This window comes from Lysinibacillus telephonicus (assembly GCF_039654155.1).
GTDB lineage: Bacteria > Bacillota > Bacilli > Bacillales_A > Planococcaceae > Ureibacillus > Ureibacillus telephonicus.
The window spans coordinates 2,826,104-2,883,774 of record NZ_CP155468.1 but is presented as its reverse complement, the minus strand read 5'-3'; the positions used below and the strand labels follow the sequence as shown (position 1 = coordinate 2,883,774).

General features: G+C 35.5%; 56 protein-coding genes, 1 other RNA gene and 1 other annotated feature (1 of these 58 cut by a window edge). Of the genes, 48 read left to right on the top strand and 9 right to left on the bottom strand.

The window, feature by feature from the left end; translation table 11 throughout:
• The 3 genes in view from MKY04_RS13940 to MKY04_RS13930 are tightly spaced (at most 60 nt apart) and all read left to right on the top strand, a layout consistent with a single transcriptional unit that may run on beyond the window.
• Window positions 1-765: the final stretch of a RelA/SpoT family protein gene (locus MKY04_RS13940; RefSeq protein WP_126292720.1), read on the top strand. It extends 1,434 nt beyond the left edge of the window; the window shows 765 of its 2,199 coding nt (coding positions 1,435-2,199); its start codon lies beyond the left edge, outside the window; it ends in the stop codon at window positions 763-765.
• Between the two features lie 18 nt (window positions 766-783).
• Window positions 784-1,233 carry a D-aminoacyl-tRNA deacylase gene (gene dtd, locus MKY04_RS13935; protein ID WP_126292721.1) on the top strand — a complete coding sequence of 150 codons (450 nt, stop codon included), beginning with the start codon at window positions 784-786 and terminating at the stop codon, window positions 1,231-1,233.
• Window positions 1,234-1,293: 60 nt separating this feature from the next.
• Window positions 1,294-1,515 (top strand): DUF2642 domain-containing protein, encoded by a 222-nt coding sequence (locus tag MKY04_RS13930; RefSeq protein ID WP_246020137.1) that lies wholly within the window; start codon window positions 1,294-1,296, stop codon window positions 1,513-1,515.
• Between the two features lie 81 nt (window positions 1,516-1,596).
• Here MKY04_RS13930 and MKY04_RS13925 read toward each other — a convergent pair whose 3' ends face one another.
• Window positions 1,597-3,228: an SH3 domain-containing protein gene (locus MKY04_RS13925; protein ID WP_126292722.1), complete on the bottom strand. Its 1,632-nt coding sequence runs from the start codon at window positions 3,226-3,228 to the stop codon at window positions 1,597-1,599.
• A gap of 232 nt (window positions 3,229-3,460) precedes the next feature.
• Window positions 3,461-3,696: a binding site (T-box leader), on the top strand.
• Window positions 3,697-3,837: 141 nt separating this feature from the next.
• On the opposite strand from MKY04_RS13925, the gene hisS reads away from it, so the two are divergent.
• From hisS to MKY04_RS13900, 5 genes are all read left to right on the top strand, one after another.
• Window positions 3,838-5,106: a histidine--tRNA ligase gene (gene hisS / locus MKY04_RS13920; protein ID WP_346234599.1), complete on the top strand. Its 1,269-nt coding sequence runs from the start codon at window positions 3,838-3,840 to the stop codon at window positions 5,104-5,106.
• Between the two features lie 30 nt (window positions 5,107-5,136).
• Complete coding sequence (gene aspS, locus MKY04_RS13915; protein WP_126292724.1) at window positions 5,137-6,909, top strand: aspartate--tRNA ligase; 1,773 nt, start codon at window positions 5,137-5,139, stop codon at window positions 6,907-6,909.
• A gap of 253 nt (window positions 6,910-7,162) precedes the next feature.
• Window positions 7,163-7,354, top strand: a non-coding RNA gene (gene ssrS, locus MKY04_RS13910) — 6S RNA.
• A gap of 200 nt (window positions 7,355-7,554) precedes the next feature.
• Window positions 7,555-8,316: a tRNA threonylcarbamoyladenosine dehydratase gene (locus tag MKY04_RS13905; protein ID WP_126292725.1), complete on the top strand. Its 762-nt coding sequence runs from the start codon at window positions 7,555-7,557 to the stop codon at window positions 8,314-8,316.
• A gap of 416 nt (window positions 8,317-8,732) precedes the next feature.
• On the top strand, window positions 8,733-9,251 hold the full coding sequence (locus tag MKY04_RS13900) for a hypothetical protein (RefSeq protein ID WP_126292726.1): 519 nt from the start codon (window positions 8,733-8,735) through the stop codon (window positions 9,249-9,251).
• 150 nt (window positions 9,252-9,401) lie between these two features.
• On the opposite strand, the gene MKY04_RS13895 is transcribed toward MKY04_RS13900, so the two are convergent.
• Window positions 9,402-10,688 (bottom strand): replication-associated recombination protein A, encoded by a 1,287-nt coding sequence (locus MKY04_RS13895; RefSeq protein WP_346234598.1) that lies wholly within the window; start codon window positions 10,686-10,688, stop codon window positions 9,402-9,404.
• 238 nt (window positions 10,689-10,926) lie between these two features.
• Here MKY04_RS13895 and cymR point away from each other — a divergent pair, with 238 nt between their 5' ends.
• The 6 genes from cymR (at window position 10,927) to MKY04_RS13865 (ending at window position 17,831) form a co-directional block, all read left to right on the top strand.
• On the top strand, window positions 10,927-11,346 hold the full coding sequence (gene cymR / locus MKY04_RS13890; RefSeq protein WP_126292831.1) for a cysteine metabolism transcriptional regulator CymR: 420 nt from the start codon (window positions 10,927-10,929) through the stop codon (window positions 11,344-11,346).
• A 131-nt stretch (window positions 11,347-11,477) separates the two neighbouring features.
• Window positions 11,478-12,620 carry a cysteine desulfurase family protein gene (locus MKY04_RS13885; RefSeq protein WP_126292830.1) on the top strand — a complete coding sequence of 381 codons (1,143 nt, stop codon included), beginning with the start codon at window positions 11,478-11,480 and terminating at the stop codon, window positions 12,618-12,620.
• A gap of 18 nt (window positions 12,621-12,638) precedes the next feature.
• The gene (gene mnmA / locus MKY04_RS13880) at window positions 12,639-13,760 is read left to right on the top strand and encodes a tRNA 2-thiouridine(34) synthase MnmA (RefSeq protein WP_126292829.1); all 1,122 of its coding nucleotides are present in this window, start codon (window positions 12,639-12,641) and stop codon (window positions 13,758-13,760) included.
• 130 nt (window positions 13,761-13,890) lie between these two features.
• Window positions 13,891-14,550 (top strand): tetratricopeptide repeat protein, encoded by a 660-nt coding sequence (locus MKY04_RS13875; protein ID WP_126292828.1) that lies wholly within the window; start codon window positions 13,891-13,893, stop codon window positions 14,548-14,550.
• Window positions 14,551-14,712: 162 nt separating this feature from the next.
• Entirely contained in the window at window positions 14,713-16,281 is a 1,569-nt protein-coding gene (locus tag MKY04_RS13870) for an IS1182 family transposase (RefSeq protein WP_346234597.1), read from the top strand.
• Window positions 16,282-16,616: 335 nt separating this feature from the next.
• Window positions 16,617-17,831 carry a NupC/NupG family nucleoside CNT transporter gene (locus MKY04_RS13865; RefSeq protein WP_126292827.1) on the top strand — a complete coding sequence of 405 codons (1,215 nt, stop codon included), beginning with the start codon at window positions 16,617-16,619 and terminating at the stop codon, window positions 17,829-17,831.
• Window positions 17,832-17,936: 105 nt separating this feature from the next.
• Here MKY04_RS13865 and hisA read toward each other — a convergent pair whose 3' ends face one another.
• Window positions 17,937-18,704 (bottom strand): phosphoribosylformimino-5-aminoimidazole carboxamide ribotide isomerase, encoded by a 768-nt coding sequence (gene hisA / locus MKY04_RS13860; RefSeq protein ID WP_126292840.1) that lies wholly within the window; start codon window positions 18,702-18,704, stop codon window positions 17,937-17,939.
• 247 nt (window positions 18,705-18,951) lie between these two features.
• Here hisA and recD2 point away from each other — a divergent pair, with 247 nt between their 5' ends.
• From recD2 to MKY04_RS13840, 4 genes are all read left to right on the top strand, one after another.
• Window positions 18,952-21,438, top strand: a complete 2,487-nt coding sequence (gene recD2 / locus MKY04_RS13855) for an SF1B family DNA helicase RecD2 (protein ID WP_346234596.1) — start codon at window positions 18,952-18,954, stop codon at window positions 21,436-21,438.
• A gap of 211 nt (window positions 21,439-21,649) precedes the next feature.
• Window positions 21,650-22,300 carry an SIMPL domain-containing protein gene (locus MKY04_RS13850; protein WP_246020144.1) on the top strand — a complete coding sequence of 217 codons (651 nt, stop codon included), beginning with the start codon at window positions 21,650-21,652 and terminating at the stop codon, window positions 22,298-22,300.
• Window positions 22,301-22,369: 69 nt separating this feature from the next.
• Entirely contained in the window at window positions 22,370-22,798 is a 429-nt protein-coding gene (locus MKY04_RS13845; RefSeq protein ID WP_126292824.1) for a DUF1801 domain-containing protein, read from the top strand.
• Window positions 22,799-22,860: 62 nt separating this feature from the next.
• Window positions 22,861-23,631 (top strand): sporulation protein, encoded by a 771-nt coding sequence (locus MKY04_RS13840; RefSeq protein WP_126292823.1) that lies wholly within the window; start codon window positions 22,861-22,863, stop codon window positions 23,629-23,631.
• Window positions 23,632-23,696: 65 nt separating this feature from the next.
• Here the strand turns inward: MKY04_RS13840 and yeiL are convergent, their stop codons facing one another.
• On the bottom strand, window positions 23,697-24,362 hold the full coding sequence (gene yeiL / locus MKY04_RS13835; RefSeq protein ID WP_400194703.1) for a transcriptional regulator YeiL: 666 nt from the start codon (window positions 24,360-24,362) through the stop codon (window positions 23,697-23,699).
• A 172-nt stretch (window positions 24,363-24,534) separates the two neighbouring features.
• Here yeiL and MKY04_RS13830 point away from each other — a divergent pair, with 172 nt between their 5' ends.
• Window positions 24,535-25,689 carry an MFS transporter gene (locus MKY04_RS13830; RefSeq protein ID WP_126292822.1) on the top strand — a complete coding sequence of 385 codons (1,155 nt, stop codon included), beginning with the start codon at window positions 24,535-24,537 and terminating at the stop codon, window positions 25,687-25,689.
• A gap of 9 nt (window positions 25,690-25,698) precedes the next feature.
• Here MKY04_RS13830 and MKY04_RS13825 read toward each other — a convergent pair whose 3' ends face one another.
• Window positions 25,699-26,382 carry a TerC family protein gene (locus tag MKY04_RS13825; protein WP_346234595.1) on the bottom strand — a complete coding sequence of 228 codons (684 nt, stop codon included), beginning with the start codon at window positions 26,380-26,382 and terminating at the stop codon, window positions 25,699-25,701.
• 170 nt (window positions 26,383-26,552) lie between these two features.
• Between MKY04_RS13825 and MKY04_RS13820 the strand changes: the two genes are divergently transcribed.
• From MKY04_RS13820 to mtnN, 14 genes are all read left to right on the top strand, one after another.
• On the top strand, window positions 26,553-27,347 hold the full coding sequence (locus MKY04_RS13820; protein WP_346234594.1) for a GNAT family N-acetyltransferase: 795 nt from the start codon (window positions 26,553-26,555) through the stop codon (window positions 27,345-27,347).
• A gap of 535 nt (window positions 27,348-27,882) precedes the next feature.
• Window positions 27,883-30,543, top strand: a complete 2,661-nt coding sequence (gene alaS, locus MKY04_RS13815; RefSeq protein ID WP_126292820.1) for an alanine--tRNA ligase — start codon at window positions 27,883-27,885, stop codon at window positions 30,541-30,543.
• Window positions 30,544-30,685: 142 nt separating this feature from the next.
• Window positions 30,686-30,952 (top strand): IreB family regulatory phosphoprotein, encoded by a 267-nt coding sequence (locus tag MKY04_RS13810; protein ID WP_036176121.1) that lies wholly within the window; start codon window positions 30,686-30,688, stop codon window positions 30,950-30,952.
• 7 nt (window positions 30,953-30,959) lie between these two features.
• Window positions 30,960-31,376 carry a Holliday junction resolvase RuvX gene (gene ruvX, locus MKY04_RS13805; protein WP_126292819.1) on the top strand — a complete coding sequence of 139 codons (417 nt, stop codon included), beginning with the start codon at window positions 30,960-30,962 and terminating at the stop codon, window positions 31,374-31,376.
• A 349-nt stretch (window positions 31,377-31,725) separates the two neighbouring features.
• Window positions 31,726-32,037 carry a DUF1292 domain-containing protein gene (locus MKY04_RS13800; protein WP_126292818.1) on the top strand — a complete coding sequence of 104 codons (312 nt, stop codon included), beginning with the start codon at window positions 31,726-31,728 and terminating at the stop codon, window positions 32,035-32,037.
• Window positions 32,038-32,104: 67 nt separating this feature from the next.
• Window positions 32,105-32,626, top strand: coding sequence for a DUF1292 domain-containing protein (locus MKY04_RS13795; RefSeq protein ID WP_126292817.1), 522 nt, complete (start codon window positions 32,105-32,107; stop codon window positions 32,624-32,626).
• Window positions 32,627-32,875: 249 nt separating this feature from the next.
• Window positions 32,876-33,967: an endolytic transglycosylase MltG gene (gene mltG / locus MKY04_RS13790; RefSeq protein ID WP_126292837.1), complete on the top strand. Its 1,092-nt coding sequence runs from the start codon at window positions 32,876-32,878 to the stop codon at window positions 33,965-33,967.
• A gap of 669 nt (window positions 33,968-34,636) precedes the next feature.
• Window positions 34,637-35,269 carry an O-methyltransferase gene (locus tag MKY04_RS13785; RefSeq protein WP_126292816.1) on the top strand — a complete coding sequence of 211 codons (633 nt, stop codon included), beginning with the start codon at window positions 34,637-34,639 and terminating at the stop codon, window positions 35,267-35,269.
• Between the two features lie 6 nt (window positions 35,270-35,275).
• Window positions 35,276-36,208 (top strand): peptidase U32 family protein, encoded by a 933-nt coding sequence (locus MKY04_RS13780; RefSeq protein ID WP_126292815.1) that lies wholly within the window; start codon window positions 35,276-35,278, stop codon window positions 36,206-36,208.
• Window positions 36,209-36,236: 28 nt separating this feature from the next.
• Window positions 36,237-37,502, top strand: a complete 1,266-nt coding sequence (locus MKY04_RS13775) for a peptidase U32 family protein (protein WP_185807624.1) — start codon at window positions 36,237-36,239, stop codon at window positions 37,500-37,502.
• Entirely contained in the window at window positions 37,503-38,141 is a 639-nt protein-coding gene (udk, locus tag MKY04_RS13770; protein ID WP_126292813.1) for a uridine kinase, read from the top strand.
• 245 nt (window positions 38,142-38,386) lie between these two features.
• Window positions 38,387-38,872 (top strand): transcription elongation factor GreA, encoded by a 486-nt coding sequence (gene greA / locus MKY04_RS13765; protein WP_126292812.1) that lies wholly within the window; start codon window positions 38,387-38,389, stop codon window positions 38,870-38,872.
• A 262-nt stretch (window positions 38,873-39,134) separates the two neighbouring features.
• Window positions 39,135-39,812 carry a YrrS family protein gene (locus tag MKY04_RS13760; RefSeq protein WP_185807622.1) on the top strand — a complete coding sequence of 226 codons (678 nt, stop codon included), beginning with the start codon at window positions 39,135-39,137 and terminating at the stop codon, window positions 39,810-39,812.
• Between the two features lie 69 nt (window positions 39,813-39,881).
• Window positions 39,882-40,574, top strand: a complete 693-nt coding sequence (mtnN, locus tag MKY04_RS13755) for a 5'-methylthioadenosine/S-adenosylhomocysteine nucleosidase (protein ID WP_346234593.1) — start codon at window positions 39,882-39,884, stop codon at window positions 40,572-40,574.
• A gap of 1,118 nt (window positions 40,575-41,692) precedes the next feature.
• On the opposite strand, the gene sigK is transcribed toward mtnN, so the two are convergent.
• Window positions 41,693-42,433: an RNA polymerase sporulation sigma factor SigK gene (gene sigK / locus MKY04_RS13750; RefSeq protein WP_126292809.1), complete on the bottom strand. Its 741-nt coding sequence runs from the start codon at window positions 42,431-42,433 to the stop codon at window positions 41,693-41,695.
• 125 nt (window positions 42,434-42,558) lie between these two features.
• Window positions 42,559-43,098: a CDP-diacylglycerol--serine O-phosphatidyltransferase gene (gene pssA / locus MKY04_RS13745; protein WP_126292808.1), complete on the bottom strand. Its 540-nt coding sequence runs from the start codon at window positions 43,096-43,098 to the stop codon at window positions 42,559-42,561.
• A gap of 142 nt (window positions 43,099-43,240) precedes the next feature.
• Here pssA and MKY04_RS13740 point away from each other — a divergent pair, with 142 nt between their 5' ends.
• The 12 genes from MKY04_RS13740 to MKY04_RS13685 all read left to right on the top strand — a co-directional run bounded on the left by MKY04_RS13740 (window position 43,241) and on the right by MKY04_RS13685 (window position 53,281).
• Entirely contained in the window at window positions 43,241-44,023 is a 783-nt protein-coding gene (locus MKY04_RS13740; protein WP_126292807.1) for a phosphatidylserine decarboxylase, read from the top strand.
• A 317-nt stretch (window positions 44,024-44,340) separates the two neighbouring features.
• Window positions 44,341-44,859: a YqeG family HAD IIIA-type phosphatase gene (locus MKY04_RS13735; protein ID WP_126292806.1), complete on the top strand. Its 519-nt coding sequence runs from the start codon at window positions 44,341-44,343 to the stop codon at window positions 44,857-44,859.
• Window positions 44,859-45,962: a ribosome biogenesis GTPase YqeH gene (gene yqeH / locus MKY04_RS13730; protein ID WP_126292805.1), complete on the top strand. Its 1,104-nt coding sequence runs from the start codon at window positions 44,859-44,861 to the stop codon at window positions 45,960-45,962. The genes MKY04_RS13735 and yqeH overlap by 1 nt, the downstream gene beginning before the upstream one ends.
• Window positions 45,963-46,201: 239 nt before the next feature.
• Complete coding sequence (gene aroE, locus MKY04_RS13725; protein WP_346234592.1) at window positions 46,202-47,029, top strand: shikimate dehydrogenase; 828 nt, start codon at window positions 46,202-46,204, stop codon at window positions 47,027-47,029.
• A 29-nt stretch (window positions 47,030-47,058) separates the two neighbouring features.
• Entirely contained in the window at window positions 47,059-47,364 is a 306-nt protein-coding gene (yhbY, locus tag MKY04_RS13720; protein ID WP_126292803.1) for a ribosome assembly RNA-binding protein YhbY, read from the top strand.
• A 12-nt stretch (window positions 47,365-47,376) separates the two neighbouring features.
• Window positions 47,377-47,949, top strand: coding sequence for a nicotinate-nucleotide adenylyltransferase (locus MKY04_RS13715; RefSeq protein WP_126292802.1), 573 nt, complete (start codon window positions 47,377-47,379; stop codon window positions 47,947-47,949).
• Window positions 47,936-48,490: a bis(5'-nucleosyl)-tetraphosphatase (symmetrical) YqeK gene (gene yqeK / locus MKY04_RS13710; RefSeq protein ID WP_126292801.1), complete on the top strand. Its 555-nt coding sequence runs from the start codon at window positions 47,936-47,938 to the stop codon at window positions 48,488-48,490. Before MKY04_RS13715 ends, yqeK begins: the two co-directional genes overlap by 14 nt.
• Window positions 48,491-48,533: 43 nt before the next feature.
• Complete coding sequence (gene rsfS / locus MKY04_RS13705) at window positions 48,534-48,881, top strand: ribosome silencing factor (RefSeq protein WP_126292800.1); 348 nt, start codon at window positions 48,534-48,536, stop codon at window positions 48,879-48,881.
• Window positions 48,878-49,621: a class I SAM-dependent DNA methyltransferase gene (locus MKY04_RS13700; protein ID WP_126292799.1), complete on the top strand. Its 744-nt coding sequence runs from the start codon at window positions 48,878-48,880 to the stop codon at window positions 49,619-49,621. Before rsfS ends, MKY04_RS13700 begins: the two co-directional genes overlap by 4 nt.
• A gap of 111 nt (window positions 49,622-49,732) precedes the next feature.
• A complete protein-coding gene (locus MKY04_RS13695) occupies window positions 49,733-50,365 on the top strand; it encodes a helix-hairpin-helix domain-containing protein (protein WP_246020143.1) in 633 nt (210 codons plus the stop codon).
• 77 nt (window positions 50,366-50,442) lie between these two features.
• Window positions 50,443-51,015, top strand: a complete 573-nt coding sequence (locus MKY04_RS13690) for a ComE operon protein 2 (protein WP_346234591.1) — start codon at window positions 50,443-50,445, stop codon at window positions 51,013-51,015.
• Window positions 50,987-53,281, top strand: coding sequence for a DNA internalization-related competence protein ComEC/Rec2 (locus MKY04_RS13685; RefSeq protein ID WP_346234590.1), 2,295 nt, complete (start codon window positions 50,987-50,989; stop codon window positions 53,279-53,281). The genes MKY04_RS13690 and MKY04_RS13685 overlap by 29 nt, the downstream gene beginning before the upstream one ends.
• A gap of 68 nt (window positions 53,282-53,349) precedes the next feature.
• Here the strand turns inward: MKY04_RS13685 and MKY04_RS13680 are convergent, their stop codons facing one another.
• Window positions 53,350-53,514, bottom strand: a complete 165-nt coding sequence (locus tag MKY04_RS13680; protein ID WP_126292795.1) for a YqzM family protein — start codon at window positions 53,512-53,514, stop codon at window positions 53,350-53,352.
• Between the two features lie 165 nt (window positions 53,515-53,679).
• Here MKY04_RS13680 and holA point away from each other — a divergent pair, with 165 nt between their 5' ends.
• The gene (gene holA, locus MKY04_RS13675) at window positions 53,680-54,690 is read left to right on the top strand and encodes a DNA polymerase III subunit delta (protein WP_126292794.1); all 1,011 of its coding nucleotides are present in this window, start codon (window positions 53,680-53,682) and stop codon (window positions 54,688-54,690) included.
• A 400-nt stretch (window positions 54,691-55,090) separates the two neighbouring features.
• Here the strand turns inward: holA and rpsT are convergent, their stop codons facing one another.
• A complete protein-coding gene (gene rpsT / locus MKY04_RS13670) occupies window positions 55,091-55,342 on the bottom strand; it encodes a 30S ribosomal protein S20 (RefSeq protein WP_126292793.1) in 252 nt (83 codons plus the stop codon).
• 163 nt (window positions 55,343-55,505) lie between these two features.
• On the opposite strand from rpsT, the gene gpr reads away from it, so the two are divergent.
• A complete protein-coding gene (gene gpr / locus MKY04_RS13665; RefSeq protein ID WP_126292792.1) occupies window positions 55,506-56,534 on the top strand; it encodes a GPR endopeptidase in 1,029 nt (342 codons plus the stop codon).
• 48 nt (window positions 56,535-56,582) lie between these two features.
• Complete coding sequence (gene spoIIP, locus MKY04_RS13660) at window positions 56,583-57,461, top strand: stage II sporulation protein P (RefSeq protein ID WP_126292791.1); 879 nt, start codon at window positions 56,583-56,585, stop codon at window positions 57,459-57,461.
• Window positions 57,462-57,671: the final 210 nt, after the last annotated feature.

Genomic DNA, 57,671 nt, shown 5'->3' with positions numbered 1-57,671 from the left:
AAACAATTCTTTAAGAAACATTTGCGTGAGGAAAATGTTGTAAAAGGCAAAGAGCTCATTGAAAAAGAGATCAAGTCTCAAGATTTTGATAGTAAAGAAGTTCTTTCTCCGGCCAATATGAAGCGTGTACTAGATAAATTAAATTACACGAATGAAGAGGATTTATTTGCCGCAGTTGGTGTCGGTGGTATAACAGCTCAACAAATTGTTAATCGTTTAGCAGAAAAGAAAAGAAGAGAACGCGAGCAGGAAGAAGCGCTTGAAAAAATTGTAAAGGAAATGCAAAACCCTTCAACAAAAAAACGTAAAACAGAATCAGGGGTTATTGTTAAAGGGATTGATAATTTACTTATTCGATTATCACGTTGCTGTACACCTGTTCCCGGCGATGAAATTGTTGGATTTATTACGAAAGGACGCGGAGTTTCAGTCCATCGTGGAGACTGTCCGAATATTCAAGATGGGCAGCATGCTGACCGTTTAATAGAAGTAGAATGGGAGCATGGCGAGACGCAGGTTAGAAAAGAATATCCGGTTGATATAGAAGTATCTGCATTTGATCGCCCAGGAATCTTAAATGATGTTATGCATGCTGTTACTGAGGCTAAAACAAATATTTTAGCAGTGACAGGTCGTGCAGATCACGATAAAATTGCAACCATTCACTTAACAATCTCGATTTCGAACATTTCTGGATTGCATAAAGTAGTGGAACGTATTAAACAATTACCTGATATCTATTCCGTTCAACGAGTAATAAATTAATCAAAATAGAGGTAAAAGATGAGAGTAGTTATACAACGAAGTAAACAAGCATCTGTTACTGTCGATGGCGAAGTAACAGGTGCAATTGATAAAGGATATGTATTATTAGTAGGATTAACTCATAGCGACACTCTGGAAGATGTACAATATGCAGCGAAAAAAGTTGCAGAGCTAAGATTATGGGAAGATGAGACTGGTAAAATGAATCATTCTATCATTGACCATGGTGGAGATATTTTATCAGTTTCACAATTTACTTTATATGCAGAAACAAAAAAGGGTAGAAGGCCAAGTTTTATAGATGCAGCACGTCCTGAACAGGCTCGCCCGTTATGGGAAGCATTTAATGAAGAGCTAAAGAAATATGGTTTAAAAGTTGAGACGGGTATTTTTGGAGCAATGATGGATGTTTCTCTAATTAATGATGGGCCAGTTACGGTAATTGTCGAATCTAAAACTAAAGAGTAGTAGCAAACAATTCTTTACTCCCATACTATAAAACCAGTATATAGAAAAAGGAGTGGAAGATTGGCTCGTTTAGATAAAGTAATTAGTCCTTATTTTAACGAAACAGCAAAAAATTTAATAGGACAGAAAATAACTGTTCAAACATCTGATAAAATTGTACAGCAGGGAATTCTAAGGCATGTTTTGCCTCAATACATTGTGCTAGAAATTGGTCAAGTTCCATTCTTTATTCATACAGAACAAATTATCTGGCTTTCATTGGATGGACCGAATAATTTTTGATTTAAAGCAATTAAAAGAGCTGGTATTTTTGAAAAATGATTAAACGAAAGGAGTTGCTCCTAAAAATGGAGCAACTCCTTATTAATTTTCAAGTTGTGCATCAAAATAATTTAGTATACCTTGATAAATTCCTAGTGTAGCTTGTTCTCTATAGTAATCTGTTGTAACTATACGTTCTTCATTAGGATTGCTTAAATAACCTAATTCTATTAAGATAGCTTTTTGTTTATTTTCTCGTAATACTAAATAGTTTCCAGGCTGTACACCACGGTCCCGCAATGTTACTTTTTCTGCTAGTCCATCATGTACATATTCCGCAAGCTGGCTTTGATAATTATTAGTATAGTATGTTGTAAATCCGGAAATGGAGCTATCTTCGGTTGCATCGTAATGGATGCTTATATAAGCATCCGCAGCGTACTGGTGTGAAATAGAAACACGTTTACGTAAGTCAACGTAAACATCAGATTCTCTCGTTAAAATTACCTCTGCACCAGCAGAACGTAATTTTGATTTAAGTAACTCAGCGGTTTTTAAGTTAATATCCTTTTCTTCGGTTCCACGGACACCCGTTGTCCCCATATCATTTCCGCCATGTCCAGGATCAAGAACAATTGTTACCCCTTTTAAAGTACCTTTTTTACGCTCTTCTTGCTTTTTTTCTTGTCCCTGAGTGTTTTGATCATTTGTCGAAACAACCCAATTTGCAACAAATGCGGAAGTATTTTCATCTATTTTAACTTCATACCAATCGTCCTTAGAAGAAATAATACTAAACTTTTCTCCAGCATTCGCATGCACTACAATATTTGAAGAAGTTGAAGGCTCCTCTCGAAGGTTTGTCCCATTATAAATAATTGTTACTACATTAGAAGAATCACCCTCGGGATTTGCTTCATTGTTTGAAGATGTATGCTGATCAGGGTTTACAGTAAATGTTCCATAAAAGCTATAAACCCAACCTTTTACTTCGTCATTTTGAATTTTCACCCAATTATTATTGCGTTCTAGTACTTCGAATTGGTCACCCTTATTGACAACACCTAATTTTTTTGAAGATAAATCCGCTTTTTTACGAACATATAATGCATCAACAACAACTGTGAATGTGTTTGGATCTATTTCAATACTCGAATTCGAAGAAGACTCTCCTTCTTCTGTATCTGACTCACTAGATTCTGTTAAATTACTATTTACGTTGCCAACATTGTCATTGACTGATACATAATCACTAGAAATCCATCCGGTCGTTCCATTGTAATTAATTTGCAGCCAACCATTTTGCTCTTTTAAAACTTCTGCTTCATCTCCAGTATTTAATTGATTTAAAATAGCAGAATTCACAGACGGTTCTGAACGTAAGTTAAGATGATCTACTTGTGAGATTGCAGTTTTGTTAATGGAAGGCTCACTTTCTGTCTTTTTTGTTGAAGTTAGCCATGAGGCAACCCATCCTTCCTCATCTCCAACTTGAACATGATACCAATCATCTTGTTTCTCAATAAAAGTAAGCTCTTGATTTTGTTTTAAAGTCTTAATAATTGGAAAAGATAATCCAGGCCCTTCTCTTAAATATAATTTTTCAGCAGATACGATTAAATCTGATTGCTTGTCATCGAAAGCAAATGCATTATTCGGTTCATATGTAGAAGCGAAAATCAATGAATAGAATAATATAATAGTAAGAATTAAATGGAACCTTTTTCGGTACATCATTTGCCTCCTTTGTTGTTTTATCTGGTATTAATAGGTAGTAATGTATCACTGTTCATCCCCGTGCTGCTAAAAATCTTACTGATTGAAGTTTCACTTTATCAAATAATTGAATTAACAAAATCTCTCTTTTATTGTAAAATCAATTAAGGGTTAAAATCTACTCTTTTTTGAAAATGGTTGACAACTTTAAGTCACACACTTAAGATAAGATATATTGTGAATATACAGTACAATACCAATGATCAAGAAAGTAGCAATTACCACTGCTGAAAAGAGAAGGAAAGACTTGGCTGAAATCTATCCTACAGTAAGTAGCTGTGAACAACACTTGTGAGGTTTTTTTTCGAAAGCACATTTGTTAGTAGGGAAAAACGGAAACGGCCGTTATCCGTATACGAGAGGGTGTACTATATGTACATCAACTAGGGTGGAACCGCGGAAGAAATTATAGCTTTCGTCCCTTGCATAGTTGCATGGGATGAAAGCTTTTTTTAATGGCGAAGTTCTAATCCTATTTGAATCACTCCGTACAATCTAGAATAACTATGAAACGGCTAAGAAATCTATCTAGAAAAAATGTTGAAAGGTAGAAAGGAGAATAAAGAGATGGCTTTTAAAGTACCTAGAGGAACGCAAGATATTTTGCCGGAGCAAACTTCTAAGTGGCAAAAGGTTGAATCAATACTTCGTGATTTGAGCCGTGTCTATCGCTATAAAGAAATTCGCACTCCTATTTTTGAACAAACAGAATTGTTTCAACGTGGAGTAGGAGATACAACAGACATTGTTCAAAAAGAAATGTATACTTTCGATGATCGTGGAGGCCGTTCTTTAACACTTCGACCAGAAGGAACTGCAGCTGCTGTCCGTGCATATGTTGAACATAAAATGTTCGGAAATCCCGATCAACCAGTAAAACTATCATATATTGGACCAATGTTTCGTTATGAACGTCAGCAAGCTGGCCGTTATCGTCAATTCGTACAATATGGTGTAGAAGCGATTGGAAGTGCAGATCCTGCAATTGATGCAGAAGTCATTTCATTGGCAATGGATATTTATCAAACAGTCGGATTAAAGGATTTAAAATTGGTAATTAACTCTTTAGGTGATAAAGAAACTAGAGCTGCTCACAGAACAGCATTAATCAATCATTTTGAACCAAGTATCGGTGAATTTTGTACGGATTGTCAACATCGTTTAGCAAAGAATCCGCTGCGTATTTTAGACTGTAAAAAAGACCATGATCATCCGCTAATGAAAACAGCACCTGCTTTAACAGACTATTTAACAGAATCCTCAGCCCAATACTTCGGCCAAGTAAAAAAATATTTAGAAGTATTAGGCATTCCATATGAAGTAGACCCAAATCTAGTTCGTGGACTTGATTATTATAATCATACTGCATTTGAGATAATGAGTACTGCTGACGGTTTTGGCGCTATTACAACTCTTTGCGGTGGTGGACGCTACAACGGTTTAGTTGAGGATATTGGTGGACCAGAAGTACCAGGTATTGGCTTTGCAATGTCAATTGAACGTTTACTTTTAGCGCTTGAAGCTGAAGGAATTGAGCTTGATGTAAAAGATAGCTTAGATATTTATGTTGTAGCAATTGGCGATGAAGCAAAATTAAAATCAGCAGAATTAATTAGTTCATTCCGTGCAAAGGGAATTTCTGCTGACATGGATTATGTGGATCGCAAAATGAAAGCACAAATGAAATCTGCCGATCGATTAGGTGCCAAATTTGTCATCGTTATTGGTGAATCAGAGCTTGAAGAAAGCGCAGTAAATGTTAAAGAAATGGAATCTGGTAATCAAGAAAAAGTCCCATTCCATGTTTTAGTAAATTACTTACTTGAAAACAAATAATTCACTTTGTAATAAATGGAGGAAATAATAATGGCTCAAAGAACGCATGCATGCGGTGAATTAAATGAACAACAGCAAGGACAAAAAGTTGTACTTAAAGGCTGGGTGCAAAGACGCCGTGATTTAGGCGGATTAATTTTCGTTGATGTTCGTGATCGAACTGGCATTGTGCAAGTTGTATTTGGTGATGAAGCCAAAGAAGCTTTAGCAATCGCCGATAAAATTCGTAACGAATATGTAATTGAAGTGGAAGGTACAGTCGTACTTCGTGATGAGAGTCAAGTAAATCCAAATTTAAAAACAGGTAAAATTGAAGTAGTTGCATCTTCAATAACAATTATTAACGAATCGAAGAACCCTCCGTTTGCAATTGATGATAAAGTAGAAATTGGGGAAGATATTCGCTTAAAATATCGCTACTTAGACTTGCGTCGACCAGTTATGTACAATACGTTTAAATTACGTTCAGATATTACGCGTTCAATTCGTAATTTCTTACAAAATGAAGGCTTCTTAGAAGTGGAAACGCCAATTTTAACAAAATCAACTCCAGAGGGTGCTCGCGACTATTTAGTACCGTCCCGTGTACATGAAGGTGAGTTTTATGCATTACCGCAATCACCACAATTATTTAAGCAATTATTAATGGTATCTGGTTTTGAAAAATACTTCCAAATCGCTCGTTGCTTCCGTGATGAAGATTTACGTGCAGATCGTCAGCCTGAATTTACGCAAGTCGATATCGAAACTTCATTTATGTCAATGGATGAAATTATTGAAATGAATGAGCGTTTAATTCAAACAGTAATGAAAGAAGCAAAAGGTGTAGATGTTCAACTTCCATTCCAGCGCATGACATATAAAGAAGCAATGGATCGTTTCGGTTCTGATAAACCGGATGTTCGATTTGGTTTAGAACTCGTACAGCTTTCTGAAATTGTAAAAGATTCTTCATTCAAAGTCTTTGCATCAACTGTCGAGTCAGGTGGAGAAGTAAAAGCAATCAACGTTAAAGGTTCAGCGGACAAATATTCACGCAAAGATATTGATGCATTAACTGAATTTGTAGCTATTTATGGGGCGAAAGGATTAGCTTGGTTAAAAGTTACAGAAGAAGGATTGAATGGACCAATTGCAAAATTCTTTGAAGGTGAAATTGCTGAAAACTTAATTAAAGCTACTAATGCTGAAGCTGGAGACCTATTATTGTTCGTTGCCGACAAATCTTCAGTTGTAGCAGCTTCATTAGGTGCTCTACGTAATAAACTAGGTAAAGAATTAGGTTTAATTGACGAATCTCAATATGCATTCCTATGGATTACAGATTGGCCATTGCTTGAGTATGATGAAGAAGCCGGCCGCTATACAGCTGCTCACCACCCATTCACACGTCCTTTTGATGAGGATATTGAAAAAATGGATACAAATCCAGCAGAAGTTCGAGCACAAGCTTATGACATCGTATTAAACGGCTATGAATTAGGTGGAGGATCTCTTCGTATTTTTGAACGCGACTTACAGGAAAAAATGTTCCAGCTTTTAGGTTTTACACAAGAAGAAGCTCAAGAACAATTTGGTTTCTTACTAGAAGCATTCGAATATGGTGTGCCGCCACATGGAGGTTTAGCTTTCGGTCTAGACCGCTTCGTAATGCTTCTCGCAGGACGTACAAATTTACGTGATACAATCGCATTCCCGAAAACAGCTACTGCAAGCTGTTTATTAACATCAGCCCCAAGCGAAGTTTCAAATGCACAATTAGAAGAACTTAGCTTAGCTGTAAAGAAGAAAAAAGAAGACTAATTTTTAAGAGCCTGTCCCAGAAGTATGTATAACAAACTTCTGGGACAGTTTTCTTTATATGAAAATAATTTTAGATCTAATCTAGTGAGAATTAGATGAGTTTATCTATCTACTCAAATTAGTTCGATTTATATAAAGTAATATGAAAAATCTAGGAATAAAGATTTAAATCAGTCTATTTTTGAAAAAAATTTGATATTTTCTTTATTTTAGATTGAAAATTCAGATAATTAATGTTAATATAAATTTAACACGAATCCTGAAATGTTTGAAAAGCTTTTAACTGTTTTGACCGAACAATAAATCGTAGGGAACCCATATTTTGTCTTGGCAAACAAGCCCTGCAACTGGACGAGGGAAGTTTAAAGAGACGAAGCGGGTACCCACCTGCAAGGGAAGCGGGTTCAAAACGATGTTGTCAGCATGCGGCATATTTGGGATTCGTCCTGCCTAAACTCTTCTACTTTTTGTGGAAGAGTTTTTATTTTGCATTATATTTAACTTGATAGTAATAGTTAGCTTTTGGAAATTAGCAATATCTTTTCCGATTTATGTATATTTCCATTATTTCGATACAAATTTACAGTATAGAATGCTATATGTTATAATTCCGGGTAGTAAAATATAGATTGAGAGGCATAAAATATGTTACATCAGTTTTCTAGAAACGAACTCGCTATCGGAAAAGAAGGACTTGAAAAATTAAAAAATAAAACCGTAGCAATTTTAGGAGTCGGTGGAGTTGGATCGTTTGCTGCGGAGGCATGTGCGCGCAGTGGCGTTGGACGCATTATTTTAGTTGATAAAGATAATGTTGATATTACAAATGTAAATCGACAATTAGTAGCTTATCTTTCTACAGTTGGAAAATCAAAATCAGCTGTTATGAAGGAACGCATAGCAGATATAAATCCAGAATGTGAAGTAATTGATATGCACATGTTCTATACAGAAGAAACTTATGAGAAGTTCTTCGATCAAGGAATTGATTATGTTATTGATGCATCTGATACAGTTATGTACAAAATCCATCTTATGAAGGAATGTTTGAAAAGAGGTATCCCAATTATTTCAAGCATGGGAGCAGCAAATAAAATGGATCCTACAAGATTTCAAATTGCAGATATTTCAAAAACACATACAGATCCACTCGCAAAGGTGATTCGAACAAAGCTGCGAAAAGAAGGCATAAAAAAAGGTGTAACGGTTGTTTTCTCAGATGAATCTCCAATCGTAGTTCGCCCTGATGTTGTGGAGGAAGTAGGAAATCCAAATGCTCAAATTCGAAAGGCTAAAATGCCGCCATCATCAAACGCATTCTGTCCATCGGTAGCTGGCTTAATAGCAGCAAGCTGGGTAATCAATCAAATTTTAAAAGACATCCACATTACAAGAGTACAGCAATAAATATTATAAGGCTGTTCAGGCACAATGTTCTGAACAGCTTTTTTCTTTTTATTGGCTTTAAAATAGTTGATTTAACAAGCTCATGTCAAAATGCCGCCTCGTTATAGGGGGCTTCCTGCTCTATGTTAGGTACATCCATTTGTATAAGTCATGTACAAATAGATGTTTTCACGTAAAAAACCATTTGAGTAATAATTTGTATGAAATATTAAAATTATTTTCATAAAATAATATATTTCGACATAATTTAATTGATAAGATTTGAAGAATAAAAGTAGGATTATTCTAAAAAACGACTTTTTTTCGAGGATATATCGCACTTTTTTCTTCACTTTTTATTTTCAGGATTATCATTTGGATATTATTGTTATAGTATTCTTACATAAAGAATAAGGGGAGCAAGGGGGAGATTTAAAATGTCAGCAAAAATTTCAGTCACAAGTAAAGCATTAAATCTACTGCAGTTAAAAGAAACTATGGATGAAATTGTATTTAACCATATTGATTCAGCACAGAAATGGGAAAAAGCTTATAATGAGCTTAATGAATTAATAAATAGTACAGTTCACTTTTTTAATAGTCATGTTACAAAAGAGGGAGTACCTAGACAAAGTACGTATTGGGTGCTGTTTATGGATATTGCCTCAAGATTAATTTATTTCCATACGGTTGCATACCATCATTTAAAAAAGGAACAAAATGAGGAAGTAACAAAAGATATTTTACAGTTGTACACGCTTGCTGCTAACTGTATACCAGATGTTCGGAAATTGGCTAGTGCCGAATTTTTGATGGAAGTTGCTCAAAGCTATGAAGAGCTTGAATATTATAAGGGTAAACAAGGTGAATTTGAACGAGTAATCCTAGAACAAAACAATCGAGCAACTGATTGTATTAACGCTTTTAGTAAATTTGCTAAAATTTATAAAAAATAATGTTAGAAATACGGAAAGATTGTGAAATCGATTTTTTTCATTTTTAGCTTAAGTTACTAGTCTTGCAGGATATTTGCAAAAGATACTTCTAAATTTAAATAATCCTAAAGAAGGAGTTGGCCACGTAATTATGTGGGCAACTCCTTCTTTTTACTGATTGTTCTTAAAAGATTTCAATTTCTCGTAGATTGCGGCCATACGCTTCTCTTCACCAGCAATGACGGGTTTATAAAATTCTGCATCGGCTATATTATCGGGTAAATATTGTTGATTTACCCAACCCCCAAATGTTCCTATTGGATGATCGTGTGGATATTGGTAGCCAACGTGTCCTAAAGCGATGCTGCCCGCATAGTGGCCATCGCGCAAGTGTAGTGGTATATCACCTGTTTTTCCTTCGTGGATTGCTGCAATGGCTGCATCAAGTGCAGAGTAAGCCGAATTTGACTTTGGAGAAAGGCACATTTCTACTACTGCATTCGCTAAAGGAATTCTTGCTTCCGGCAAACCTAATGTTTTGGCAGCTTCAGTCGCTGCATAAACGTGAGCACCAACAGCTGAATTAGCTAGACCTATATCTTCATATGCCATAACAAGCAGTCTCCTGCATACGGCTATTAAATCGCCATTTTCTAGTAAATGTGCTAAATAATATAGGGCCGCATTAGGATCACTGCCTCGAACTGATTTTTGGAGTGCAGATAATAAATTATAAAAATGTGAACCACCTTTATCTCCATAGACTCCAATTCGTTTCGATAAATGTTCAATAACGTGGTCCTCTACAATAGATTGACCCTCTTTTTCATCCGATGCAAAGTAAACAGACTCCAATAAAGTTAGAGCTTTTCTTGCATCACCATTTGCTGCCAGTGCAATTTTTTCAATCTGCTCTTTCGTAATGGCAATATCAAATTTTCCAAGTCCGCGTTCTTCATCCTTCAGTGCATTTGTTATTAATTGTGCAATATCCTCCTGCGAATGCCGCTTCAATTGAAGAATTTCTCCGCAGCGAGATCTTATTGCAGGATTGACATCATGAAATGGATTTTCAGTCGTTGCACCAATTAATACAATAGAGCCATTTTCAACATGAGGCAACAATGTATCCTGCTGTAATTTATTGAAACGATGGATTTCATCAAGAAATAAAATAACTTTCCCTGAAAGTCGTGCTTCTGAGACGATTTGTTCTACATCCTTTTTTCCTGCATGGGTAGCATTTAATGAAAAAAAGGGCAATTTTGAGCTTCCTGCAATTGCATATGCAATCGAAGTTTTCCCAATTCCTGGTTCACCATATAAGAGCATTGAAGGAACATGACCGTTATTTATCATTTTATAAAGTGCAGTATCTTTTCCGATAATATGCTGCTGTCCGACGACTTCATTTAAATTGCGAGGACGCATTCGGTAAGCTAAAGGTTCGTTTTTCATGTTTACTTCCTCCAAATATACTTATTACCTTAAACTTGCGTTAAAAGATTTAATATAGGCCTACGCATAATTAAAGGCCCAATAAGTGGAACTTTCATATTAATATATAAGGAATTATACAATTCTTTTTATGAAAGTTTCCCTTTATTATATTAATATTAGACCTTTTCCAAGAGGAATAAAAGGTGTTATGGTATACTTGAGCATATAAATGGACAACAAAAATAGAGGTGTTATAATGAAAATTTCTACAAAGGGTCGATACGGACTAACAATTATGATTGAATTAGCTAAGCATTATGGTGAAGGGCCAACACCACTTAGACAAATTGCTGCAGAGAAGGATTTATCTGAAGCATATCTAGAGCAACTAGTATCCCCACTTCGTATAGCTGGTTTAGTAAAAAGTGTACGAGGTGCATATGGTGGTTACTTATTAGCATTGCCACCTAGTAAAATTTCTGCTGCAGATGTAATCAAAGTATTGGAAGGCCCTATTCAGCCTGTTGAAGGGATAGAGAATGAAGAAGCCGCACAACAACAGTTATGGATACGCATTCGTGATGCAGTAAAAAATGTTCTTGATACAACTACAATTGAAGATTTAGCTAAATATAATGATGAAACAGAATTTGATGGCTATATGTTTTATATATAAAACAATGCATATTCATAAGGTATGAAAATCTCCTGGAATCATAAAAATTGAAGCAAAGTGATATCCAGTGCTAAACTAGATTTCATACCTGCAAAGAATGTTGCAATAGTAAAAGGAGTTTTTGATTTAGAATGGAAACAATTTATCTAGACCATGCCGCGACTTCACCAATGCATCCCCAAGTAATCGAAGTGATGACAAAGGCAATGAATGAAGTGTACGGTAATCCTTCGAGTATTCATACAGCAGGACGTGCAGCGCGAAAGGTTTTAGATGATGCTCGCACAGTGCTAGCAAAAGCAATTGGTGCAAAAGATACTGAAGTTATTATTACAAGTGGTGGTACCGAAGCTGATAATACCGCCATTTTTGGTATTGCGTATTCCCAAAAGTCAAAGGGGAAGCATATTATTACGACTCAAATTGAGCATCATGCAGTAATGAATGCATGTGAAAAGCTTGAAAAAGAAGGCTTTGATGTAACATATTTACCTGTTGACAATGATGGCCGTATTTCAATAAATCAATTTAAGTCTGCACTTCGTGACGATACAATTCTCGTAACAATTATGTATGGGAATAACGAAGTCGGTACAATTCAGCCAATTTCAGAAATTGGAGAGTTGTTAAAGGATCACCAAGCAATTTTCCATACGGATGCAGTACAAGCATTTGGCATTGAGAAACTTGATGTAGATCTTTTACATGTAGATCTTTTAAGTGTATCAAGTCATAAGTTAAATGGTCCAAAAGGTATAGGATTCTTATATCAAAGAACTGGTACCCCATTAACTGCAACATTTTTCGGCGGGTCTCAAGAAAAGAAAAGACGCGCTGGTACAGAAAACGTTCCAGCTGCAGTTGGTTTTGCAAAGGCTGTGGAAATTTCCCAACAAGAAATTCAATTGAAACAAGAGAAGTATCGACAGTTCCGTAGATTATTTTTACAAGTCTTAGACAATGAAAACATTGACTATAAAGTGAATGGCAATGAGAGCCATACACTCCAACATGTTTTAAATATTAGCTTTAAAGGAATGGATGTAGAATCCTTTTTAGTGAACTTAGATATGTCTGGTGTTTATGCATCTAGTGGTTCTGCTTGTACTGCTGGTTCCATTGATCCATCACATGTTTTAGTTGCAATGTTTGGACGTGATGCTGAAGAACTTCGCAATTCGATTCGTTTTAGCTTTGGTTTAGGTTTAACAGACGAATTGATTGTACAAGCGGCTGAGCGTACAGCGAAAATTGTTAAAAGACTTGCGAATTAAAAGAAAAAGGTGAAGACAATGGTAGAAACAAGAGACCCATCACAAATTCGTGTTGTCGTAGGAATGTCTGGTGGGGTCGATTCGTCTGTTGCGGCTTATCTATTAAAACAAAAGGGTTATGACGTAATCGGAATTTTTATGAAAAACTGGGATGACACAGATGAATTTGGTGTATGTACAGCAACAGAAGATTACGATGATGTGATTAAAGTATGTAATCAAATTGGCATCCCTTACTATGCAGTTAACTTCGAAAAACAATATTGGGAAAAAGTTTTTACTTATTTTCTTGAAGAATATAAGGCTGGCCGAACACCGAATCCTGATGTGATGTGCAATAAAGAAATTAAATTTAAAGCATTTCTTGAACATGCAATGAAATTAGGTGCGGATTATTTAGCAACTGGCCATTATGCTCGAGTGGAAGAACGTGATGGGGAAGTTGTGATGCTGCGCGGTGTAGATAACAATAAAGATCAAACGTATTTTTTAAATCAATTATCACAAGACCAATTAAAACATGTGATGTTCCCAATTGGCGATATTGCAAAACCAGAAGTACGCAAAATTGCTGAGGAAGCTGGACTTGCTACCGCAAAGAAAAAAGATTCAACAGGAATTTGCTTCATTGGGGAACGTAATTTCAAAGAATTTTTAAGTCAATATTTACCTGCTCAACCTGGCAAAATGGAAACATTTGATGGTAAAGTGATGGGGCAACACGATGGTTTAATGTATTACACGATTGGGCAACGCCATGGATTAGGAATCGGTGGAGAAGGCGACCCATGGTTTGTAATAGGTAAAGATTTAGAACGGAATGTTTTATACGTTGGTCAAGGCTTCCATCATGACGCATTATATTCGACTTCTTTAATGGCTGTCAAAATGAGCTTCACATCAAATACGCCAAAGCCTTCTAAATTTAGCTGCACGGCGAAATTCCGTTATCGTCAAGACGATACACCAGTAGTAGTAGAACTTTTAGAAGATGGCCGAGCTCATATTACTTTTGAAGAGCCTGTCCGTGCTATTACGCCTGGTCAAGCAGTTGTTTTATATGATGGAGAAGAATGTCTTGGCGGCGGAACAATTGATGAAGTATTCAAAAATAGTGAAAAATTAACGTACGTAGGTTAAGTGACCTAATTTTAGATTTTCCAATTATTTATAGATAAGAATATATAAAAATTTCTTTTCTGTATTAATGCTACTAAGGCTTATCGACAAAATATTGGCGATAAGCCTAGTTTTCTGATGAGGTGAAATAATGGACTATAATGAGATTGGAATAAAAGCATTTCAAGAAAAGCGCTATGAAGATGCAGCAAAAGCATTTACCGAAGCAATTGAAAACAATCCTAGTAATCCAATTGGTTATGTGAATTTTGGAAATTTATTGGCAGCAATGAATGATACTGAACGAGCTGAGCGCTTTTTCCAAAAGGCAATTACTCTAGACGAATCAGCAGCTACTGCTTATTATGGATTGGCAAATTTATATTATAATGCTGAACGGTACATAGAAGCAGCAAAATTATATCAAAAATCAATCGAACATGGAATTCAAGGTGCAGATGCTTACTATATGTTAGCAAAATCATTTGAACGGGATGAAAAGCATAAACTAGCTCTTCCTTATATGCAGAGAGCAGCTGAACTTGCACCTAATGATTTGCAAATACGATTATCCTATGGCATTTTGCTATGTTCGTTAGAAATGTTTGATCTTGCAAAAAGCGAGTTAGAGTATGTGCTAGAACAAGATTCAAAAAACGCAGATGCACATTATAATTTAGGGGTATTATATGCGGTTGCTACTGAAGATACAGAAAAGGCGATGAATCATTTAAAAGAAGCATATACACTAGAACCTAACTTTGATCAGGCAAAATATATTTATGATATGATTAGTCAACGCTTTAATTAAAACGGAAAGAGGCTGGGACAAAACCCGTCTCTGATGAAAAAGCCGGTGAAATTTTACGATAAGTAAAATTTCACCGGCTTTGATTATTTTAAATAAAAAATAAGGACCACTTCTGATAAAATTAAGTCACCACAACAAAATTATACAGAAAGAAGGATCCTTATGTTTAAAAATTATAACATGAATCAAATCGTTTTGCCTTTAGAATTAGAAGTAAAATTACAAAAAAATGATATTGCTTACCACGTGCATCATTTAGTGGAAAGTATTCCTCCAGAAGCATTTGAACCATTTCTCCGAAATGAGGGATGTCCTGCCTATCATCCACGCATGATGCTTAAAATTATCTTATGTGCCTACACACAATCTGTCTTCTCAGGACGCAAAATTGAAGCGTTATTAAAAGATAGTATTCGGATGATGTGGTTAGCTCAAGGGTATGAACCAAGCTACCGTACAATCAATCGTTTTCGTGTCCATCCAAAAGTAAAAGAATTGATTCGCCAATGTTTCGTCCAATTCCGGTGCCAATTGATTGAAGAAAAACTAATCCATCAAGAAGCCATTTTTATCGATGGTACAAAGATTGAAGCGAACGCAAATAAATTTACGTTTGTATGGAAGAAATCGATTGAGAAATATCATCAAAGTTTAATTGAAAAGTCCAACCAGCTATACAATGAATTACTTGAGAAAGAAATTATCCCTGAAATCGAACGTGAAAGCGATGAACAGTTATCATTAAAAGAACTCGCTCATTTGGTTCAACAAGTTGACGATATCGTAACCGAGTATGATAAGGAAATTGAGGCTTCATCAGATGTCCAAAAACGAAAAATTTTAAGAAGTGCACGCAAATATCCGAAACAAGTGCGTAATCAGTTGATTGATTTTGTCTTACGAAAGCAGAAATACCAACAAGACTTTGAAACTTTTGGCGCACGTAATAGCTATTCTAAAACAGATCGCGATGCGACATTTATGCGAATGAAAGATGATTATATGCAAAACGGGCAATTGAAAGCTGGTTATAATATACAAATCGCGACAGAGGGACAATACGCTTTAGCCTATAGTTTATTTTCAAATCCAACAGATACACGTACGTTAATTCCATTTCTAGATGAAATTGAGCAACATTATTTCGAACTACCGAAATACATTGTCGCAGATGCAGGGTATGGTAGTGAACAAAATTATCATGATATCCTTTCGAACAGAAAACGAGAAGCACTAATTACGTATAACATGTATTTGAAGGAACAAAAGAAAAAGTACAAACAGAACAAATTTAATCCCGACAACTGGGAATATGATGAAGAAACAGATACATATACATGCCCTAATCAGAAACGTCTTGAATTTCAATATGATTCTATCCGTAATGACCGTACAGGCTTCCAACGGAAGTTCAAAATCTACGAATGCGAAGACTGTTCTGGATGCCCATTCCGTTCATTGTGTACAAAAGCAAAAGAAGGCAACAATCGAAAATTAATAGTAAATGAAAAATGGGAACAACAAAAAGAATATGTAAGAATGAAGCTTTCAGAAGAGAAAACGAGTGCCATCTACCGAAAACGCAAAATCGATGTGGAGCCAGTTTTTGGATTCTTGAAGGCTAATTTGCGTTTCACTCGATTTTCTGTGCGAGGAAAATCGAAGGTTGAAAATGAAATGGGTCTTGCGTTAATGGCCGTGAATTTAAGAAAATTCACGGCCATTAACTAAGGGAACAGAAGAACTAATGTGAAAAAAGAGAGAAAGGTGAATTTGAGGGAACTCAAATTCACCTTTCTCTTTATTTGAAGCTAGTTATGTCCCAGCCCCTTTTTATTTGGAAAAAAGTCAGTTATGAAGCATGAAATTAACTTTTGGATAAATAATAAGTTACGCAACGAGAGTATTTTCTGCCTTTTTAAAATACTAAGTGAACTATGAAAACTTCGAATTATTTTTTATCTAAGTATTAGCGCTTTCGTTTGGTACTATAATACCTATATTTTAATTATGAAACATCCTGAATAATTGAAATAAAATTATGAGTTTTTAGAGTAGGTGTCTTAATGAATATTTTGTGGGGCCTTTTAGGCATTTTAGTCATTTTTGTTATTGCGTTTGCTTTATCGAGCAGTCGTAAATCAATCAATTGGAGAACTGTACTGGCAGGTTTAGCAATTCAATTGATATTTGCATTTATCGTTTTAAAATGGGAATTGGGCCGAAAAGTTTTATTAGGCATATCAAATGCAATTCAAGGTTTAATTAGCTATGCAAATGAAGGAATTTCATTTGTATTTGGTCCTTTAGCAGATTCAAATTTCACAGGTGGTATGGTCTTTGCCCTCAGCGTGTTAACTGTGATTATTTTCTTCTCTTCATTAATCTCAGTATTGTATTATCTTGGGATTATGCAGCTAGTTATTAAAATTCTAGGTGGGGGACTATCAAAAGTTTTGGGAACAAGTAAAGCAGAGTCCGTTAATGCTGCAGCGAATATATTTGTAGGGCAAACAGAAGCTCCTTTAGTTATTCGACCTTTTTTAAGTAAGATGACAAAATCTGAATTATTTGCTGTTATGACAGGTGGATTAGCATCTGTATCAGGTTCTGTATTAGTTGGTTATTCTTTGTTAGGAGTTCCATTAGAATATTTGATTGCTGCAAGTTTTATGGCAGCTCCAGCAGGGTTAATATTGGCTAAATTAATGCTTCCACAAACAGAGGAAGTCGATGATTCGAATTTTACATTAGAAAAAGATGCGGATTCAGTAAACGTAATAGATGCTGCTGCTCGCGGCGCCAGTGATGGGATGAAACTTGCTGTCAATGTCGGTGCGATGTTGCTTGCTTTTATTGCCCTAATTGCATTAATAAATGGAATTATCGGTGGAATTGGAGGCGTTTTTGGAGTTGAAGGAATTACGCTTGAAGGAATTTTAGGCTACGTATTTTCGCCTTTAGCTTTCGCTATTGGAGTTCCTTGGGATGAAGCTGTTCAAGCAGGTTCTTTTATAGGGCAAAAATTAGTTTTAAATGAGTTTGTTGCGTATTCAAACTTTGCACCTGAAATAACAAATCTTTCGGAAAAGACAGTAATGATTGTCAGCTTCGCCTTATGTGGCTTTGCTAACTTAAGCTCGATGGCAATTTTAATTGGTGGATTAGGTGCGATGGCTCCAAGTAGACGACCAATTATTGCTAATTTAGCGGTAAAGGCTGTAGTGGCAGGAACTTTAGCATCTTTACTTAGTGCTTCAATCGCAGGAATGTTTTTATAAAAATTTAGATCAATTAAAAAGCGTACGATTTAGTATCATTCTAAATCGCACGCTTTTCCATTTTTAATAATTAATTGCTCACCCGCAGATGTACTTTTTTGCCTGCTACAATTTTTTATTGTTATTGCAATAAGCAACTACATCCCGGTATTTTAAATTGCCGCCAAAGATATCTAATGCACTCCCAATCGTAACATGCAATTTTCCATTAGATAGCTCTTCGAATTTTTTTAAATCCTCTAATGATCGAACACCGCCAGCATACGTTGTAGGGATAGACGTCCATTGTGCTAAATCTTGAACTAATTCCTCCTGCATTCCGCTTCGTTTTCCTTCAACATCAACAGCGTGAATTAATAGCTCGTCACAAAATTGTTCGATATATGGAATTGTCTTTTCATTTACTTCAAAGTCGCTGAATTTTGTCCATTTATCTGTTACAACAAACCATTTTCCATCTCTTTTTCTGCAACTTAAATCAATAACGATATGCTGTTTGCCAACAGCATTTATTAGTGTATTTAATCTTTCTAAATCTAATTGCCCACCATGAAAAATATAGGACGTAACAATAATATGAGACGCCCCCGCATCGATATATTTTTTTGCATTGTCAGCAGTAATGCCGCCGCCTACTTGTAAACCGTTTGGGTAGGCTTGTAATGCCAGTAACGCCGATTCTTCATTGCCAGATCCTAACATAATGACATGACCACCAGTCAAATGATCCTGTGCAAACATTTTTGCATAATAGGAAGAATCTTTTTCGGATATAAAATTTTCAATTATTGTTTTATCTTCATGCCCTAAAGTACTGCCCACAATTTGTTTTACTTTTCCGTCATGTAAGTCAATGCAAGGTCTAAATTCCACTAAATCCACGAATCCCTTCTCTAATCAATAAATAACAATTAAACGATTCATTTTCAAAATCATATTTAAATTATCATATCATCCGTCAGTAAAAATATCGAGTTTCCTTTTGCTACAGAATAAAAGTAGAAATTTGAAGCATGTCTATAGAAAGCTGTAAGGAAGCTTGGCCTTTCTTTCATAAGACAGCTAGTTGTGTATATGGTAAAATCAAATATACGAAAAAGGTAGTAAAGGAGTTAGAAGGATGGCAGAAAATCTGGATTTATTTGAAGTAAATAAATTGTTTATCCTTGGCCGTCCAATTGTTTCAATATTTCATAATGATTCAAATATGTATTCAATTGTTCGAGTAAAAATACAAGAAACGAATTTACAATACAACGAAAAAGAAATAATTGTTGTTGGGTATTTCCCGAAACTAAATGACGATGAATTATACCGGTTTACAGGTACGATGAAAAGTCACCCTAAATACGGCTTGCAGTTCCAAGTTGAAACATTTGTCAAAGAGGTGCCTGCTACAGAACAAGGAATTATTCATTATTTATCAAGCGATTTATTTCCTGGCATTGGCCGAAAGACAGCGGAAATAATCGTTGAAAAATTAGGTGTGGATGCGATTAAAAAAATAATGGAAGATCCAGAAGCCCTAGACGCAGTTCCACGTTTAAACGAAGAAAAAAAGATGACGATTAAGCAAACATTGGAACAAAACCTTGGGCTTGAAAAAATTATGATTCAATTAAATGACTGGGGGTTCGGCCCACAGCTTGCGATGAAAATCTATCAGACATATCGTGAAGAAACAATTCACTTATTAACGGAGAATCCTTATCGCTTAATCGAAGATGTAGAAGGTGTTGGTTTTGGCAGAGCAGATGAACTGGGGGCACGACTAGGTATTGTAGGAGCACATCCCGACAGAATTAAAGCTGCTGTTCTACATGTGTTAACAGATGCAGCACTGTCAGAGGGGCATGTTTTTTTAGATGCTGAGCATGTATTGCCTCATGTGAAAACAATGCTCGAACAAAGTCAGCGTGAAGAAATACAGTATGAGGCGATTTCTAAAGCGATTATTGAAATGCGTGAGGAAAGTAAAATTTGTGGAGAAGAGACACGACTTTATCTCCCATCGCTTTATTATAGTGAGATAGGAATTGCTTCTAAAATACTAGATTTACTGAATCACAACGATAAACAGGAACGCTTTACAAAGGATGAAATAAGAAAAGCAATCGGCGAAGTAGAAGAACGTTTGGAAGTTTCGTATGCGGAAACTCAAGTGAAGGCTATTGAGTGTGCACTTAATTCCTCAGTCATGATTCTAACAGGAGGTCCAGGTACAGGGAAGACAACTGTTATTCGAGGGTTGGTGGAGGTTTATGCTGAGCTGCATGGTTTGTCGCTTAACCCAAAAGAATATGCACTAAAGGAAGAACCGTTCCCAATTGTTCTTGCAGCGCCAACAGGTAGAGCAGCTAAGCGGTTAGCAGAATCAACCGAGCTGCCTGCAATGACAATCCATAGGTTGTTAGGATTTAATGGACAAGAAAAGGAAGAGGAAACTGAAAGAGAAGTTGAAGGGCGACTAATTATAATTGATGAAATGTCTATGGTTGATACATGGCTTGCCCATCAGCTTTTAAAAAGTTTAGGCGAGGATGCCCAAGTAGTGTTTGTAGGCGACCAAGATCAACTGCCTCCAGTTGGTCCTGGACAAGTTTTAAAGGATTTGCTTGCCTCTAAACAGATTCCAACAGTTGAATTGATTGATGTTTATCGACAAGCTGAAGGGTCAACTATTATTGAGCTTGCCCATCAAATTAAAAAAGGAAATATTCCAAATACAATTGCTGAAAAAACAACTGATCGTTCGTTTATAAAAGCGTCTGCTCCTCAAGTTGCAAGTGTCGTTACCCAGGTCGTTAAAAGTGCCATTGCAAAAGGACAATCAATTCGTGATATTCAAGTGCTTGCGCCCATGTATAAAGGTCCAGCAGGCATCGATATGTTAAATAAGCAAATACAAGAGCTTGTGAATCCAAATGCTGATGGTTCTCGTAAAGAATTAGTTTTTGGAGATGTTGTTTACCGTATTGGCGATAAGGTTCTACAATTAGTCAATCAACCAGAAAGTAATATTTTTAACGGTGATATGGGGGAAGTTGTTGCTATCATTCGTGCGAAAGAAACGGTGGAAAAACAAGACTTACTCGTTGTCTCCTATGATGGCAATGAAGTAACATATCAGCGTGGAGATTTAAATCAAATTACCCTTGCCTATTGTTGTTCTATTCATAAATCTCAAGGCAGTGAATTCCAAACCGTTATTATGCCAATTGTCCGTAGCTATTCCAAAATGCTTCGAAGAAATCTTTTATATACGGGCATTACACGTGCAAAAAACTTTTTAATCCTTTGCGGAGAACCGGATGTATTTGCTGGAGGTTTAGCAAAAACTGATGATTTACAACGTTTAACGAGTCTAAAAGCAAGACTGAATCCAATGGAAGTTGAAGACTTAGAAATTGTAGAAGTACAGTCAGATTCACTGAAACATGAAAACCAATCAGAAAGCAAGATTTCTGGGGAAGTTAAAGAACAGCAAGCAATGTTTTATATGAAAGGTGAAGTATTAGAACCGGTTTTAAACGCTGAAACTGCGCCCTATATACATCCGCTAATTGGAATGGAAGGGGTTTCCCCCTATGATTTTCAGGAAGATTAAAATAAAGAATATATTAATTTCAATGCTAATGAAATGGGCTTTGACGGTCAAAACTTATACCATTTTTAATGTTCAAAGGACAAACTGCTTAAGATCAATTTGATGTTTTATGGAAGTTTTAGTTGAATGTCTAGACGTTTCTGTAAAGTGACAAATTTTCCGCCTAATATGCATATAGTAACATGATTAAATGAGTGGAAGGTGGAATCAGTTGGTTAATTCGAACGTCTTTCAACAAACTGTCCGACAAGCACGTACCATTACTGTTATAGGTAATGGACAAATTGAAGTACAGCCAAATTTTGCGGAGGTTCAAATAGAGGTAAGTACAGAAGCGGATGAAGTGACAGAAGCTCAAAGAGAAAATGCAGTGAAGATGAATCAAGTTATACAATCACTTTTAGCATTGAATATACCGCGTGAAGATATTCAGACTGCATTTTATAATGTATTCCCAAGTTACGATTATATAGAGGGACGGCAAGTTTTTAGAGGCTATGAAGTGACAAACAGTCTTACAGTAAAGATTCGAAATATTAATGAAGTAGGATTGGTTATTGATACCGCATTGAGAAGTGGAGCGAACCGCATTTCCCAACTTGAATTTAAATTAGACAATGAAGAAATTTATCAAAATCAAGCACTTCAGCTAGCTTTTCAGAATGCCAACAGCAAGGTGCAGGCGATTGCAGTATCCTTACAGCTGCCCTATATGCCGCAGCCAATTGAGATTGTGGAAGAAAGTGCAGGAAGACCCATATTATATAGAACCGTAGCAATGACTGAACAAGCAGTTAGAACACCAATTGAACCAGGTATAATTACGATTGACGCAGCGATTAGAGTGAAGTATCAATATTAAATAAATTTTAGGAGAACCATAAGTAAAGTTCTCCTTTTTCTTATTCATCTATAAAAGGAGAATGAACAATTGGCAAAATATGAACAGAAGACAAAAGAAACGGATAACAGTGTAATAGAATTTATTGAAGCAGTAGAAAGTCCGAAAAAACGAGATGACGCTTATAAGTTGTTAAAAATATTTGAAGATGCTTCAGGCTTTCAACCAAAAATGTGGGGGCCGAGTATTATTGGATATGGCTCATATCATTATAAATACGAAACAGGGCATGAAGGTGATGCACCATTAGTAGGATTTTCACCTAGAAAAGCAAAAATAAGTTTATATTTTGCTACAGGTGATCCTGAACGCGATAAAATACTTGAACGATTTGGCAAGCATACAAAAGGAAAGGCTTGCGTCTATATCAACAAGCTAGCAGATATCGATGAGGAAGTATTAAAAGAATTAATTCAACAATCCATAAAGTTTTTACAAAATTTATATCCCTCCCAATAATTTGAAACTTTTTCTATTGTAGATTCGTAAAAAGAAGAAAATAATTTTTTGGAGGTTTTACTATGTCTTTTTTTAATAAGATGTTGGCAAGTATTGGTGTCGGAGCAGCAAGAGTTGATACAAAATTAGAAAAATCTTCGTTTGTAGCTGGTGAAACAATTCGTGGAGAGGTTGAAATTTACGGAGGGAACATAGAACAACAAATTGATGCCATTTACCTAACGTTATATACAACATATATAAAAGAAGTAGATGACAATAAATATACTGCAAAGGCGCCTGTTCAACAATTTAGAGTAAGTGATCCTTTCGTAATTCAGGCGAATGAAACAAAAATTGTACCTTTTACGTTTAATTTACCATTTGATGTTCCAATTACTGTAGGGAAAACGGAAGTATGGGTTGCAACAGAGCTGGACATTCGAAGTGGGGTAGACGCTCAGGATCGTGACTATATTGAAATCCGCCCATCACAGCTTGCTTCTCGAATCCTTGAAGAGGTTCAACAAATTGGATTTAGACTACGTAAAGCAGAGTGCGAGCAAGCGTCATATAAATATAGAAGCCGTTACCCATTCCTTCAAGAATTTGAATTTGTTCCTGTAGGTGGAATGTTTAGAGGGAAACTAGATGAATTAGAAATTGTATTTCTTTCACAAACGGAAAGTTCTGCAGAAATTTTAATGCAAGTAGACCGTAAAGCTAGAGGATTTGGGGGCTTTTTAGCTGAAGCATTGGATGCAGACGAAACACATGTGAGAATGACGATTACACAACAGGATCTACATAATTTAGGTGATATATTAAAACAAACAATAGCAAAGTATGCTTAACAATAGAGATAACTAAAAAAGGTAATCCAGAATCCCAAACTTCTGGATTACCCTTTTTTATAGTATTAATAGACTTCTCGAGCAAGTTCCTGAAGCTTTTTTTTATTAATAATTTCGTAGCCTTTGCCACTCTTTTTTATTATTTTTGACTGGCAAAATTGGGAAAAGGTATAGAGTAAATGACGATAGGAAACCCCTAAATATTCGCTTATTTCAGTATGTTTTTCCTTATAAAAGTTTTCATCGGAGGACATTAAAATAAACGCCGCTAATCGGTTTTCAAGTGGGTATGCTTGAGTTTGACTAAATCTAGTTGTTGTTCTTGCCATTTTATTTCCTAAAAATAAACAAAGTTCACGCAAAAATACTGAATCGGCTAATAATTTTTGTTTACATTCATGATAAGGCAATGAAAAACAAATGGTTTTTGTCACCGTTTGAATGCCCCTTGTATATTTTTGAGCATTTAATAATTCAATTTCGCCCATGAAACTAGGTGAAGTTATGAAATTAATCAACGATATTTTTCCATTTTGATGAGATACATATAGCTTTGCTTTTCCTTCTACCATGTAATAAAGACATTCTGGTAGAGAACCCTCATGAAAAATAAATTCACCTTTTTCAAATTCATACACTTGGATGTATGGAGTTATATCAAAGGAGAAGAAATTTTGAAAGGAATATTTTTTAATATAATCTTCTTTTTTTTTACCCATTAATAACTGCAAAATAAGTCCTCCAATCAAAAGATTCAAATTTTTACATGGGTGAAGTTTCGCATGTTAATGTATCCATATTATAAAAAGATTTTAGTTTCCGAAAGAAAAATATGAGATATCTCACATTATTTTAAATGACTTGATGCTATCATTCAATATAGATTGGAGGTTTAAGTACACGATGAACAATCAACGATGGCTGTCTCAAAATTTCTTTATATTTTTCTTTACTTGGGGAGTATATCTTCAATATTGGTCAGGCTGGCTAACAGAAGCTAAAGGATTATCTGTACAGGAAGTTAGCTTTATTATGGGATTTGGGTTAGTATCGAGAGCATTATCTACAATGTTCATATTCCCATTTGCATCTAAATACTTAAGTAATAAAAAGTTATCCCAGTTTTTAGTGACTAGTTCGTTGCTTGCTGCTTTTTTTTACATCCCGTTTAATTCTTTTACAGCTTTATTTATTATCACTATGATTTTCAGTCTATTTTATCCTTCGCTTTTACCAGCGATTGAAAGCAGTGCTTCTACACTTGTACAACAAACACGCATTCATTACGGGAAAAGCCGATCTTACGGTTCTATTAGTTTTGTAATTTCTGTATTTATCCTTAGTATAATTATTGGATATGTTGGGGAAAAGGCGATTTTATGGTGCATGATTGTGTATTTAGCTATTATGTTAATTCTTCAATTTATGCCTGCACCTGATGTATTATCTGTAAAACCAACAGCAGTAGATCGCAGTCAATCCTTCTCAATGAGAAGTTTATGGAAAATAAAAGGATTCCCGGTTGTTATGGTTATTGTAATTTTATTACAAGGTGCTCATGCATCCTATTACAATTACAGCTACATATACTTACAGCAATATTTAGAAGTGAATACCTTTTATATTGGAATTATTTTGAACGTTGCAGTATTATTTGAAATTCTCTTCTTTTTAAAAGTCGATTATCTTTTTTCAAAGTGGAAGACTTCTACTTTGTTGCTCATAGCAGCAGTTGGTTCTACTTTAAGATGGATAATGATATTTGCAATTCCTAATGTTTGGGTATTTATTTTATCGCAAAGTTTGCATTCTCTAGGTTTTGCAATGGCTCATTATGCATTTGTCCAATACATTACAAATAATTTACCAAAGCAACAGCTTTCCAACGCACAAGGGTTATATTCTGCATTGGCTATGAGTTTAAGTGCTGCTTTATTAACATTGTTTGGAGGATATTTATATTATATAACTCCAGGCCTAGCGTTTTTAGGAATGACTGTTTTTACAATTCCGGCAATTATTATTACCCTTCTTTCAAGAAAAGTGTATCAATATTAAAAGCCGCTCCTATTTCGGAGCGACTTCTCGTTTTCTTATAAAATATTTAACCATTAATCCAATTGAAATTACTGTAATAACTACAATGGCTTCAAATTTATATATTGCATTTTGTGAATGGAAGAAAGGGGAAACATACGCATCATGAACAATCATTTTTGAAGATGTCCACGCTAAAACTGCTGCACCTAGGACAATTATAATTGGAAAATCCTCCATCAATTTTGTTACAAGTGTACTACCCCAAACAACAATAGGAATTGAAATCAGCAATCCAATTGCAACAAGTAGAAAATTTCCGTGCGCAGCACCAGCTACTGCAATAATGTTATCAATCCCCATTAATAAATCAGCTAATAAAATAGTACATATTGCTCCCCAAAAATTTTTCTTATTAGGTTTTACATTGATTTCTTCCTCTGTAAGTAGCAGCTTATAAGAAATATATAATAATAGCACACCGCCAATTAGAAGAAGACCATCAATTTCAAGTAATTTGACGGCAACTAAAGTTAGAGCAATTCGAATAAATATGGCGCTAAAAGTCCCCCAAAAAATTACCTTTTTTTGTTGTTTTTTCGGCAGGTTTTTTGCAACTAGTCCAATTAATAAAGCATTATCACCTGCTAGAACCAAGTCAATAAGAATAATAGAAAGCAATGCGGTGAAAAATTCCATTGAAAATATGTCCACTATGTACTCGCCCCAATCTTGTCCTCGTCCGATAAATTCCTCCATGCAGAACTAGTATATGTTCTGCAAAGGTTAGTTTAGAAGTTTGTAATTATACTAATGTTGAAACTCTTTAATAATTATGATAGTTTCTTAATAATTTAACTTAAAACGGTTGGGGAGGCGGATGGATGATAAGGAAGCTTTCAAAAGAGGATCATGAGTTATTAATGGAACTCGTTAACAAAAAAGCAGCAGAAAATTTGTTTATTATAGGGGATGTAGAAGCCTTTGGTTATGATGCTGAATTCCAGACATTATGGGGGCAATTTAATGATTTAGGTGAATTAATAGCAGTTCTTTTAAAATTTGAAAACAATTATATTCCTTATGCAAAAGGACAATTTGATGTTGAAGAGTTTGCAAATATTATAAATTCTGATCAAAGTATGCGCGAATTATCTGGATTAAAAGAAATCGTAGAGCAACTTGCCCCTCATATAGAAAGAAAGCTTCGAAGTGAAAATTCCTTTTATTATGCAAAATGCCAAAAGCTCAATTTAGATAAGAATGATGAACAGCTTCAACATGTTGAAGAATTAACTATAAATGAAATCGAAGAAAATGTTAGGCTCTTAAAAAGTGTTCCAGAATTTAAAACTGCAACAATTACAATGGAATCAAAAAAAAGAATTTTGGAGACGAAAACGGGCAGAACTTATTTTATTCGTGTAAATGGAGAGATGGTAACAACAGCATCAACAACAGCTGAAAATAGTCGTTCTGCAATGGTCGTTGCTGTAGCAACAAAAGAGGAATTTAAACGAAAAGGCTTAGCAACTGATTGTATGATTAAATTATGCAAAGATTTGCTTGCTGAAGGAAAAGAATTATGTTTGTTTTATGATAATCCAGAAGCAGGGAAAATTTATAAACGACTAGGATTTGAAGATATTGGCTTTTGGAATTTATATCGATATGAATAATATAGTTATAATTGACACACTGAATTCATTTTCATATAATTTAGAACAGAATATGATGAAAACTATGATGGAAAGAGTACGTTTTTGTTTTCGTTTAGAAAGAGATTCCTAAGGCTGAAAGAATCTTACGTAAAGCATTAACCGAAAGCTACTCCAGAGTGCAGCTAATCCCTGCCGTTCACTAACGTTACAGTGCTTGAGATATAAGTTTGGTTATTTATTTCAGCTTTTAATGCTGAAAAGAAATCGCTTGCCAGTCAAGTTGTGACCAGTTTGAGGAACAACGAAGAATAAAAGCGATTGATTTTAGCCTTCTTATAAATTAGGGTGGTACCGCGAACTATAGTCTTCGTCCCTTTTAGGGATGAAGGCTTTTTATTTTGTTATGATAAAATGATTCCGCGGAAATTCACAAGATGTGTGGGATTTTAATAGTATTGGCTAAATTTATTAAAGCTCATATTGTCAAATACGTACTTTGTTGCATTTCATCATTAGCATTTAAAACAAATTATTTTTTAGGAGGAAATTTAAAATGAAAGCAGCAGATATTCGCCGTAAATATTTGGAATTTTTCATTGAAAAAGGACATGCACAAGAACCATCAGCGCCGCTTGTACCAATTAATGACCCATCATTGCTTTGGATTAACTCAGGTGTAGCAACGCTTAAAAAATACTTTGATGGTCGTGTAATTCCTGATAACCCACGAATTACAAATGCACAAAAATCAATTCGTACAAATGACATTGAAAACGTAGGGAAAACAGCGCGTCACCACACTTTCTTTGAAATGTTAGGAAATTTCTCAATTGGAGATTACTTTAAAAAAGAAGCTATTCACTATGCTTGGGAGTTTTTAACGGATCCAAAATGGATGGGCTTCAATCCTGAACTTTTATCGATTACAATTCATCCTGAAGACCAAGAAGCATATGATATTTGGAAAAATGAAATTGGCATTCCTGAAGAACGTTTAATACGCATCGAAGGAAACTTCTGGGATATCGGAGAAGGTCCATCTGGTCCAAACTCTGAAATTTTCTATGATCGAGGTCCTGAATATGGAAATGATGAAAATGATCCAGAATTATATCCAGGCGGCGAAAATGAACGCTATTTAGAAGTGTGGAATTTAGTATTTTCTCAATTTAACCACAACCCGGATGGAACTTACACTCCTCTGCCAAAACAAAATATTGATACAGGTATGGGATTAGAGCGTATGGCATCTGTTGTACAAAACGTTCCAACTAACTTTGATACAGACTTATTCATGCCAATTATCGAAAAGATTGAGGAATTTGCAAATCGCACGTACAAACGTCCAGGCGAAATCGATTTAAAAGAGATTTTTGGCAGCGAGGAAGATATTAATACACCATTTAAAGTTATTGCAGACCATATTCGTACTGTTGCTTTTGCAATTGGTGACGGTGCACTTCCTTCAAATGAAGGCCGCGGATACGTTTTACGTCGTTTGCTTCGCCGTGCTGTACGTTATGCAAAGCAAATCGGCATCGAAAAGCCATTCATGTTTGAATTAGTGCCTACAGTTGGTGAAATTATGCAAGACTTCTATCCGGAAGTAAAAGAAAAAACGGAATTTATCCAGCGTGTAATTAAAAATGAGGAAAATCGATTCCATGAAACGCTTGATGGAGGTTTAGCTATACTTTCAGAAGTAATTGAGAAAGAAAAAGCGGCTGGTCTAAATGTTATTCCAGGCAGCGATGCATTCCGTCTATATGACACATACGGTTTCCCAATTGAGTTAACAGAGGAATATGCTAATGAAGCTGGTATGACAGTTGACCATGAAGGCTTTGAAAAAGCGATGGAAGAGCAACGTGAAAGAGCACGTGCTGCACGAGCTGATGTTGATTCAATGCAAGTTCAATCAGAGGTTTTAGCTAACATAAAAGTGGAATCTAATTTTGTTGGTTATGACACACTAAAAAGTGAAACTACTATTGTAGCAATGGTTGCTAACGGTCAAAATGTTGAAGTAGCTTCTGAAGGTGATGAAGTTCTTGTCATCTTGGCAGAAACTCCTTTCTACGCTGAAATGGGTGGTCAAGTGGCAGACCACGGGACAATCGGCAATGATTCATTTAAAGCATCTGTAAAAGATGTTCAAAAAGCGCCAAATGGCCAATCACTTCATACAGTAATTGTTGAGTCTGGAGAAATGCACTTAAATGACTCTGTGACAGCTACAGTTGATCGTGATGAGCGCAACTTAATTGTTAAAAACCATACGGCAACACATATTATGCAACGTGCACTAAAAGATGTTTTAGGTGAGCATGTAAACCAAGCAGGTTCATATGTAGGTCCAGATCGCTTAAGATTTGACTTCTCTCATTTTGGTCCAGCAACAAAAGAAGAATTAGAACAAATTGAACGTATTGTAAACGAAAAAATTTGGGATGATATTGAAGTAGTGATTGAAGAAATGCCAATAGCTGAAGCGAAAGCAATGGGTGCAATGGCTCTATTCGGTGAAAAATACGGAGATATCGTTCGAGTTGTACAAGTAAGTGATTACTCTGTTGAACTTTGTGGTGGTATTCATGTAAAACGAACTTCAGAAATTGGTTTATTTAAAATCGTATCTGAAGGTGGTATTGGTGCTGGTACTCGTCGTATTGAGGCAGTTACAGGCAAAGCCGCATTTGAAGCAGTAAAAGAGGAACAACGCATTCTAGAGGAAACTGCTGCATTGCTAAAAGCAAATCCAAAAGATTTAGTGGCACGAGTTGAAAGCTTGCAACATGAGCTAAAAGAACAACAACGTGAGAATGAATCATTATCACAAAAAATTGCGAATGCACAGGCTGGAGCTGTTTTAGATAATGCCCAAAAAATCGGAGATGTAACAGTGCTATCGACAAAAGTTGAAGCAAAAGATAACAATCAACTTCGTCAAATGATGGATGATTTGAAGGAAAAACTTCAACAAGCGGTAATCGTTTTAGGGGCTACTGATGGTGAAAAAGTTATGCTATGTGCAGGTGTGACAAAAGATTTAGTTGGTGGAAACTTCCATGCAGGAAACATCGTTAAAATAGTAGCGGAAGCTTGCGGCGGTAAAGGCGGCGGTCGTCCGGATATGGCGATGGCTGGTGCGAAGGACGCATCAAAACTTGATGAAGCACTTGTTTCTGTGTATGATTACGTTAAATCAATTTAAAAGATAATTTTTTTCTTCCTATACAAATAATGGTTGAAATAAGTCCTTTGATTATTTGATTGCTACGTATTATAGGGTATAATATAGAAAATGGAGATGTGCATTATGCCATCTCCTTATTTCTGAAAGCGAGGTGCTGGTCTTGAGTTCGTTTGATAAAACAATGAAATTTAGTTTCCCGGAAGAATCAATGGAACAAGAAGTTAAGCAAGTGATGTTGAAGGTGTACTCTTCACTAGAAGAGAAAGGGTATAACCCTACAAATCAAATTGTAGGATATCTTTTATCTGGTGATCCGGCATACATCCCTCGCCATCAGGACGCACGTAATTTAATCCGTAAGCTTGAACGGGACGAAATACTTGAAGAGCTTGTGAAATTTTATATTAGGAAGAATAACGAGGCATAATAACTATATGAGAATTATGGGTTTAGACGTCGGTTCAAAAACAGTCGGCGTAGCTATTAGTGATGCATTAGGCTGGACGGCTCAAGGGATTGAAACTGTACAAATTGATGAAGAAACAGGCGATTACGGTATAGAACGTATAAAAGAGCTTGTAAAGGAATATGCTGTTACAGAATTTGTAGTAGGATATCCGAAAAACATGAATAATACAGTAGGTCCACGAGGTGAAGCTTCTGAGAATTATAAAAAATTATTGGAAGAGACATTCGGTCTGCCTGTGAAACTTTGGGACGAACGTCTAACAACTATGGCCGCGGAACGAATGCTAATAGAAGCAGACGTAAGCCGCAAAAAACGCAAAAAAGTAATAGACAAAATGGCGGCTGTTATGATCCTACAAGGATACTTAGATAGCAAGAATTAAACTTTGCAAAAAGCAAAGTTTAATTCTCTGCCCCGAAAGCGAAGCGGCAGGGGCAAAAATTCTGCCCCGAAAGCAAAGCGACAGGGGCAAGAATCTGCCCCGAAAGCAAAGCGACAGGGGCAAGAATCTGCCCCGAAAGCGAAGCGGCAGGGGCAAGAATCTGCCCCGAAAGCGAAGCGGCAGGGGCAAAAACTCTGCCCCGAAAGCAAAGCGACAGGGGCAAGAATCTGCCCCGAAAGCAAAGCGGAAGGGGCAAAAACTCTGCCCCGAGAGCGAATGCGACAGGGGTAAAAGAAACCTGGTGCATAAAATGCAGCAAGTTTTAAACATAATGAAGAGGTGACCAATAATGGGACATGAACACGATCATGAACAAGAACATCGACATATTACAATTGTAGATGAAAATGGCAACGAACAACTTTGCGAAGTACTTCACACTTTTGACTCAGAAGAATTCGGCAAATCATATGTACTTTATTCTTTAGTAGGTGCTGAAGAAGATGACGAAGGGCAAATTGAAATTTTTGCATCATCATTCGTTCCTTCTGAAAATGGTGAAGATGGGGAATTAGAACCTATTGAAACTGAAGCTGAATGGGATTTAATTGAAGATGTGTTAAATGCACTTGAAGATGAATTTGATGATGAAGAAGAATAATTTTGAGTAAAATAAAAGGTAGGCAAATTCAAATGCCTACCTTTTTTAACTATTAGGAGGATCGAAAATGGACGAACAATATTTTAAAGTATCATTGGAAGATGGTTCAGAACAGTTATGTAAAGTTGTGTTTACATTCGACACGGATGATTTTTCATATGTGCTATATTCCATAGTCGATGAAGATGGAAATGAAAGTGAAGAAATTACAGCACTTCGCTATGAAGTGGATGAGGATGGCAAAATGACACACTTTACCCCTCTTGAAACAGAAGAGGAGTGGGATATGGTGGAAGAAGTTTTAAACACTCTAATTGCCGAATTTGGTGATGAAGATGAAGCAGATTACTTCACGATTTCAGATGAAAATGGTGAAGAAATCGAGTGTGAGGTGCTTCACCGCTTTGAACTAAAGGATTTTAATAAATCTTACATTCTTTATACGTTTGCTGACCAAGACGAAGATGGTGAAATTTTTGCTGCAGCCTATATTGCAGGTGAAAATGGGGAAGTGGAAGAACTTTTACCTATTGAAAGTGATGAAGAGTGGGCGAAGGTTGAAAAAGAGCTAGAATTTATAAATCAATAAAAATTTATAAAACGCTGCGGCAATTATCGTTGTCTTGGCGTTTTTTTATTGGACTTCGACATAGACAGACACATGCCACTTTTAAACTAATTAAAAAGAGTTCAATGTTGTGCTTGGTGCTATGCTTTCAGTACAGTTATAACAGGTCTCTAACGTGAAAGAGATGTGTTATATTGTCACTTACAGTATTTTCTTGTATCATATTAGGAGATATGAGGGGGTACATCGGTGGAATCTAAAAAGCATGAGATGATTAAAAAGATGAAGGAACGTAAAAAAGAAGGAAAAGTAGTACGTCGTATTGTAGGAATTGTAACGCTTGTTGTACTATTAATTGTTGGTATTGTAGGGGTTAGCGGATACTTTTATGTAAAATCTGCATTAGAACCACTAGATCCGGAAGCAACTACTGAAATTCCGGTAGAAATTCCAATGGGCTCAGGGTTAAACACTATTGCAACAATACTAGAAACTAATGGTGTTATTAAAGATGCACGTATTTTTAAATACTATACAAAATTTAAAAATGAGACAAGTTTCCAAGCTGGCAATTATACTATGACTCAGGCGATGACATTAGACGAGATTATTGAAAGCTTGAAGACTGGAAAAGTATACCGTGAACCTGTTTTTACAGTTACAGTTCCAGAAGGATTAACACTTGAACAAATTTCTAACATTATCGAAAAAAATACAGAGTATACTGCGGCTCAATTTATGGAAAAAGTTACAGATAGCCAATTTATCGAAGCAATGATGGGAACTTATCCTGAATTGCTAACAGAAGAAATTATGGATGGCAATATTCGTTTTACACTTGAAGGCTATCTATATCCAGCAACCTATTCCTTTTATGAAGAACATCCTTCATTAGAAGAAATTATTTCAACAATGATTTCCCAAACAAATGATATTGTTGTTGAATACCGCCCAATTCTTGAGGAAAAGCAAATGTCCGTGCATGAGTTGCTTACTTTTGCATCGCTTTTAGAGGAAGAGGCGACTGCCCAGACAGATCGTGAAACGATTGCAAGTGTATTTTATAACCGTTTAGAAATCGATATGCCATTACAAACAGATCCGACTGTTTTATATGCATTAGGAAATCATAAAGAGCGGGTATTATACGAGGATTTGGAAGTGGAAAATCCATACAACACTTATAAAAATACTGGTCTACCACCAGGTCCTATTGCAAACGCAGGAAAAACTTCAATAGAAGCTGCATTAAATCCAACAGATACAGACTACCTTTATTTCTTAGCTGATAAAGAAGGTAATAATCATTTTGCAAAAACTTATGAAGAACATTTGCAAAATGTAGATGAATTTATACAATAATAGTTATGATGGTTTAGCAAGAGGCAATCCCATTAAGTAATAATAGAGCACTACATCATTGTATTCGTGCTTGAGCATATAGCTAAGTATGCGGTAATTACCGTATACTTGCTTCTCTTTTTTCGGCAGTTTGCAAAGGAGATGTAAGAGCTACTTGATTAAGTTAATAGTTTTTTATTCTTAACTTAAACACGTAAATTTGATCCAAATTCCTCTCTAAAGAAGGTAAAGCAATTTTCTACGATTTTGTCATAAAGATTATTCGCTTTCCTTCTATTTTCATGATATTATAAATTGTGATTTTTTGTACTGATTAGGAAAATACAATTTACTGGTATCAGTAAGGAAAACATCGATTATTACCAGGTAAGAAGTTGTGATTTTTTGTAAGTGTCTACAGCCGCTCAGCCGATTGGGTAATTTGCGTCCCTATTAAAACGGAAAAAGCTTATCTGTTCGGTACCTTGCTTTTGGGTTTATGCAACGCGAGTCATGTCAAAAACATGTTGGGATGTTAGCAAACGCGTAGCGAAACAGGTCGCTTGCGTTTTTCTTAATAAATCGTGTTTTTCAAATCATATAGTAATGATTAAATTGTGCCAACAAATCGTTTGGTCTTTTTTCTTTTTTAGACATTAATTTTATCCTAATTTAAAAGGGGTTCGCACAATGGAATTTTCTAAAGAATATATTGAATCCTTTATTCAGCCGCGCAATGAATTGTTAATCGAAATGGAAACGTATGCAAAAGAACATCATGTGCCGATTATGCAATTACCTGCTATTGATGCTTTAATACAGCTTCTACGCATTCAAAACCCTTCTAAAATATTAGAAATAGGTACAGCAATTGGATACTCGGCATTACGAATGGCAACTGCTTTACCGCATTGTAAAGTTGTCACAGTTGAAAGGGATCACGAACGTTTGCAGGCTGCGAAGCAATTTATTGCTCGTTCGGAAGCAGCAAATCGAATTACGATAATTGAGAGTGATGCGTTGGAAGTGGATGTTGAAAAATTTCAATCTACTTTTGATGCTGTTTTTATTGATGCTGCAAAAGGTCAAAACATGCGCTTTTTTGAAAAGTATTCGCCGCTTGTACCATCAGGTGGTGTTTTGTATATCGATAATATGTATATGCATGGGCTATCGAATTTAGATATAAAGGAAGTACCCCGTAGAAAAAGAACAATGATTCGTAATTTAAAAACTTTTACTGAATGGGTTATGCAGCGTCCTGAATACGATAGTACGTTTTTCCCCATTGGTGACGGCTTATTAATTTGTTTGAAGAGGTGACGTTAAATGAAAAAACCTGAATTATTAGTAACACCTAAGTCAATAGAGCATATTAAGGCATTAATTGAAGCAGGTGCAGATGCATTTGTAATTGGTGAACAAAAATTTGGTTTGCGATTAGCTGGTGAATTTTCAGTTTCACAAGTTGAAGAAGCAACAAAATTAATACATGAAGCTGGCAAAAAAGTATATGTAGCAGTTAATGCATTATTTCATAATGATCGTCTAGATGCTTTAGATGATTATTTAAAGGAAATGCAAAGGATCGGTGTAGATGCACTTATTTTTGGTGATCCTGCCGTTGTGGTGTCAGTTCGTGAATTAGGCATAACTATTCCGCTGCATTGGAATCCAGAAACAATTGCTACAAACTGGTTCCAAGCAAATTATTGGGCTGATCGTGGAGCAAAACGCGCGGTGCTTGCTCGTGAACTTTCATTAGATGAAGTGTTAGAAATAAAAGAAAATGCAAGACCAGAAATTGAAGTTCAAGTACATGGCATGACATGTATGTTCCAATCAAAACGCTCTTTATTAGGAAATTATTTCTTATATCGTAATGAAGTAATGGAAGTAGAAAATCGTAAAGAAAATAAAAACATGTTCTTACATGACAAAGAGAGAAAAAATAAATATCCAATTTACGAAGACTTAAACGGTACACATATTTTTTCACCAAATGATATGTGTTTAATTGATGAATTAACGGAACTTTTCGAAGGTGGAATTGATTCATTAAAATTTGATGGAGTGCTTCAAAGCGAAGATTACATCACTACGACAACAAATTGCTACCGACAAGCAATTGATGCTTACTTTGATAAAGGTGAAGATGCTTATGAAGCAATTAAGGATGAGCTATTAGCAAAAATAGAAGAAATTCAACCTGCTAACCGTCCATTAGATACTGGATTTATCTTCAAAGAAACAGTTTATTAAGATCGGAGGCTTTGAATTGTTACAGTTAATTGAAAATGAAAAAATTCGTGAAACCGTTAATGGTAAGCGTGTAATAACTAAAAAACCAGAATTATTGGCACCTGCTGGCAGCTTAGAAAAATTAAAAGTAGCCGTTCATTATGGGGCGGATGCAGTATTTATTGGCGGTCAAGAATTCGGGTTGCGCTCAAATGCAGATAACTTCACAATTGAAGAGATGCGTGAAGGTGTAGAGTTTGCAAAACAATACGGAGCAGTCGTATATGTAACAACAAATATTTTTGCACACAATGAGAACATGGCCGGTCTAGAAGAGTACCTTCAAGCAATAGAAGGTGCTGGAGTAAAAGGGATTATCGTAGCTGATCCACTTATTATTGAAACATGCCGCAGAGTAGCACCTAAGTTAGAAATCCACCTTTCTACACAGCAATCATTATCTAACTGGAAAGCCGTGAAGTATTGGAAACAAGAAGGACTTCATCGCGTAGTGTTAGCCCGTGAAGTCGGTGCAGAAGAAATGAGAAAGATGAAAGAGGAAGTAGATATTGAAATTGAAGCATTCGTGCATGGTGCGATGTGTATTGCTTACTCTGGACGCTGCGTGTTATCCAACCATATGACGGCACGCGATTCTAACCGTGGTGGTTGCTGCCAATCTTGTCGTTGGGACTACGATTTATATGAAAATGTAGATGGACAAGAAAACGCTTTATTTAACGAAGGTGATGCTCCATTTGCAATGAGTCCTAAAGACTTGAAATTGATTGAATCAATCCCGCATATGATTGAGCTAGGCATCGACTCTTTAAAAGTAGAAGGTCGTATGAAATCTATTCACTATGTGGCAACAGTTATTTCTGTTTACCGCAAAGTAATTGATGCATATTGTGCAGATCCTGAAAACTTTAAAATTAAAAAAGAATGGTTAGAGGAACTTGATCGATGTGCAAACCGAGCAACAGCTTCTGCCTTTTTCGAAGGTGAACCAAGCTACAAACAACAAATGTTTGGTTCCCATGCTGCAAAATTGAAATGGGATTTCGCTGGACTTGTACTTGACTATAATACTGAAACTCAAATGGTTACACTACAACAGCGAAATTACTTTAAACCAGGTGATACGATTGAATTCTTCGGGCCTGATATTGAGTCGTTCAAAATGGAAGTCGGTCAAATTTGGGATGAAGAGGATAATGAAATTGAAGTAGCAAATCATCCATTACAAATTGTAAAATTTAAAGTAGAGCGTCCGTTGTTCAAATACAACATGATGCGAAAGGAGAATAAATAAATGTCAAAAAAGCGTCCTATAGTAATCGGGATTGCAGGAGGTTCATGCTCGGGGAAAACGAGCGTAACACATGCCATTTATGATGTTTTCAGAGAGCATTCAGTAGTTGTAATTGAACAAGACTTTTATTATAAAAATCAAAGTCATTTAACCTTTGAAGAAAGATTAAAGACAAATTATGACCATCCGTTAGCCTTTGATAATGATTTATTAATTGAGCATTTAAACAATTTGCTGCAACGAAAACCGATTGAAAAACCAGTATATGATTACGTAAATCATACTCGTGCTGAAGAAGTTATACATGTTGAACCAAAAGATGTTATTATACTAGAAGGAATCTTAGTATTGGAAGATAAACGGTTACGTGATTTAATGGATATAAAATTGTTTGTAGATACAGATTCCGATTTACGTATAATTCGTCGCATTGAGCGGGATATTAAGGAACGAGGAAGAACAATTGATTCTGTAATCGAACAATATTTAACTGCAGTGCGACCAATGCATAACTTATTTATAGAACCAACTAAACGATATGCAGACGTCATTATTCCTGAAGGTGGGGAAAATGAAGTAGCAATCGATTTAATGGTAACAAAAATTAAAACAATTCTTGAAACAATGACAATAGTGTAATATGATTAGAAGGTATTGGAATAATTTAGTACCTTTTCTAATTTATTAAATAACATTAAACAATAAAATTCGGTTACTAGTTAAGTGGACAAAAACAGCTTCTATTAGTCATTTTTGCCTCATATGCTTAACTACTAACCGGGTTTTCTTATTACATCTTAAAGAAAACGATTGCATTATTAATAATAAGGTGTATAGTATTGTTTCAAGTAAAATTATTGTGAGTAGTTAAGGAGTGAAATGTTTTGGCAAATGAAAAACAATATCCAATGACTTTAGCGGGGAAACAAAAATTAGAGGAAGAATTAGAACACTTAAAAACTGTAAAGCGTAAAGAAGTTGTGGAACGCATAAAAATTGCCCGTAGTTTTGGAGATTTATCTGAGAACTCTGAATACGATTCTGCTAAAGAAGAACAAGGTTTCGTTGAAGGACGAATTTCTGCAATTGAATCAATGCTGCGTAATGCAATAATTATAGAAGAAGCAGAAGGTCAAAGTGATATCGTTACTTTAGGGAAAACAGTTACTTTTGTTGAACTGCCGGATGGCGATGAAGAGGAGTACACAATCGTAGGTTCTGCAGAGGCTGATCCTTTTGAAGGACGTATTTCTAACGATTCTCCAATAGCGAAAGCGTTGCTTGGTCATAAAGTTGACGATATAGTAAAGTTAACAACACCAGGTGGAGATATGGAAGTACGTATTGTTTCCATTAAAACAGCTAAATAATTATAGTCCCTTTCAACTGGCTAATTATTATACATAGCCGATCGATATGGAAAGACATAACAAACATAAGCCGCCTCATATACTATTGAGGCGGCTTAATTGTTGCTCAAATTTTTTAAAAAAGGAAATACCTTTTAATTCATACTTTTCATTTATTTTATTTGCTTAACAAATACATTAAAAATTGACAGAACTTATGGTGTTATACTATCGAATATTGATAAAATAAAAGATATCTATGGCAAAGGAGGATTCATGTCCCATGTCTAATGAAGAACCTAGTTTAACAACACGTTCAGAAAAAAAACAACGTCATCAACGTAGTCAAAAGCGAAAAAAGATGGATCGCCTTTTAAATATATTAATCGCTGTCGTATCAATTCTTATAGTTTTAAATCTTGTTGCTGTCTTTAATAATGATAATGATAAAGAAAATGAAAGAGCACAAGTAAATGAAACAAAAGAACAAGAAGATGTTGCTAATCAAAATAACGAGAAAAATGAACAAACTAATGATATGGTTGCAGGTGATACGGAGCAAAAGAAGAATTATAATGAATCCGTAGAAGAAGATCCAAACAATAATCAGGCGCAACAGATTGTACAGTCCTCGGATGATCCAAATGTAGATGAGGTTATTATTGATCCCAATTGGAAACCTACCACAACTAAACAGACTGGAGAGCATATTTCAACTTATGAAGAAGGACATATTGATTACGAAGAAAAGCTTGAAACGTTTCGTAATGCAGTAAACCTTGAGGAAAATAATATTATTTATTGGTCTGTAAAAAATAACGGTAGTGCAGATTCTTCTGTAGCGGTTGTTTCTACAAACGATCGTTCAGAAAAATATCGAATATTTATTGAATGGGTGCAAAATGAAGGCTGGAAGCCAACGAAAGTAGAAAAACTTTCACAGCTGGAGGGTACCTATTAACAATAAGCGTTGACGAACGACCATATTTTATTTATGTTAAAATATGTGTCAAGAATTGGAGGAGACAAAATGAAAATCGCTGTAATTGGTGCAATGGAAGAAGAAGTGGAACTACTTCGAAATTCACTGGAAAATACTGAAGTAGCTACAATTGCAAATAGTGAGTATACAACAGGTACATATAAGGATAAAGAAGTTGTACTGCTGAAAAGTGGAATTGGAAAAGTAAACGCTGCAATGTCTACAACCGTTTTATTGTATGAATTTAAACCGGATATTGTTATCAATACTGGTTCTGCAGGCGGTTATGATTCAAATTTAGAAGTAGGTGCAATCGTTATTTCCGATGAAGTTCGTCATCATGATGTAGATGTGACAATCTTTAATTATGAAATGGGACAAGTGCCACAGATGCCTGCTGCGTTCGAAGCTGATAAACGATTAATTGGCTTGGCAACAGAAGCTGTAAGTGAAATTGGAGAACATCAATACGGTGTTGGACTAATTTGCTCAGGTGACTCGTTTATGAATAATCCAGAGCGTGTAGAAAAAGTAAGAGAGTATTTCCCACAAATGAAAGCAGTAGAAATGGAAGCTGCAGCGGTAGCTCAAGTATGTTATCAATTTAATACACCATTTGTTGTTATTCGTGCTTTATCTGATATTGCGGGAAAAGAATCAAATATTAGTTTTGATGAATTTTTACCTGTTGCTGCAAAGCATTCTACAGAAATTGTATTAAAAACGATTGAAAAATTATAAACGTCATCGTTTGTTCATAAACTTCCTTGACGGTAAATAAAAATACACAGTAATATATAATTATGGATGTATAGGGTATTTTTAAAAAATTCACATAGAGGAGGTATTTGCTATGTTATTAATTATGGCGGGTGCTGTAGCGATTACAACTATTTTAGGTATTGTGATTTATATGGGAGCTAGTGATTCAGTTTATCATTAAAACCAAAAGTTTTTATAGACAATGTTTATGTTAAAGAGGGGAGCCCGAGTGTAACTTTGGGTTCCCCTCTTTATTGCCTTTCACACGAGAAGGTGAAATCGCCCGAAAAAAGAGAGCTTCTTTCTACGACTGGAAACCCATTTATATCGTAACATTGATTGGAAATTTCCATTATGAATTTATGGTCCATGTAAAGATCTATTGATAGGAATATAGCTAACCCAATGATTACAATTGAGATAATAGCAATTATCTGATGCTTCAAAGATAGTCTCGTCCCCTCTTTATTGCCTTCCATAATAATTCCACCCCCTATAACTGCAATTCCTATTAAAAGTTGATAACACTATTATAACATATATATAACAAATTTTTGAAAAACAGTAGAGTTTCATACAATGTTATTGCTGATTCAGTTACATTAAGTTTTTTCGTAAGTTAAGTTGTATCCCCTTACTTTTTAGCTTCAAACTTACTGTAAAATTCACTCCTGTACAACCGAGACTGTTAACATGATTAAAGATGATTATCGCATTGGAAAGCGTGAGTAAATAGCTGATAAGAAGTGTGGGGTTTAATATATTCTCAAATTATAGAAGACATTACCAAATTAAATCTAAAATAAATTCGAAATGGAGCAAAAATATTTAGTTATGAAGTATGAAGCCGAGTATTAATTAGTATGAATACTGAGAGTAAAAAACATTTAGGCTGCTTAACAAAATGAATTGTTAAGCAGCCAAGAGTAAAGAGAGTAGTTTAACATTAGGAGTTGTCTTTAAAAATAGTTGTAGTAAGAAAATGGCGTGTATGGTAGCTCTAATTTTTAATCAATTTCTAGTTAGCAATATTTTTATTGGCATATACAATGAACAGATGAAAAGCTAAGTAAATTGTTTTTTATAAGCTTAAGTAATTATTCCCGATATGTTTGATTTTCAGCTTTTTTCGATTCTTTCTCTGCTTGATTATGTTTAAATTGCTGATATAGCTTAACTAAAGCTCTTTTTTCAATGCGTGAGACATAACTTCTTGAAATCTTTAGCTTTTTTGCAATCTCTTTTTGGGTTAGGGGGTCGTTGTTGTTTAATCCATATCGATAGACGATAATTTCAAGTTCACGAGGCTCCAAAGTATTAAGATAAGAATAGAGCTGCTCAAAACTTTCCTTTTGTTCGATTTTATCGATTGCTGGCTGTTCATCAAGCTGAAGCAAGTCACGGATTTGCAAAGATTGTCCTTCCTTATCTACTCCAATAGGTTCGAAAAGTGAAACATCTTTTTGCACTTTTTTTTGCGCCCGTAAATGCATTAGTATTTCATTTTCAATACAACGTGCAGCATATGTGGCTAATCTAGTCTTCTTATCTGGTGTATAACTGCTAACCGCTTTCATCAACCCAATTGTACCAATTGATATATAATCGTCTAGTTGTTCATGCTGTGGGTGAAATTTCTTGACGACATGTGCTACAAGTCTCATGTTTCTTTCAATTAAATCTAGCCGCGCTTGTTCATCTCCTGCCATAAACCGTTCTATGCATTTTGCTTCTTCTTCTTTTGTAAATGGTCTATGGAAAGCCTGCCCCTTTAAATACCCTAAAAATGTCGGAATATCTAACCAAAGCTGCATAATTGACGCAAAGATCCCGCTCAGGTTACGTCATCCTTTCTGCCTTTTTCGACATTATATGATGTTGTTGGCAAGAAAATGAAAATGTAGAGCAATAATATCGCAAAAAAATAATCGATGCACTCTTGGTTAAATGCATCGACTGAAAATTATACTTTTTTTAATGTAAATGTACTTATCATCAAAACCGAAAGAATTGGGAATAAGAACATATAAAATTGTGGTCCAACTGAAGAAATAAGGAAATAGGAAAACGTTAAAAAAGTTCCTGCTGCTGTAATAGGCAACCCTACGAAATACCCAGTTGATTCAGTTATATTAAAACGAGCTAAACGGAATGCTCCAGAGGCGATATAGACAATTGTCAAAATAATTCCGGCCATTCCAAAATCGGACAATATATTTTCATACATTAATAGAGCAGGTGCTACACCAAATGATATAATATCACCCATAGAATCCAATTGTTTGCCCAGCTCGGATTCCTGATTTAGCTTCCGTGCTACTTTTCCGTCATAGCGATCTAAAAAAGCAGCAATAAAGATAAATAGAACGCTGTAACTATAGGCTTCATTTAATGTCGCCATAATCGAAGCTCCACCAAACGATAAATTGAAAATTGTAATCAAATTAGCAGCTTGAGATTTAACTTTTTTAACTGTTGAATCCACCATATGCAAAAGAAACATGGGGAACACTCCTTTGCACTAAATATATTTATATATTATACTTCGAAACAGTGTAAATTGTAAGTGAATCAAAGTTTTTGTAAAATTTCGCTTTCATTAAAATTATTGTAAAGAATATAAATGTTTTATTAGGGGGTACAGTATGAAAGAGAAGATTTACCAACGTTTAATTGAATTAACGAACGGAAAATACAGTTCCCTCGTATTAAAAAGACTTGTAACTTCCACGTTTAGTAAAAACTTTATTCAAAGATACAGTAAAGTATACGAAATTGACCTATCAGAAGTTTCACGAGATCTGCAAAGTTTTTCTAGTTTACAAGATTTTTTTACAAGACAATTAAAAGAGGGAGCTCGGCCGATACATTTGCATGAGCAAACATTTATCAGCCCTGTTGATGCAAAGGTTGAAGCATTTGGAACGATAAAATGTGATGCAGTTTTTACTGTTAAAAATAAGCCATATACGTTGCAAGATTTACTTGGAAAAGATCAAATTGCTGAAAAATATAAAAATGGAAACTATATTGTTTTTTATTTAAGTCCAGCAAATTATCATAGAATTCATAGCCCTTTGGATGGTACAGTAATTCGGCAATATGTTCTTGGAAAAAAATCTTACCCAGTGAATCAATTAGGACTTACTTATGGGAAAAAACCAATTAGTCATAATTATCGTATGATAAGCGAGCTCCAATATCAAAATAATAAAAACTTTGCGCTTGTTAAAGTAGGGGCGATGTTTGTCAATTCAATACAATTAACCAACACTTCGAAAACATGGAAAAAGGGACAAGAGATAGGGTATTTTTCTTTTGGTTCTACAGTTGTCATGCTTTTTGAGGAGAATTTTATTCACTTTACGGAAAATATCCAAAAAGGTCATGCAGTGAAGATGGGTGAACCGATTGCAATTATGATATAATCGAATAATAAAGTGAAGCCTACAAATCAGTGGGGTATTTTCCACTGATTGTTAGTTGTTTCACACACGATGTGGGGTACACAGACGTTGCCAAAAAGTTCTTTTGCGACGAAAGCACAGCGACCAGAGCAGGACTTGGCGCATTTAGTTGTGTACAAATTACGAGCAGTTGCTTTGCAACTTATATTTAATTAAAGTGGAAATTTTGTACCTGTTCCTGCGGTTACTCGTCGTTAAAACTTTAGTCGCATCGCTTTTGATGCAAATAATTTACTTCCCGTTAATGCGGGATAAAATTTATTGAAGGAGTTAAGGCTTTGTATAATTTTCTATTGCCGAATGAATTTGTAACAACAGTTTTTGAAATCACACCAGAAAAGTTGGAAAAGCTTGGAGTTAGAGGGATTATTACTGATTTAGACAATACTCTAATTGAATGGGACAGACCAGATGCAACAGAAGAGATTGCTACTTGGATGAAGGAGCTCGAAGATGCGGGATTGAAGATCATCATTGTTTCAAATAACAATGATGAACGAGTAAAAAGGTTTGCTGATCCATTAGGAATCCCTTTTATTTCTCGGGCAAGAAAACCTCTTGGAGCAGCTTATTATGCTGCGATGAAGCAGCTGCGCTTGAAAAGTAATGAAGTTGTTATGGTTGGAGATCAATTGCTCACCGACATAATGGGAGCCAATCGATTGAATTTATATACGTTTTTAGTTCGACCTGTAGCGGAGTCGGACGGTTTTGTCACGCGCTTTAATCGTTTTGTAGAAAGACGTGTTTTTAATTTATTAAAGCGTAAAGGAATTAAAACTTGGGAGGAACAGTAATGATTGAAATGCCAAATTGTATTGGCTGTGGAGCAATAATTCAAACAGATAATCCAAAGGAAGTTGGGTATGCGCCGCCTTCTTCTCTTGAAAAAGAAACAGTAATATGTCAACGCTGTTTTCGTTTGAAAAACTATAATGAAATTCAGCCAGTTAGCCTAACAGACGATGATTTTTTACGAATACTTAATGGTCTTGGTGAACAAGAAGGCCTTATTGTAAAAATTGTTGATATTTTTGATTTCAATGGTAGCTGGCTGCCTGGACTACACCGATTTGTCGGCAACAACCCAGTGCTATTAGTAGCGAATAAGGTAGACTTATTACCGAAATCTGTAAAACCGAAAAAAGTTATAAATTGGTTAAAACGTGAAGCGAAGGATTTAGGTTTAAACCCGGTTGATGTCATGCTTGTAAGTGCACATAAAGGCATTGGGATGCATGAAGTAGTGGATGCAATTGAAATGTATCGAGAAGGCAAGGATGTATTTGTTGTCGGTTGTACAAATGTTGGGAAATCCACATTTATTAACCGAATAATTAAACAAGCTACCGGTGAAGGAAATGTCATTACAACGTCCCATTTCCCTGGAACTACTTTAGATATGATTGAAATTCCGCTTGATGATGGTGCAGCTCTTTATGATACACCTGGAATAATCAATCATCATCAAATGGCACACCATATTGATTCGAGTGAATTAAAATATATTATGCCGAAAAAAGAAATTAAGCCAAAAGTTTATCAACAAAATGAGGGTCAAACATTATTTATCGGTGCACTTGCCCGTTTTGACTTTATAAAAGGCGATCGTTCTGCTTTTACAGTTTATGCTGCAAATGATTTACCAATTCATCGTACGAAGCTTGAAAAGGCGGATGAATTGTACGAGGAGCATAAAGGGGAGCTTTTGTCACCTCCAACGAGTAAGTTTATTGATCAGCTGCCTGAACTAGTTCGTCACGAGTTTTCAGTTAAAGAAGGGAAAACGGACATTGTAATATCAGGGCTTGGTTGGATAACTGTACAGCATCCAAATGTAGTGGTAGCAGCACATGCACCAAAAGGAGTAGAGGTTTTTATCCGCCCTTCATTAATCTAGTTGTGATCTATCTTCATTCCCCCTGGGTTATTTAGTGAATAATACCGAGTGAAGATTCTGCTTCCCAAGGGTCATAAGATTTAACGGAGGATTGTGAAAGGAAGTTGACCTACTAAATACGTCGCATCAAATGCAACAACGGTTAAGTTACAGCAATATAGGGCTTAAACATGATTCTAAAGTCGACGCGATGATTGGCCGATAGGTGTAATTGATATTTAAGAGAAGAGGTTTTTGAAATGAAGAAATGGTTTGCTGTGATTGGGGATCCTATTGCACATTCAAAATCCCCGAATATGCATAATGCTTGGTTTAATGAGATGGATATCGATGCTGCGTATATTCCGATTCATATTAAAAGTGAGCAGCTTGAAAAGGCGGTTTTTTCTTTAAAAACATTAGGGGCAAGTGGATGGAATGTAACAATCCCTCACAAACAAACGATTATCCCATTTCTAGACGAACTAGATGAACTTGCTGAAAAAATGGGGGCTGTTAATACTGTTGTTCGTCAGCAAGACGGAAAACTGAAAGGGTACAACACAGATGGTTCCGGATTTGTTCATTCCCTTGAAGAAGCTGTAGGGAAGGAACATAAACAAAGAGCTGTTTTAATTATTGGTGCAGGTGGTGCAGCTCGAGGCATTGCTTTTGCATTACAACAATACGGGTATACGAATATAACAATTGCCAACCGAACAATTTCCAAAGGGATAGAAATTGTCAATGAATTAGGCGAGGGACAAGCCATTTCTTTAAAAGATGCTGAACAACAACTAGATCATTTCGGCATTATTATACAATCTACTTCTGCTGGGCTTGCAAATAGTGAATTTAGTCTTCCTCTATCTTTAGAAAAGCTGCAAGAAGGAGCAATTGTTGCAGATATTGTGTATAATCCATTAATGACACCTTTTTTACTAGAGGCGCAGAAGAAAAATGCCAAGATAGTAAATGGTTTAGGAATGTTTGTGCATCAAGGGGCGATTGCTTTTAATTATTGGTTAGGGCAATATCCAAACACAAATTTAATGATAAAAAGATTAACTGAGGAATTACAAAAATAAACAGTTAATTTAGGAGGAAACATTTATTTATGCTAACAGGCAAACAAAAAAGATTTTTACGAGCTGAAGCTCATCATCTAACACCGATTTTTCAAGTGGGAAAAGGTGGGGTTAATGAGCAAATGCTGAGACAATTGCGTGATGCACTAGAAGCACGTGAATTAATCAAAGTACGTATTTTAGACAATTGTGAAGATGAAAAAGATGAAGTGGCGCAACAATTAGCAACTGGAACTGGAGCAGAACTTGTTCAATTAATAGGGTTAACAGTTGTTTTATATAAAGAATCTCGCAATAATAAGAAGATTGTGTTACCAAAAGCAGATAAAAAGTAAGGTGTTATGCAAATGAGAAAAGTTGGCATTTTAGGAGGGACATTTAACCCTCCTCATATCGGACATTTAATAATGGCAAATGAGGCATTTGATGCGTTGCAACTAGATGAAGTCCGTTTTATGCCAAATGCGATTGCACCACATAAACAATTAGTTGATGATGCAACAATGGAAAATCGTCTACGAATGGTGGAAATCGCCATTGAACCTTATGACCATTTTACAATTGAAACGATTGAACTGGAGCTTGGTGGAATTTCCTATACGTATCAAACAATGAAAGAGCTTTGTGAAAGAGAGCCGGATGTTCAATTTTACTTTATCATTGGAGGCGATATGATTGATTCGCTTCATACATGGTATAAGGTCGATGAGTTAGTAAAAATTGTTGAATTTGTTGGTTTGAAGCGTCCTGGAACACAATCAGCATCTACATATGATGTAACAATGGTGGAGGCACCTGAAATTGATTTATCTTCAACGTTAATAAGAAAAAGATTAAAAAATGGTGGTACATTAAAATTTTTATTGCCAGAAGGCGTTGAGGAATATATTCGAAAGGAAGGTCTTTATGGAACGCGATGATTATTTAGCAGCAATAAAAACGCGTATGCCAGAAAAAAGATATATTCATACTATTGGTGTGATGGAAACCGCCATTTTTTTAGCAGAGAAGTACAATGAAAATGCTAAATCTGCTGAAACAGCAGCTATTTTACATGATATAGCAAAATATGCTGATGAAGATTGGATGCGTCAAATAGTAATACAAAATGGACTTGATCATCGTCTAATTGGCTGGGGATCTGAAATTTTACATGGTCCAGTAGGCGCATGGATTGCTGAGAATGAATTTAATATTATAAATGAAGATATTTTGAATGCAATTCGGTTTCATACAACGGGGCGAGCTGGAATGACAAAATTAGAGAAAATCATTTATATTGCAGATATGATTGAACCAAACCGAAAGTTCCCTGGTGTAGAAGAACTTCGAATTTTAGCAAATAAAGATATAGATGAGGCTTTGAAAGCTTGTATTTGCCATTCTATTGCCTTTTTAGTTCATACAAAGCAGCAAATATATCCCGTTTCGATTGAATGCTATAATGATGTAATTTCATAACACGAAAATTTGTGGATTGAAAAAAAGAGAGGAACAGTGAAGAATGACAGAAAATTTATTACAGATTGCCTATAAAGCTTTAGATGATAAGCGTGCAGAGGATATTGTTGTATTAAATATGCAAAATATTTCTTTATTAGCAGATTATTTTATCATTTGCCACGGTAATTCAGACCGTCAAGCACAAGCAATTGCACGAGAAGTTCAAGAAAAAGCCCAAGAAAATGGTTTTGAAATAAAACGTATTGAGGGATTTGACTCTGCACGTTGGATTTTAGTTGACTTAGGTGATGTCGTTGTCCATATTTTCCATAAAGACGAACGCGCATTTTATAATCTAGAACGTCTATGGGGAGATGCTCCTCAATTAGATATTCCAACAGTAGAATGACGAGTAGTTATGAACGATTTGCGGCTGTTTATGATGAATTAATGCAAGATGTACCCTATGACCAATATGTTAATTGGGTTAAATCCCATGCTCCTAGTGAGCGATATCCAAATTTATTAGATGTAGGTTGTGGGACGGGTACACTTTCTTTAATGTTTCATCAACAAGGCTACAGCGTAAGTGGCATAGATTTATCTGAAGATATGCTGGCTGTTGCCAATGAGCGTTTGCAGGCTGCGAATGTAACCTTGCCGCTTTATGCAATGTCTATGGATGAATTAGAAGGATTTTCGGATTTAGACGTTGTGACGATTCCGATTGATTCAATTAATTATTTACCCGATAGTCAAATGGTTGTTGAAACATTAAAACGAATTTACAACAGCTTGCGAGATGGCGGACAATTATTTTTTGATGTTCATTCTCTCTTTAAAATGGATGTTATATTTATGGAAAGTCCTTTTACGTATGATGATGGAGAAATCACCTACATCTGGTATACAGAACAAGGAGAATTTGAACATTCTGTTTACCATCAGATGACGTTTTTTGTTAAGGATGAAAAAACGGGATTGTTTGAACGATTTGATGAAGAACACCTTCAACGCTCCTTTTCAATTGACACATATGTAAATTGGTTGACTGAAATAGGCTTTTCAAAAATAGTAGTGACTGCTGACTGGATGGAGCAAAGTCCTACAAATGAAAGTGAAAGAATTTTTATTCGTGCAGTAAAGTAAATATAGTTAAATAAAAAAGCATCTTTTCAACAGAAGGTAAATTATGTATATTATTATTATACTCCATATGATTTACTTTCTGAGAAGAGGTGTTTTTTCATTTTTCAGCAAGTGATTAAAAAGTATGGTAAGGCAATTGCTCTCCCCGGCATTGTCTCTGTTATTCTTCTTTATTTTTTCCTTCAAAAAACTGACTCTAATGAACAACAATTAGAGGTTATTACTACTATTCCACAAGAGCAAACAGAACAATTAAATAGCGAGGATGAACAGCAGGAACAGCTTGTTGTTAATAAAGTAATAGTCGATGTGAAGGGTGCTGTGAACTTTCCAGGCGTCTATGAGCTTACTACTGAAGAACGAGTAATTGATGCCATAAAAAAGGCTGGAGGCTATACAGAAGGGGCTGAATCGAAGTTGGTAAACCATGCCCAAAGGCTTCAGGATGAAATGGTAATTTATATCCCTAAGAAGGGTGAGGAAGTAGGCACCTTGGAAATGGATCCTACACAGGTCGTTAATATGCCTTCCGACAATTCTAGTTCTGCAAGTAAGGTAAATATTAATTCAGCGGATGAAACTGCATTAACAACTTTACCAGGCATTGGACCTTCAAAGGCGCAAGCTATTATTGCATATAGAGAGGATGTTGGATCTTTTAAATCGATTGAAGATTTAAAAAATGTATCTGGAATAGGAGACAAAACCTATGATAAATTAAAAGACTTAATAGATGTAAAATAAATACTTTTCTATTTCCTGCATTGCAACTACTAGTATTTACATCTAAACTAATAGTAATCTAGTTTGGAGGGAATCATATGGAGCGAATCACTTGGGACCAATTTTTTATGGCGCAAAGCCATTTATTGGCACTTAGAAGTACATGTACAAGACTTGCTGTAGGCGCAACGATTGTTCGAGATAAAAGAATTATTGCAGGGGGCTACAATGGTTCAATTTCAGGAGATGAACATTGTATTGAAAAAGGCTGCTACGTTGTTGATAACCATTGTATACGGACGATTCATGCTGAAACGAATGCATTACTACAATGCGCAAAATATGGTACATCAGCAAACGGTGCAGATTTATATGTTACACATTTTCCTTGTTTGCCTTGCTCGAAAACAATTATTCAGGCAGGCATTAAAAACGTTTATTATGCTACAGATTATAAAAACAACCCGTATGCGTTGGAATTGTTTAAAAAGGCAAATGTTGAAGTTGTACACATTCCATTTGACGAAGCGAAAATTGACTTTTTGAAAGATGAAAAGCTGCAGTTAGCTTTTGATATGCTGCATAAACTTCGAAATCTCGGTGCTTCAGAAGAAGAATTGAAGCCTTTTGAAAAGAAGGTGAATGAATTATTTGATGTCGTTCAAGCATAAATGTATTTTTTATGCCTTGTCGGTTCTCGTTGCTTCACTTGCAGCAACAGAATCGGCAAGGTTTTTATTATTGCTTGCTTTACTTTTATTTTTTTGTATTTATAAAAAAATTACATTTAGACACCTAGTAGGTATAATGCTTCTATGTTTCATTTCATATTATTATTTTTCCTTCCAAATCAATAAAGTGGATCATACATTAAACCTTCCTGCAACTTTAACATGGACAGGAGAGTATAAAATTAATGGAGATATGCTGAGGGGATTTATGGTAGATGAAAGTGGCAAAAAAGTTTATGTAGCATATCAATTAGCCTCTGAAACAGAGAAGGTTGTCTTTGAAGAAAGTCCACTAATTGGCAAGCAATATATTGTCCATGGTACTATTAAAGAACCGTCAAAGCCTGCACATTCTTATGCGTTTAGTATGGAACAATATTTAAAAAGTAAGGGCTCCATTGGAATATTGGAAGTTTCTAATTGGTCTTATATTCAAACGAAGGAATCTATCCCTCAGAGAATAGGATTGCAGCGTTTTAAATTAAAAAAGCATATTGAAGAAACATTTCCCGAATCTCTAATTGGTGAAGCTCAAGCATTGCTCATTGGTTTAGGAGAAAATGTGGATGATGATACGACTAGAGCGTACCAAAAACTTGGCATTACACACCTTTTCGCAATTTCGGGGTTGCACATAGCTATAGTATCCTTACTATTTTTCCAGGGACTATTGCGTTTAAAAATTAGGCGTGAGTTTGCGATGCTAGTACTAATCGTAGTGCTGCCGATATATGCGATATTAGTAGGTGGGGCACCGTCTGTATGGCGTGCGGTATCAGTGGTTGAGTTAACCATTCTGAGCAGAATAAAGTGGCGATTGCCAGTTGATGACGCACTTGCAGTAAGCTTTATTTTATTTGTTATTTTAGAACCGTGGTCGGTTTATCAAATTGGGTTTCAGTTGTCGTATCTCGCTACAGCAGCTTTAATTTATTCAAGTCGACTTATTCAATACTATTCTTCACGGATTGTTCAATCCTTTTTTATCACCTTTGTTTGTCAATTGCTTGTTTATCCTCTATTACTGTTGCATTTTTATGAACTTAGTATATCTTCTTTAGTCGTTAACATATTTTTTGTTCCACTTTTTTCCTTCGTTATATTGCCAATTAATATTATTTTACTCGTAGTATCTTTTTTTCCAGGTGTATTGCAAGAGTTCATGTTTAGCTGTTATGAACCAACTCGAGCCTTGCTAACAAAATGTATTAATTTGCTCCAGGATATCCCCTATCAAATGTGGAATCCGGGAAAACCTTCTATTGTCAGTATGCTAATTGCATACGGTAGTGTATTAGCAACATTTTACTATTTAGATATACGTGCAAAATTAGTTAAAGTATTATCGGTATTACTTATCCCGGTGTGTATTTTAAATTTTAGTACAAAAGTTCATGAAGAATTAATTATTTCATTTATAAATGTAGGACAAGGAGATTGCATTGTCATTGAATTGCCATACAGAAAAGCAGTTTATATGATTGATACTGGAGGCCTTTTACGTTTTGAGCAGGAGAAGTGGAAGCAAAGTGACAGTCCTTATGAAATTGGGAGAGATATTGTCGTACCATTTTTAAAAGGAAAAGGGATTCAAAAAATAGATAAACTCATCTTAACTCATGCAGATGCAGACCACGTGGAGGGTGCTGAAGAAATTTTACAAGAAATAAATGTTGAAGAGATACACCTATCTCCAAACTCTTATTATAAAGAAGTGATGAACGATTTAGTACATGACGCCTTAAAGAAAAATATTTCGATTCAAGAGCAAATTGCTAATAACGCATGGGCTGAAGCAGGTATTTCATTTCAGTATTTGTGGCCAGTAGATACACAATATGAAGGGAATAATGACTCCCTAGTTCTTTATGTTGCAATGGGTGAGTTTAAGGCGCTTTTTATGGGGGATGTGGAACATGAAGGGGAAGAAGAAATCTTGAGAAAATATCCATCCTTAACAAATATCGACCTATTAAAAGCAGGCCATCACGGCAGTAAAACATCAAGCAGTGAACAATTTGTAAATCAGATGAAACCAGTTTTAACGATTTTTAGTGCAGGAGAAAACAATCGTTATGGACATCCGCATGAGGAAGTCGTTTCAAGATTTCAATCATTAGGGTTGCGGACATTTACAACTGGTAAGGTAGGAACGATAGAAGTAAAAGTGAAAGGCGATAAGTTAGAGGTTACTACCTCCAACTAAATATGTGCTAAAAAAAGGGGACAGTCCCAACAACTTTGAGACTTCCCCCTTTTTCATGCAATTACAAATTATGCAACTGCATCAATAATTGTTGCGATAATGAAAATAAGTGCGAAGAATACGAATGAAACACCAAATCCTACACCAGCGTCAATAGCTTGGTTTCGCATTGAAGCGCCATTTTTGCCTTCGAATGGGTTATGTGTTACAACGTTTTCATTATGTGATGACATACCTATCCCTCCTACTCAGAATAATTATAAGTCAATATATAGCAAAAATCTATATAGAATCAACCAAATTCTATTATCTAATCTTTGATTTATTGTCACTATTTATACACAGTTGCATTAAAACGTGTATACTTATATACGAAATGTTGTAAGGGAGCTGACGAAATGTTTACAAAGGTTTGGAACGATATTAAAAATGGGCAAATCGCTCCTGTCTATTGCATTTTCGGGGAAGAGTCGTATTTTGTTGATGAAACGATAAAACGTTTAAAAATATCATTGAGCTCAACAGAAGAAGTGGAAACAATGAGCTTTGATTTAGATGAATCCCCGGTTGATTTAGTCATTGATGAGGCTGATACCTTTCCATTTTTCTCTGAGCGTAAACTAATTATTGCAAAAAATGCTTCTTTTTTAAAGGCAGCAGAAAAAGGGAAAGAAAAGATTGATCATAATATAAAAAGATTAGAGAATTGGTTGGTTCAACCTCCAAGCTTTTCTGTAACAATTTTTATTGCGCCGTATGAAAAATTAGATGAGCGAAAAAAAATTACAAAGCTCATGAAAGAAAGTAGTATAATGCTTCAAGCGGAAACTCCAAAGGAAAATGATTTAGCTATTTGGATACGCAATGAGGTAAGTACATATGGCAAAAATATTTCAGATGATGCAATTGACAAGCTTGTTGAAATGGTTGGAGCTAATATGATGCAATTGCAGATGGAAATCGAAAAAATATCTCTATATTTAGGAAACGACACGCAAATAAGCTCTTCCTTAGTAGAAGAACTTGTGGCAAAAACATTGGAGCATGATGCTTTTAAAATGTTGAATGCTTATTTGTCCCATAATCATGCTGAAGCACTTCAAATATATCATGATTTGCTTAGACAAAAAGAAGAGCCAATCATGCTTGTGGGCTTACTCGCATCTAATATTCGGACGATGAATAATGTTTATTATTTACAAAAAAAGGGCTACCATCCAAATCAAATTTCAAAACAGTTGAAAATACACCCATATCGAGTGAAGTTGATGCTTGAAAATCGAAACCGTCCAAGTGAGGAAAGATTGTTAAAAGCATTAAAAAATTTATCAGAAATTGATTTGCAGCTAAAATCCGTCAGCGGAAACAGAGAACGTTATTTAGAAATGTTTTTATTGAAGGCATTATAAAAAGAACGCTACTTATTCAAAAAGCATAGAATAAAAAGAACCCAAAGTACAAACGCTAGAATGTTGAATAATAATCAGCATTTTGGCGTTTTTCTTATGTTTGAATTAAAAACATTACCTCTTTTAAACGTTTCAGACGATTAAATAAGATAAGAAGGCGCAGCCTACCACTATAAGCTGCCCAGAAGCAAAAACTGTTGGGGGCCTAACTCGTAGCGCTTGTGAGCGAGAATGTCGATCATCCGACATCGCTTCCGGCCAACATCGTGTTGGCCCCTCAGCCGGCTCATTCAAACTCATACTATTTAAAATTATACTGAGTAGCTTCCCGTAATAAATAATTCTTAGCTAATGAAAAAAGACCAATTACCAATAAAGGTAATTGATCTTTACAGTTTCATTAGTTAGCTTTTTTAGCTAGACGTGATTTTTTACGAGCAGCTGCGTTTTTATGGATAAGACCTTTAGAAGCTGCTTTATCAAGAGCTTTGTTAGCTGCTACAACTAATTCCTGTGCGTTGTCTGCACCAGCAGTTAAAGCTTGTTCAGCTTTTTTAATAGTAGTACGCATTGCAGATTTTGCTTGAGAGTTAGCAACGTTTGCTTTTTCAGCTACTTTTACACGTTTAATTGCAGATTTAATGTTTGGCATATCTTTCACCTCCTAAATAAGGTACGAGATGAGTTATCTTCTCACTATTTCATTTGTTAATACAACAAAAATCATTCTACCAAACGATGAGTATAATTGCAATACATAAATGCAAAGAATATTTACTTGACAGATTGTCAAACATAATAGTGAGGTGATAATTATGATAGAAGTGAATTGGAGTAGAACCGATTTAATCGACGAATCGAAGGAAGTAGTAGAGCATCAGACCAGGCAGCAAAAAGAAGCGCTACATGATACGAGCGGCGTCTCGATTGATGAGTTTAAGGAGAACAGGGTAAAAGTCACAAAGGTTATTGTTGATAAAAGAGGGCAGGAACAAATTGGAAAAAAAGAAGGGACATATATTACACTCTCTGTTCCAACATTAACAATTGATGACCACAACGGTTTTGAGCAACTAGAAAAATCCTTTACTAAGTATCTTGATGATATCCATAAAGATATAAAAATCAATAAAGATAGTAAAGTTCTTGTAATAGGATTGGGAAATAAAACGATTACACCAGATGCGATTGGGCCTTTTGCCATCGATTCAATGCAAAATGAGCAATCTGAAAATCCAAGCGATCATTTTATTATGTATGCTCCAGGTGTTACGGGTCAAACAGGGTTCGAAACGAGCGACTTTGTTCATGCCTTAACTGAAAGAATTAAACCATCGCTCGTCTTAGTCATCGATGCTTTAGCTACAAGGGGAAGCTCTAGACTTTGTAAAACGATACAAATTACTAATACAGGGATACATCCTGGCTCCGGGGTTGGTAACCAGCGAACTGAAGTTTCAAAAGAAGTATTAGGTGTTCCTGTTACAGCAATTGGTGTTCCGACTGTTGTTGATGCAACAGTAATTATTGCGGATGCAATCGATAATGTATTCCGTTCTATTGCTGCGAAGATAGAAGAAAAGGGCAAGCCGTCAGGAAAACTTTCTGTTACTTCATGGACGCCGGAATCAAATTCAAGAGTAGATTTAAATTTAATAAAACCTATCTTTGGTGAATGGTCAACTTGGTCAACTGATGATCGACTCAAATTATTTGAGGAAGTGTTTGCAACACATCCTGAGAGATTGATTGTTACACCAAAAGAAGTAGATGTTTGGATAACAAAATATTCAATTCTCATAAGTAAATGCTTGTTTAAATGGATGAATCATAAAGTTCACTAGTTCTAAAATTTCTCTTCTCTCCATAAGGTAGTGGAAGGAGAGGATGTCATGTTAAAAAAAATACAAGTTCTATCAGTTTTTCTATTTTTCTTTTTCATGTTGCCAATTATTACCGGACTATTGCCTTTTCCAAACAACGAAAAATATGAGCCCCCTAAACCTGAAGAAAAGCAAATGGTCTATGCATCAACAGAAATTACAGAAACAGAGCCGAAAGCGACAGATATTTCACCAACAATGGATCCATTTGATGTATTGTTTGTTTTCACGCATTCTCATGAAACCTATAAGCCTTACGCTGAAAGTGAAAGTGGCACCATCGCGGTCTATGATGATCAGGCTAATTTATTCACAATGTCTAAAGTGATGGAAGACTATTTTCGACTAAATGGTTTAAATGCAAAAACACTTGATGTTGATGTTATGTCAGTTATGCAGAAAAAAGGAGTTACGATGTCAGCAGCATACGATACAGTCAGACCATATATAAGTAAGGAATTAAAAGAAAATAGCTATGACCTTATTTTAGATATACATCGTGATGCAACACGTGCTGATAAAAGTACAATTAAGCATAAGGATGTCAAGTATGCAAAAATTGCGTTTGTCATAGGTGCTGAAAATCCAAATTATAAGTCTAATCTTTCCTACGCCAATGCGTTAAATCAGTCTATAAATAAGATTATTCCAAATATATCGAGAGGAATAATTGAAAAGAAAGGCGCAGGAGTAGATGGGGTTTATAATCAAGATTTATCTAAAAACCTATTGCTAATCGAAATTGGCGGGATTGATAATACAGAGGATGAAGTGTATCGTACGATTGCTGTTTTAGCACAAGCAATATCTAAAACATTCGTTAATGATCAAGTTGCTAACGCCGATAGTCAAGCTCTATCACCAGCTAACAAAACTTCTGATTCTTGAACTTTTGTGTTTTTTCACTCCAACATTGCTAAAGTTAATGTCTGACTGCTATAATTCAAATTAGTTTAGCCTTTTTTACTTGAATAAGAAGTATAAAATATTTAGAAAACTGTTATAGTAAGCTCGGCCTCTCTAGTTGAAGGCTCATTTCGTGGGCAAGGCGAAAAAATTGCTGAGATACACACGAAATGAGATGTCGGCTGGACTAAC

Bases quoted from the DNA above. Each gene is read 5' to 3' on its own strand.
- MKY04_RS13895 (WP_346234598.1), bottom strand. From the start codon at position 10,688: ATGAAAAACGAACCTTTAGCTTACCGAATGCGTCCTCGCAATTTAAAT.
- ruvX (WP_126292819.1), top strand. From the start codon at position 30,960: ATGAGAATTATGGGTTTAGACGTCGGTTCAAAAACAGTCGGCGTAGCT.
- MKY04_RS13685 (WP_346234590.1), top strand. From the start codon at position 50,987: ATGAATTATTTGATGTCGTTCAAGCATAAATGTATTTTTTATGCCTTG.
- cymR (WP_126292831.1), top strand. From the start codon at position 10,927: ATGAAAATTTCTACAAAGGGTCGATACGGACTAACAATTATGATTGAA.
- MKY04_RS13840 (WP_126292823.1), top strand. From the start codon at position 22,861: ATGTCTTTTTTTAATAAGATGTTGGCAAGTATTGGTGTCGGAGCAGCA.
- mnmA (WP_126292829.1), top strand. From the start codon at position 12,639: ATGGTAGAAACAAGAGACCCATCACAAATTCGTGTTGTCGTAGGAATG.
- mltG (WP_126292837.1), top strand. From the start codon at position 32,876: ATGATTAAAAAGATGAAGGAACGTAAAAAAGAAGGAAAAGTAGTACGT.
- MKY04_RS13780 (WP_126292815.1), top strand. From the start codon at position 35,276: ATGAAAAAACCTGAATTATTAGTAACACCTAAGTCAATAGAGCATATT.
- MKY04_RS13865 (WP_126292827.1), top strand. From the start codon at position 16,617: ATGAATATTTTGTGGGGCCTTTTAGGCATTTTAGTCATTTTTGTTATT.
- spoIIP (WP_126292791.1), top strand. From the start codon at position 56,583: ATGTTAAAAAAAATACAAGTTCTATCAGTTTTTCTATTTTTCTTTTTC.
- MKY04_RS13875 (WP_126292828.1), top strand. From the start codon at position 13,891: ATGGACTATAATGAGATTGGAATAAAAGCATTTCAAGAAAAGCGCTAT.
- MKY04_RS13760 (WP_185807622.1), top strand. From the start codon at position 39,135: ATGTCTAATGAAGAACCTAGTTTAACAACACGTTCAGAAAAAAAACAA.
- aroE (WP_346234592.1), top strand. From the start codon at position 46,202: ATGAAGAAATGGTTTGCTGTGATTGGGGATCCTATTGCACATTCAAAA.
- MKY04_RS13740 (WP_126292807.1), top strand. From the start codon at position 43,241: ATGAAAGAGAAGATTTACCAACGTTTAATTGAATTAACGAACGGAAAA.
- MKY04_RS13700 (WP_126292799.1), top strand. From the start codon at position 48,878: ATGACGAGTAGTTATGAACGATTTGCGGCTGTTTATGATGAATTAATG.
- yqeK (WP_126292801.1), top strand. From the start codon at position 47,936: ATGGAACGCGATGATTATTTAGCAGCAATAAAAACGCGTATGCCAGAA.
- MKY04_RS13690 (WP_346234591.1), top strand. From the start codon at position 50,443: ATGGAGCGAATCACTTGGGACCAATTTTTTATGGCGCAAAGCCATTTA.
- MKY04_RS13680 (WP_126292795.1), bottom strand. From the start codon at position 53,514: ATGTCATCACATAATGAAAACGTTGTAACACATAACCCATTCGAAGGC.
- gpr (WP_126292792.1), top strand. From the start codon at position 55,506: ATGATAGAAGTGAATTGGAGTAGAACCGATTTAATCGACGAATCGAAG.
- MKY04_RS13870 (WP_346234597.1), top strand. From the start codon at position 14,713: ATGTTTAAAAATTATAACATGAATCAAATCGTTTTGCCTTTAGAATTA.
- yhbY (WP_126292803.1), top strand. From the start codon at position 47,059: ATGCTAACAGGCAAACAAAAAAGATTTTTACGAGCTGAAGCTCATCAT.
- MKY04_RS13785 (WP_126292816.1), top strand. From the start codon at position 34,637: ATGGAATTTTCTAAAGAATATATTGAATCCTTTATTCAGCCGCGCAAT.
- yqeH (WP_126292805.1), top strand. From the start codon at position 44,859: ATGATTGAAATGCCAAATTGTATTGGCTGTGGAGCAATAATTCAAACA.
- holA (WP_126292794.1), top strand. From the start codon at position 53,680: ATGTTTACAAAGGTTTGGAACGATATTAAAAATGGGCAAATCGCTCCT.
- dtd (WP_126292721.1), top strand. From the start codon at position 784: ATGAGAGTAGTTATACAACGAAGTAAACAAGCATCTGTTACTGTCGAT.
- rpsT (WP_126292793.1), bottom strand. From the start codon at position 55,342: ATGCCAAACATTAAATCTGCAATTAAACGTGTAAAAGTAGCTGAAAAA.
- MKY04_RS13715 (WP_126292802.1), top strand. From the start codon at position 47,377: ATGAGAAAAGTTGGCATTTTAGGAGGGACATTTAACCCTCCTCATATC.
- pssA (WP_126292808.1), bottom strand. From the start codon at position 43,098: ATGTTTCTTTTGCATATGGTGGATTCAACAGTTAAAAAAGTTAAATCT.
- alaS (WP_126292820.1), top strand. From the start codon at position 27,883: ATGAAAGCAGCAGATATTCGCCGTAAATATTTGGAATTTTTCATTGAA.
- MKY04_RS13925 (WP_126292722.1), bottom strand. From the start codon at position 3,228: ATGTACCGAAAAAGGTTCCATTTAATTCTTACTATTATATTATTCTAT.
- aspS (WP_126292724.1), top strand. From the start codon at position 5,137: ATGGCTCAAAGAACGCATGCATGCGGTGAATTAAATGAACAACAGCAA.
- rsfS (WP_126292800.1), top strand. From the start codon at position 48,534: ATGACAGAAAATTTATTACAGATTGCCTATAAAGCTTTAGATGATAAG.
- MKY04_RS13800 (WP_126292818.1), top strand. From the start codon at position 31,726: ATGGGACATGAACACGATCATGAACAAGAACATCGACATATTACAATT.
- MKY04_RS13820 (WP_346234594.1), top strand. From the start codon at position 26,553: ATGATAAGGAAGCTTTCAAAAGAGGATCATGAGTTATTAATGGAACTC.
- MKY04_RS13795 (WP_126292817.1), top strand. From the start codon at position 32,105: ATGGACGAACAATATTTTAAAGTATCATTGGAAGATGGTTCAGAACAG.
- MKY04_RS13885 (WP_126292830.1), top strand. From the start codon at position 11,478: ATGGAAACAATTTATCTAGACCATGCCGCGACTTCACCAATGCATCCC.
- MKY04_RS13900 (WP_126292726.1), top strand. From the start codon at position 8,733: ATGTCAGCAAAAATTTCAGTCACAAGTAAAGCATTAAATCTACTGCAG.
- MKY04_RS13905 (WP_126292725.1), top strand. From the start codon at position 7,555: ATGTTACATCAGTTTTCTAGAAACGAACTCGCTATCGGAAAAGAAGGA.
- hisS (WP_346234599.1), top strand. From the start codon at position 3,838: ATGGCTTTTAAAGTACCTAGAGGAACGCAAGATATTTTGCCGGAGCAA.
- recD2 (WP_346234596.1), top strand. From the start codon at position 18,952: ATGGCAGAAAATCTGGATTTATTTGAAGTAAATAAATTGTTTATCCTT.
- mtnN (WP_346234593.1), top strand. From the start codon at position 39,882: ATGAAAATCGCTGTAATTGGTGCAATGGAAGAAGAAGTGGAACTACTT.
- MKY04_RS13830 (WP_126292822.1), top strand. From the start codon at position 24,535: ATGAACAATCAACGATGGCTGTCTCAAAATTTCTTTATATTTTTCTTT.
- udk (WP_126292813.1), top strand. From the start codon at position 37,503: ATGTCAAAAAAGCGTCCTATAGTAATCGGGATTGCAGGAGGTTCATGC.